This is a genomic window from Funiculus sociatus GB2-C1 (genome assembly GCF_039962115.1).
Classification (GTDB): domain Bacteria; phylum Cyanobacteriota; class Cyanobacteriia; order Cyanobacteriales; family FACHB-T130; genus Funiculus; species Funiculus sociatus.
Genome location: NZ_JAMPKJ010000028.1, coordinates 1 through 57671, shown reverse-complemented (window position 1 = coordinate 57671; position 57671 = coordinate 1). Strand labels below are relative to the sequence as shown.

At 46.6% G+C, this 57671-nt stretch carries 38 protein-coding genes and 1 pseudogene (1 of these 39 running past the window's edge); 21 read left to right on the top strand and 18 right to left on the bottom strand.

Going from position 1 to position 57671, the window contains the following annotated elements; all coding sequences use genetic code 11:
• Positions 1 to 4107, top strand: the 3' portion of a protein-coding gene (locus NDI42_RS14890) for a PAS domain S-box protein (protein ID WP_190458561.1). 18 nt of this gene lie to the left of the window's left edge; 4107 of the gene's 4125 nt are visible here — the last part of the coding sequence; the start codon falls outside the window, past its left edge; it ends in the stop codon at positions 4105 to 4107.
• 4 nt (positions 4108 to 4111) lie between these two features.
• Positions 4112 to 5230, top strand: a complete 1119-nt coding sequence (locus tag NDI42_RS14885; protein WP_190458559.1) for a hybrid sensor histidine kinase/response regulator — start codon at positions 4112 to 4114, stop codon at positions 5228 to 5230.
• Between the two features lie 132 nt (positions 5231 to 5362).
• Here the strand turns inward: NDI42_RS14885 and NDI42_RS14880 are convergent, their stop codons facing one another.
• Both NDI42_RS14880 and hslO read right to left on the bottom strand, forming a co-directional pair.
• Entirely contained in the window at positions 5363 to 7576 is a 2214-nt protein-coding gene (locus NDI42_RS14880; RefSeq protein ID WP_190458557.1) for a coiled-coil domain-containing protein, read from the bottom strand.
• 163 nt (positions 7577 to 7739) lie between these two features.
• Positions 7740 to 8639, bottom strand: a complete 900-nt coding sequence (gene hslO, locus NDI42_RS14875) for an Hsp33 family molecular chaperone HslO (RefSeq protein WP_190458555.1) — start codon at positions 8637 to 8639, stop codon at positions 7740 to 7742.
• Between the two features lie 292 nt (positions 8640 to 8931).
• On the opposite strand from hslO, the gene NDI42_RS14870 reads away from it, so the two are divergent.
• Positions 8932 to 9321 (top strand): hypothetical protein, encoded by a 390-nt coding sequence (locus NDI42_RS14870; protein ID WP_190458552.1) that lies wholly within the window; start codon positions 8932 to 8934, stop codon positions 9319 to 9321.
• Between the two features lie 388 nt (positions 9322 to 9709).
• Here NDI42_RS14870 and NDI42_RS14865 read toward each other — a convergent pair whose 3' ends face one another.
• The 4 genes from NDI42_RS14865 to NDI42_RS14850 all read right to left on the bottom strand — a co-directional run bounded on the left by NDI42_RS14865 (position 9710) and on the right by NDI42_RS14850 (position 16315).
• Positions 9710 to 10570 carry a DUF928 domain-containing protein gene (locus tag NDI42_RS14865; protein WP_190458550.1) on the bottom strand — a complete coding sequence of 287 codons (861 nt, stop codon included), beginning with the start codon at positions 10568 to 10570 and terminating at the stop codon, positions 9710 to 9712.
• A gap of 39 nt (positions 10571 to 10609) precedes the next feature.
• On the bottom strand, positions 10610 to 10798 hold the full coding sequence (locus tag NDI42_RS14860; RefSeq protein WP_190458548.1) for a hypothetical protein: 189 nt from the start codon (positions 10796 to 10798) through the stop codon (positions 10610 to 10612).
• 71 nt (positions 10799 to 10869) lie between these two features.
• Entirely contained in the window at positions 10870 to 13623 is a 2754-nt protein-coding gene (locus tag NDI42_RS14855; RefSeq protein WP_190458546.1) for a two-partner secretion domain-containing protein, read from the bottom strand.
• Positions 13624 to 13681: 58 nt separating this feature from the next.
• Positions 13682 to 16315, bottom strand: a complete 2634-nt coding sequence (locus NDI42_RS14850; RefSeq protein WP_348231421.1) for a CHAT domain-containing protein — start codon at positions 16313 to 16315, stop codon at positions 13682 to 13684.
• A 314-nt stretch (positions 16316 to 16629) separates the two neighbouring features.
• Between NDI42_RS14850 and NDI42_RS14845 the strand changes: the two genes are divergently transcribed.
• A complete protein-coding gene (locus tag NDI42_RS14845; RefSeq protein WP_199311352.1) occupies positions 16630 to 18705 on the top strand; it encodes a ShlB/FhaC/HecB family hemolysin secretion/activation protein in 2076 nt (691 codons plus the stop codon).
• Between the two features lie 465 nt (positions 18706 to 19170).
• On the opposite strand, the gene NDI42_RS14840 is transcribed toward NDI42_RS14845, so the two are convergent.
• Entirely contained in the window at positions 19171 to 21918 is a 2748-nt protein-coding gene (locus NDI42_RS14840) for an NACHT domain-containing protein (RefSeq protein ID WP_190458541.1), read from the bottom strand.
• 191 nt (positions 21919 to 22109) lie between these two features.
• Here NDI42_RS14840 and NDI42_RS14835 point away from each other — a divergent pair, with 191 nt between their 5' ends.
• Positions 22110 to 22274 carry a hypothetical protein gene (locus tag NDI42_RS14835; RefSeq protein ID WP_348231420.1) on the top strand — a complete coding sequence of 55 codons (165 nt, stop codon included), beginning with the start codon at positions 22110 to 22112 and terminating at the stop codon, positions 22272 to 22274.
• 168 nt (positions 22275 to 22442) lie between these two features.
• Here NDI42_RS14835 and NDI42_RS14830 read toward each other — a convergent pair whose 3' ends face one another.
• Entirely contained in the window at positions 22443 to 22868 is a 426-nt protein-coding gene (locus NDI42_RS14830; RefSeq protein ID WP_190458540.1) for a universal stress protein, read from the bottom strand.
• Between the two features lie 12 nt (positions 22869 to 22880).
• On the bottom strand, positions 22881 to 24188 hold the full coding sequence (hisD, locus tag NDI42_RS14825) for a histidinol dehydrogenase (protein WP_190458538.1): 1308 nt from the start codon (positions 24186 to 24188) through the stop codon (positions 22881 to 22883).
• Positions 24189 to 24392: 204 nt separating this feature from the next.
• Between hisD and rpsT the strand changes: the two genes are divergently transcribed.
• From rpsT to NDI42_RS14800, 5 genes are all read left to right on the top strand, one after another.
• On the top strand, positions 24393 to 24740 hold the full coding sequence (gene rpsT / locus NDI42_RS14820) for a 30S ribosomal protein S20 (RefSeq protein WP_190458536.1): 348 nt from the start codon (positions 24393 to 24395) through the stop codon (positions 24738 to 24740).
• Positions 24741 to 24860: 120 nt separating this feature from the next.
• Entirely contained in the window at positions 24861 to 25652 is a 792-nt protein-coding gene (locus NDI42_RS14815; RefSeq protein ID WP_190458577.1) for a TatD family hydrolase, read from the top strand.
• A 543-nt stretch (positions 25653 to 26195) separates the two neighbouring features.
• Positions 26196 to 29516, top strand: coding sequence for a DNA-directed RNA polymerase subunit beta (gene rpoB / locus NDI42_RS14810; RefSeq protein ID WP_190458534.1), 3321 nt, complete (start codon positions 26196 to 26198; stop codon positions 29514 to 29516).
• A gap of 126 nt (positions 29517 to 29642) precedes the next feature.
• Positions 29643 to 31520: a DNA-directed RNA polymerase subunit gamma gene (locus tag NDI42_RS14805; RefSeq protein WP_190458532.1), complete on the top strand. Its 1878-nt coding sequence runs from the start codon at positions 29643 to 29645 to the stop codon at positions 31518 to 31520.
• Positions 31521 to 31682: 162 nt separating this feature from the next.
• Positions 31683 to 35765: a DNA-directed RNA polymerase subunit beta' gene (locus NDI42_RS14800; RefSeq protein ID WP_190458530.1), complete on the top strand. Its 4083-nt coding sequence runs from the start codon at positions 31683 to 31685 to the stop codon at positions 35763 to 35765.
• Positions 35766 to 35894: 129 nt separating this feature from the next.
• Here the strand turns inward: NDI42_RS14800 and NDI42_RS14795 are convergent, their stop codons facing one another.
• Positions 35895 to 37112, bottom strand: a complete 1218-nt coding sequence (locus tag NDI42_RS14795; RefSeq protein ID WP_190458528.1) for an HhoA/HhoB/HtrA family serine endopeptidase — start codon at positions 37110 to 37112, stop codon at positions 35895 to 35897.
• A 200-nt stretch (positions 37113 to 37312) separates the two neighbouring features.
• Between NDI42_RS14795 and NDI42_RS14790 the strand changes: the two genes are divergently transcribed.
• From NDI42_RS14790 to gloA2, 4 genes are all read left to right on the top strand, one after another.
• Positions 37313 to 37672: a metal-sensing transcriptional repressor gene (locus NDI42_RS14790; protein ID WP_190458527.1), complete on the top strand. Its 360-nt coding sequence runs from the start codon at positions 37313 to 37315 to the stop codon at positions 37670 to 37672.
• A gap of 208 nt (positions 37673 to 37880) precedes the next feature.
• Positions 37881 to 38021, top strand: coding sequence for a hypothetical protein (locus NDI42_RS14785; protein WP_348231419.1), 141 nt, complete (start codon positions 37881 to 37883; stop codon positions 38019 to 38021).
• Positions 38011 to 38808 carry a 2-succinyl-6-hydroxy-2,4-cyclohexadiene-1-carboxylate synthase gene (gene menH, locus NDI42_RS14780; RefSeq protein WP_190458525.1) on the top strand — a complete coding sequence of 266 codons (798 nt, stop codon included), beginning with the start codon at positions 38011 to 38013 and terminating at the stop codon, positions 38806 to 38808. The genes NDI42_RS14785 and menH overlap by 11 nt, the downstream gene beginning before the upstream one ends.
• An 80-nt stretch (positions 38809 to 38888) precedes the next feature.
• Positions 38889 to 39275, top strand: coding sequence for an SMU1112c/YaeR family gloxylase I-like metalloprotein (gloA2, locus tag NDI42_RS14775; protein WP_190458523.1), 387 nt, complete (start codon positions 38889 to 38891; stop codon positions 39273 to 39275).
• A gap of 100 nt (positions 39276 to 39375) precedes the next feature.
• Here gloA2 and NDI42_RS14770 read toward each other — a convergent pair whose 3' ends face one another.
• Positions 39376 to 40038, bottom strand: coding sequence for a glycoside hydrolase family 24 protein (locus tag NDI42_RS14770; RefSeq protein WP_190458521.1), 663 nt, complete (start codon positions 40036 to 40038; stop codon positions 39376 to 39378).
• Positions 40035 to 40697 (bottom strand): SDR family oxidoreductase, encoded by a 663-nt coding sequence (locus NDI42_RS14765; protein ID WP_190458520.1) that lies wholly within the window; start codon positions 40695 to 40697, stop codon positions 40035 to 40037. The genes NDI42_RS14770 and NDI42_RS14765 overlap by 4 nt, the downstream gene beginning before the upstream one ends.
• Before the next feature lie 219 nt (positions 40698 to 40916).
• Here NDI42_RS14765 and NDI42_RS14760 point away from each other — a divergent pair, with 219 nt between their 5' ends.
• Positions 40917 to 41588 (top strand): DUF1997 domain-containing protein, encoded by a 672-nt coding sequence (locus tag NDI42_RS14760; protein ID WP_190458518.1) that lies wholly within the window; start codon positions 40917 to 40919, stop codon positions 41586 to 41588.
• Between the two features lie 48 nt (positions 41589 to 41636).
• Here the strand turns inward: NDI42_RS14760 and NDI42_RS14755 are convergent, their stop codons facing one another.
• From NDI42_RS14755 to NDI42_RS14745, 3 genes are all read right to left on the bottom strand, one after another.
• A complete protein-coding gene (locus NDI42_RS14755) occupies positions 41637 to 42107 on the bottom strand; it encodes a DUF4079 domain-containing protein (protein ID WP_190418891.1) in 471 nt (156 codons plus the stop codon).
• 224 nt (positions 42108 to 42331) lie between these two features.
• Positions 42332 to 45607: an efflux RND transporter permease subunit gene (locus NDI42_RS14750; RefSeq protein WP_190458515.1), complete on the bottom strand. Its 3276-nt coding sequence runs from the start codon at positions 45605 to 45607 to the stop codon at positions 42332 to 42334.
• 47 nt (positions 45608 to 45654) lie between these two features.
• The gene (locus NDI42_RS14745) at positions 45655 to 47094 is read right to left on the bottom strand and encodes an efflux RND transporter periplasmic adaptor subunit (protein WP_190458575.1); all 1440 of its coding nucleotides are present in this window, start codon (positions 47092 to 47094) and stop codon (positions 45655 to 45657) included.
• Positions 47095 to 47362: 268 nt separating this feature from the next.
• Between NDI42_RS14745 and NDI42_RS14740 the strand changes: the two genes are divergently transcribed.
• Complete coding sequence (locus NDI42_RS14740) at positions 47363 to 47971, top strand: hypothetical protein (protein WP_190458513.1); 609 nt, start codon at positions 47363 to 47365, stop codon at positions 47969 to 47971.
• A gap of 321 nt (positions 47972 to 48292) precedes the next feature.
• Here the strand turns inward: NDI42_RS14740 and NDI42_RS14735 are convergent, their stop codons facing one another.
• Both NDI42_RS14735 and NDI42_RS14730 read right to left on the bottom strand, forming a co-directional pair.
• On the bottom strand, positions 48293 to 49021 hold the full coding sequence (locus tag NDI42_RS14735) for a tyrosine-protein phosphatase (protein WP_190458511.1): 729 nt from the start codon (positions 49019 to 49021) through the stop codon (positions 48293 to 48295).
• A 14-nt stretch (positions 49022 to 49035) separates the two neighbouring features.
• The gene (locus tag NDI42_RS14730) at positions 49036 to 51171 is read right to left on the bottom strand and encodes a serine/threonine-protein kinase (RefSeq protein ID WP_190458509.1); all 2136 of its coding nucleotides are present in this window, start codon (positions 51169 to 51171) and stop codon (positions 49036 to 49038) included.
• 169 nt (positions 51172 to 51340) lie between these two features.
• On the opposite strand from NDI42_RS14730, the gene NDI42_RS14725 reads away from it, so the two are divergent.
• The 4 genes and pseudogenes from NDI42_RS14725 (at position 51341) to NDI42_RS14710 (ending at position 56437) form a co-directional block, all read left to right on the top strand.
• Positions 51341 to 52009, top strand: coding sequence for an MASE1 domain-containing protein (locus NDI42_RS14725; RefSeq protein ID WP_190458507.1), 669 nt, complete (start codon positions 51341 to 51343; stop codon positions 52007 to 52009).
• Positions 52010 to 52026: 17 nt separating this feature from the next.
• A pseudogene (locus NDI42_RS14720) lies at positions 52027 to 52254 on the top strand (sensor histidine kinase); the annotation flags it as partial.
• Positions 52255 to 52433: 179 nt separating this feature from the next.
• Entirely contained in the window at positions 52434 to 54671 is a 2238-nt protein-coding gene (locus NDI42_RS14715; RefSeq protein WP_190458503.1) for a PAS domain-containing sensor histidine kinase, read from the top strand.
• Positions 54672 to 54934: 263 nt separating this feature from the next.
• Entirely contained in the window at positions 54935 to 56437 is a 1503-nt protein-coding gene (locus NDI42_RS14710; RefSeq protein ID WP_190458501.1) for a phenylacetate--CoA ligase family protein, read from the top strand.
• Positions 56438 to 56439: 2 nt separating this feature from the next.
• Here NDI42_RS14710 and NDI42_RS14705 read toward each other — a convergent pair whose 3' ends face one another.
• Positions 56440 to 56760 (bottom strand): winged helix-turn-helix transcriptional regulator, encoded by a 321-nt coding sequence (locus tag NDI42_RS14705; RefSeq protein WP_190458499.1) that lies wholly within the window; start codon positions 56758 to 56760, stop codon positions 56440 to 56442.
• A 294-nt stretch (positions 56761 to 57054) separates the two neighbouring features.
• On the opposite strand from NDI42_RS14705, the gene NDI42_RS14700 reads away from it, so the two are divergent.
• Positions 57055 to 57414: a VOC family protein gene (locus NDI42_RS14700; RefSeq protein ID WP_190458497.1), complete on the top strand. Its 360-nt coding sequence runs from the start codon at positions 57055 to 57057 to the stop codon at positions 57412 to 57414.
• The last annotated feature ends 257 nt before the right edge of the window (positions 57415 to 57671 follow it).

Below are 57671 nucleotides of genomic sequence, written 5' to 3'. Positions count from 1 at the left end.
CAAGTACGCTCTGTACAGGCTACGCTAAAGCCACAATTAATCCGTCAGCTAAAAGCCAAAAAAGCTAAACTACTGCATTACTACAATACTGAACTAGAAAAACAGGTACGGGAACGCACAGTAGAACAGAGGGCAGTTATCACTTCCTTAAACGCTGCACTCTTGCAACTTCAACAACAACTTCAACAGGCGCAAACTGAACTCAATGAGTATCAGCGAGCATCTGATGCTCTGCGTGAAAGCGAGCCAAGGTTTCGTTCTCTGATTCAGACTGCTGGAAGCGTAATTATTTGCCTGTCACTCAGCTATCAAATTGTCGAGTGGAATCTTCAAGCCGAATGTATTTATGGCTGGAAAAGGGAAGAAGTTATAGGGAAAAACTATGTTGATTTCTTCTTACCTGAAACGGTTCGGGCTACCGTCATTGCTAATATAAATAAGATACTAGCAGGAGAACCCTCCAAAGATTTTGAAAATGTAATTTTGAGCCGTGATGGACGTAAACGCATATTAAATTGCAACTTTACCCGTTTAATGAATACCGAAGGCGTACCTTCTGGAGTCATTGTAATTGGGCAAGAGATTCCGGCTTCCAACGCTGCTGAAAGAGAAATATACTTTCAATCGCGTCTATTAGATGCAGTTGGACAAGCAGTTATCGCAACTAATTTAGATGGCACAATCATCTATTGGAACCGATATGCTGAGACATTATACGGTTGGTTAGCAGCGGAAGTATTAGGACAAAATATTATTAACATTACTCCGGCGCAGGTCTCAAAAGAGCAAGCATTTGAGATTATGTCTCGCTTACAGCTTGGTGAGAGTTGGTCAGGAGAATTTCTAATTCAACGTCGAGACGGCTCTTGCTTCCCAGTGATGGTTAATAACGCGCCTATTCACGATGCGGAAGGGAATTTGATCGGCATTCTTGGTATTTCCGCAGAGATTACTGAGCGTAAGTTGGCTGAAGAAGCACTGGCTGCAAGTGAAGCTAAATTCCGTTCCCTGATTCAAAATAGTTCGGATATTATCACAATTCTTGATAGAGATGGAATCATTCAATATGAAAGCGACTCGATTGAAAAAATTTTAGGATACAAACCAAAAGATTTGATAGGTCAAAATTGTTTTGATTTAATTCATCTAGAAGATGTTAGTAATATAATTAAAATTTTCCATGAGTTCATTGAAAATCCAGGGATGACCTTAACGGTAGAGTACCGTTGGCGACATCAAAACGGATCTTGGTGTGCGCTTGAGTCAACTGCTAGCAACTTGCTGACTAACCCATTTGTAGCAGGCATTGTTGTCAATTCCCGCGATATTACAGAGCGCAAAGCTGCTGAAGCTGCACTGAAGCAAGCTAATGAAAATCTAGAAATTAGAGTTGAAAAACGTACTGCTGCATTAAGAGAAGCTAACAATCAACTGCGGCAAGAAATTATGGAACGTCAGCAGGCGGAGTCAGCACTATGCCGTAGCGAACAGCAACTTTCTGATTTCTTCGAGAATGCTACTGTGAGTTTGCACTGGGTAGGAGTAGATGGGAAGATTCTGCGGGTGAATCAAGCTGAACTAAACCTTCTAGGATACACGCGAGAGGAATATTTAGGACACCATATTAGCGAGTTCCACGCCGATCCTGAAGTAATTAATGACATTTTGGAACGGTTAAGTAGAAATGAAACGCTGCATAACTATCAAGCTCAACTTCGTTGTAAAGATGGCTCAATTAAGTATGTTCTTATTGACTCAAATGTGTTATGGGAAGACGGTAAATTTATTCATGCACGGTGCTTCAGCCGCGATATTACAGAACACAAGCTATTAGAGGATACGTTGCGAGAAAGTGAAGAACGGTTTCGCTGTTTGAGTGCTTGTTCGCCTGTGGGGATTTTTTTAACAGATATCTACGGTAACTGTACCTACACCAACCCCTGTTATCAAGCTATCTGTGGCTGCACTTTTGAGGAGAGTTTAGCACAAGGATGGTTGCACTTTGTTCATCCGGAAGAACGCGATCGCGTTTTCTCCGACTGGTTAGCATATACTCGTGAAGGCAGAGAATACGCATCAGAGTTTCGCCTGCTTGTAGGAGAGGGAATCGTGCGTTGGGTTCACGTTCGCTCATCCCCCATGTTTTCAGATCAAGACGAACTCATCGGTCATGTTGGCACAGTAGAAGATATAAGCGAAAGCCTACGGCAAACTACGCTACGCAAACTTGCCGAAGCAGAACTACACCGCCGCGAACAAGAATTCAAAGCATTAGCTGAAAATTCTCCTGACATCATTGCCCGATTTGACCGTGAATTTCGCCATCTTTACATCAACTCAGCTGTAGAACGGTCAATGGGAATCTCGCCACAAACAACTATCGGTCAAAAGCCTTCAGAGTTAGAATTACCCCCAGAAACTTCCACTTACTTTCAACAGAGTATTCAACACGTTTTAGACACCAAAGAAGAATGTATTATTGAATGGAATTTCCCGATGCAATACGGTTATAAATACTATCAATCTCGTCTCGTTCCTGAATTTAATCGTGATAATTCAGTCGAGTCAGTATTAGCTGTTTCTCGTGAGATCACAACTCAAAAACAGACCGAACAAGCGCTGCGTGATGCACTCCAAAGACTGAACTTTCATTTTGAAAATTCGCCCTTAGCAGTCATAGAATGGGATTCAAACTTTCGTGTGTCCCGTTGGTCGCCGGAAGCCGAAAAAGTTTTCGGCTGGCATAGCGACGAAGTTCTAGGATTAAGTCCGAATAAATGGCAGTTTATCTTTGCCTCTGATATAAAAGCTGTTAATAGCACGATGGCGCGCTTAATCGACAGCAGCGAACAACGTAATGTATCGCGAAATCGCAATTACACCAAGGATGGCTCAGTTGTTTATTGCGAATGGTACAATTCAGCGCTATTAGATGAATCAGGCAAATTAGTATCACTGCTGTCTCTAGTTCTCGATGTGACTGAGCGCAAAAAGATGGAAGAAGCTTTGCGCGAGAGTGAACAACGCTTCCGGACTATGGCTGATACTGTACCTGCAATGATTTGGGTGGCAGAGGTTAACGGTGTTAGTACATTTTTTAACAAAGCTTGGCTAGATTTTACTGGACGCAGCCTCGAACAAGAATTAAACAACGGTTGGATGGAAAGCATACATCCTGATGATTTATATAGTTTTATAGACACCTATTATTCAGCCTTCCATGACCGCAAACAAGTGCAGGCGGAATACCGCCTCAGGCGTGCTGATGGTAATTATCGTTGGGTTATTGATATGGGTATCCCACGCAATACACCCGATGGTAGCTTTGCTGGTTACATCGGATCGTGCATAGACATAACCGAGCGCAAACGGGCAGAAGAAGAAATTATTAATGCTTTAAACAAAGAAAAAGAACTCAGCGAACTTAAATCTCGCTTTGTCTCCATAACTTCTCACGAGTTCCGCACACCGTTGAGCGTGATTTTGTCTTCCGCCGAACTACTTGAATATTACGGCGAACAATGGAGTCCAGAGGAAAGACTACAACAACTGCATTTGATTCAATCTTCTGTGCAGCACATGAACCAGTTGTTAAATGATGTGCTAACGATAGGTAAAGCAGAAGCAGGTAGACTAGAGTTTAATCCGGCACCCCTGGAGCTAGTAGAGTTCTGCCGCGCCTTGATCGCCGAGATCCAACTTACAGATGCTGGACACACAATTGTCTTTGTCAGCCAATATCCTGTCCTCATGGCTTGCATAGATAAAAAACTGTTGCGGCAAATCCTGAGCAATTTGCTCTCGAATGCTATTAGGTATTCAGCCCAGGGGAGAGCTATTCGTTTTGAACTCGCTTACCATAATGAAGAGGCTACTTTTCAAATTCAAGACGAAGGCTGCGGCATTCCGGTAGAAGATCAAAGCAGATTGTTTGAGCCTTTCCACCGGGCTACCAATGTTACTAATATTACTGGTACGGGTTTAGGGTTAACAATTGTCAAAAGGTGCGTAGATTTACATCAGGGTAGGATTATGTTAGCCAGTCAAGTTGGAGTTGGCACAACTTTTAGAGTCTGTCTTCCGGTGCATAACCAACTGAGGAGTTAGACCTGTGAAGAAGATTTTGGTGATTGAAGACGAGCCAGCAGTTAGAAACAACCTGCGCCTTCTGTTGAAGGCTGAAGGGTTTGAGTTTATCGGTGCAGAAAACGGTGATGTGGGCGTAAAATTTGCCACCGTTCACAAACCCGATTTGATTATCTGCGACATTATGATGCCAGATTTTGATGGTTACGCTGTGCTAAATAAATTGCGCCAAGATAAGGCTACAGCAATGATTCCCTTCATTTTTCTCACAGCTAAAGCGGATAGAGCAGACTTGCGCCAAGGGATGCAGTTGGGGGCTGATGATTATCTGACTAAGCCATTTACCAGGGCGGAATTGTTAGAAGCGATCGCTATTCGTCTGAAAAAACAAGAAGCCGTTACCAATCTGCAAAATAAAATCCAAGAACTCCAAGACTTAAATGTTAAGAAAAATAATTTGCTGGCTACAGTCTCCCACGAACTGCGTGCGCCTCTGGCAAATATGAAGATGATGATCCAAATGTTAGAAGTTATCCCTAACGAAGAACGAAAACAGTACTACAGGAAGCTATTAGAAGCCGAATGTGTCCGAGAGATAGATATGGTTAATAATATCTTGGATTGGCAAAGATTAGAATCGGAAACACAGGAAGCATCCTTAGAAACTTTAATTTTACAATATTGGTTATCTAATATAATCGAGCCTTTTCAATTACGTATAGAACAGCGTCAGCAAATCCTCAAAGTTAATCTTCCTCCCCACCTTCCCCCCATTACCTCAGACCGCGTGTGTCTGGAACAGATATTGAGAGAACTGGTCAATAATGCGTGTAAATATACGCCAAAATATGGAGAAATTTCCATCAGCGTCGAGTTGAATGATTTTGCTAGAGAAAGCAACTCAACGAAAACAGTTATTTTTAAGATTGCTAATCAAGCCGAAATAGCGCCGGCGTATTTACCTAAAATATTCGATAAATTTTATCGGGTTCCTAATGCTGATTTTTGGAAACAAGGTGGAAGCGGATTAGGTTTGGCTTTGGTGCATCAGTTAGTGGAAAAACTAGAAGGAACTATTCAGGTAAAAAGCTCCGATGGTTGGACTACATTTACTGTGCAGATACCCACTACAATCAGCAAGTAATAGGATGGGAATTGGGGATTGGGGATTGGGGATTGGGGATTGGGGATTGGGGATTGGGGATTGGAATTCGGTAAGAATCTTGCCCAGTCCCCAGCCCCCAGTCCCTAGTACCCAGCCCCCAGTCCCCAGTCCCTAATTTGGCGTTGTTTCGAGGGAAGCTGGAGGCTCTATGCTTTTTTTCCAAGCCTCAATTGAAGCTTGAGCATCGGAGTAGGCGGATGTACCGCTGGGGATATTTTGGGCGATCGCGATCGCTCTTCGCAAGTCATTTCTGGACTGATCCTGCGCCATCGATAAAAGTTGGTAACTCCAGCGATTAATGGCTTCTCTAGCTTGGGAACCGACTCGCGCCGAGTTACGCACCTCTTGGGCTGTTTGCACTGCTTGGGCGATCGCATCCGGTGTCCCTGGATTTGCTAACTGATAAGCTGATTGCAAAATCTCAGTAGATCGCAGTTCCCGACGCCAGCCTTTAATTTTTTCCTGAGCTTCACCGTAAAGCGCCCTTCCCGCTTTAATTTGTCCAGCGGAGCTAATAGCGCCGGGAAGATTGCCAGAAACCGCCAAAGCTCTTGCTTGGTCGAGGTAAGGCTGATCCTCTATCCGTTGGATTCGGTTAGTCCAGCGGCCGATTTGCCTTTGAGCCTCTTGATACAACGCCCGTCCTGGCTGAATCTGCTCCGCTGTAGCAACAGCGCCGGATAAATCGCCTGCATCAGCCAAGGCTTTCGCTTGGTCGAGGTAAGGCTGGTCTTGCTGACGCTCAATTCTTTCAGTCCACTGGCGGATTTTGCCCCTAGCCTCGCTATAAAGGGCGCGTCCTTGGCGAATTTGACTAGCTTGGTTAATGGCTTCAGAGAGGGAACCAGCATCCCCATAATTCGCGTATTGTTCGGCGCTATCGAGATAGGGACGGTCTTCTATGGTTTCAATTTGACTTGTCCAGTTACTAATTTGCGCTCTTGCTTGCGAGTAACGAGGATTAGTGCTGGGAATCAGCTGGGCTTCCGCGATCGCTGCTGATAAATCGCCTACAGTTCCACCTTTTGCCAATTCTCCCGCCCGTTCTAGATGCGCCACATCTTCAATTTCTCGCTGCCAACGAGTTATTAATTCCTGGGCTTTATCGTATAATGGTCGCCCTAAATCTAGCTTTTGGGCAAGCGCGATCGCTTCTTCCAAATCTGTTACAGTTCCTTGTGCGGCGCGAGACTGAGCATTAGCCAAATCGTTTAAATCTTGAGCCTCTACTTGTAGATTGAGACTTTCGGGAATTTTATTCGTAATTAAAATTACGGTTTGCCAGTCTTTTCTATCTAGCGCCTCTTGAGCCATATCAATTAATTTCCGCGCAAAGTCTGTCACAGCACCTTGAGCTTCCTTATATGCCAAGCTGTTTGCAGGAATTGCCTGTGCTAGTTTGATCGCCTCCAAGAGATTATTTAATCCCCCGCTTCTGGAGAGCTGGAACGCTTTATCTAACTTGGCGCTTTCTTCCCGCGCCGCCTGAATCAAACTAACCAGTTCATCGTACTTGGTAGTAGCCCAGTAGTTATTTCCTAAATAAACCAGTTGCACTGCTTCCCGAAAAGCCTGAGTCCAGTTAGACTCGCGCACTTCATCAGTGGCTTTTTCATAGTATCCTTCTGCCTTTGACCAAATAGACTGCCAGCGAGTTACGCGCTCATCTACTAACTTGTAAGCAGGAACGCCAGTGGGAATTTTCCTCGCCACTGCGATCGCATCCTCCAAATTTCCCGCTTGGAAAGATTCCTCGCCTAATTTCAAGATATCCAGTGACCACTCTTCCAAATTGCGGTCAATTTCCGGACGCAGGGGGTGATCTTTTGGCAGAGAATTCACCAACGCGATCGCTGAAAGCAAATTGTCCGCCGTCTGCTTAGAAGCCGCTATCTGAGCGCAGGTTAGTCGTAGCGAAGCACTAGCAGTAGGCCAAAAAATCGCTGGGCAATTAGGCAAAGCTGGCAGCTTAAACAACAGCGCCACCGCCATAAATCCCATCCCACCAGAGAGCAGGACGACCAACGCCCCCCAAAACGCCCAACTCGTCGGCAAGCGTACACCCCTCTTTTTCTTAGGTTTCTGGGGTTCTTCTGTCGGTGACTGGGGCTGTAAAGATGGATTAGGCTCAAGCCCTTGTGGAGTATTAACCGCCGAACGGCTAGGACGACTATCTTGTGGAGATGAGCGTTTAGGAGCGGGTGCCTTTGGGGAGACGCGATCGCTCGGACTCCCAGAGGCAGGCGATTTCTTATCTCCTGACCAACCGCGATTGGAAGACTTGCCTAAACGCCCGCGCTCTGGAATTTCCGGATTTCTGGTCATAGCTTACTCACACCACAATACGCTTCGCCTCGGACGAATGCTTTTCTAGCACATACAGTAGTTGCAATGCTACTCCTATAAGCCAGAAAAAGCTACCTCTATCCGGAGTTGTTTTCTAATTGCTAATTGTTCATTTAGCCATCTTCACCTTAGCCATTTACAGCTAAACAGACCCTGCTCGTAAATCTTCAATCAGCGCTGCCAATTCGTCACTACTCGCTTGGTAAACTTCTCCGCAAAAATGACAAGTAGCTTCTGCTCCATCATCTTTTTCAATCATGTCTTGCAGTTCTGCTTCACCCAGCATCTTTAATGCACCCAAAACCCGACGCATGGAGCAACCACAGTGAAAACGTACCATTTGGACTTCTGGTAATATTACCAGACCCATGTCTCCCAGTAGCTGTTCAAAAATTTCCGGCAGCGTCTTACCAGCCTGTAACAAAGGCGTAAACCCCGCCAGCGACTGCATTCGAGATTCTAAAGTTTGCACCAGTTGCTCGTCTCGCTCCGCCTTGGGCATGATTTGCAACAGTAAACCGCCAGACGCGGTTACTTTGCCAGCCTCCAGAAATACACCCACCACTAGCGCCGAGGGTGTCTGTTCTGATGTCACCAGGTAATGAGCGACATCATCCCCAATTTCCCCCGAAACCAGCTCAACGGTACTGGAATAAGGGTAGCCGTATCCAACATCGCGCACCACATACAGATATCCATCCCGACCTATAGCACCGCCTACATCGAGTTTGCCTTTGGCATTCGGAGGCAGTTCCACAGTTGGGTTTTCCACATAACCCCGCACCGTTCCGTCCAATCCCGCGTCTACAAGTAGCCCACCTAGTGGCCCATTGCCCTTGACACGGATGTTGACCCTTGACCCCTCACGCTTCATGCTAGAGGCAAGTAATAGTCCCGATGACATAGCGCGTCCCAGCGCCGCACTCGCTACGTAGGAGAGGTTGTGCCGCTGTTTAGCTTCTTGTGCAAGGCGTGTTGTGATGACACCAACGGCGCGAATTCCACCCTCTGCCGCTGTAGCCCGAATTAACTGATCAGCCATGAAAAAACCTTACATTTCTTAACAGACTCTATTTTTATTGTAAGCATGGCGGCACGAGTGATGGCGCATCTCTTGTTTCTTATCACTTGAATCGCCCCTGGATCTGCTTTTTAGAAATAAACACTAAACGATTTTTAGAATAAAAAAATAACTATAATTGTACAAAATAAATAAAATGATTTATAAAATAGGGTAAAAAAAACATATCAAATTAGCTGTATTCAATACAATTAGTTAGGATAGGTAGATAGAAATTTTTGTACCAGTAACAACTAACAACAAAAAACTCCTTATGCTAGGAACCTTTCAACAAAGCCATCTCAGAATTGAAGTAAATTCCCCAGCAACAGCCATCGGCGACAGCCTGCTGCGGACAAACCTGTTGTGCCAGTGGCTATGGTCGCAGCGCTTTCCCGCTGGACTACCGGAACAGCTGCATGAGGGATTAACCTACACGAGTTGGGCGGGACTCGTAGCGATAGAACACAAGGTGGAAATAGCCCAGCCCCACTGTCTGCGCCTGATTTTGAGTCAAGGAATTGACGGTTATCACGAGTGGTACTGGGGAGAAAATTGGGTGCAGTCGCGTCTGGAAGGGATATCTCTGCTACCGCTGAATGTAGGGCAGACCCTAAGTTTGCTTCAGCTGAAGCAATTTCTGGCATCCCAATCTAAAAAGTAACATTCTCGTTTTCAGTTTCGGTCTGGAAATGCAAGTTGTGAGGCTATGCCTGACGCGATATTATAGGAGGCTCTGCCTCCTTTTTTCGTTCCAAGTTAGAGACTGGGAATTAGGGGATTGAGGAATCTAACCTATAGCAATCCTATTTAAGTTGTGAAAAAGTATTCTTCCTGGTGTAGGGACATGGCAGTGCCGTGTCCCTACAGAAGTTCACGAATCATTTAGGATTGCTATACAACTACAACTATTGTTAAGTGAACTAATTTGATAAGAAAAAGGCAGTTTTCAAGAAGAAAAGTGCCTTTTATTATAGCGGAGAAAAACTTAATTTTGTATTACTAGGGATTGGTCAGGAGGCGATTGAGAAGACGTTACCCCAGTCCCTAGTTTACTGCTTTACCAGTTGTTGCCGCTCCATATCTGTCACTTCCTTGAGTCCAACTGTTTCTAACAGCAACAGAAAATCATTGCGGATAAATTGATCGTTGGGGTTAGCAGTACGGGCGGCTGAAATTGCTGCTAGAGTGTCATACCATAAACTGGCACCAGCATAGATTGCTGCCTTGTCAAAGTCTGAATTAGCCGCCGCGAGTTGTTCCAACAGAGCGGGTGATGCTTGTACGCGCTTAATCCTTGCCTGAGCTATAGGATTAACAGAGGGTCGATCGGGATTGCAAAGCACTGTCACTGTCCAGCGGTATTGCCGTCCCGGAACCAGTTCTGGCAGGTCTTTGGGCATTTGGAGCTGATTAATTCCAGCCTTGGGTTTGTCTATCTGTTGCTGAATGATTGGTTTGGGTACTCCTGGTTCCACCAGTGTAAAGTTTATCGGTACTCCAGGGTCAGCTGACAGATACCAGAAAAAGGTGGGATGACCTGATGCAGTCAATCCGGTGTGATTCTTAGGAACTAGCAAACTTAGAGATACAGAGGCAGCTTGACCGCATGAGCCTCGCGAGCCAGTGCCTCTGGTGCCGCTGGGAGCATCGAGATCCTTGGGTGGCTGATAGCGCACTTGGGTGCCAGTGCCTTTGGTGTCTCTCGGCGCACCTACGTCACCAGGCTCAAACCTAGAATCAGCTTGAGCTTTCAGCACAACATCTGCGTAAGCCATCGAGTTAAACCCTAGATCGCTAGATACACGATTGAATATCGAATTGAGGGGGGTATCGATTAAGCCGAAGAACTGGAGCAAAATAATTGATGCAGTTCCGGTTACTGTAGTAGCGAATTGACGGGAAATAGCCATAGATATACACAGATGTTGTGATGCCCGTAGTTTTTTTTACTACACGTTGGCGATCGCATTTTCCATATTTTTGACTTTTTCCCGGATTCCTTCGAGTCTTTGGCTGGAAACGAGAATAATCTCACTCAAGCAAAACCTGATATATAGCAATGCTATTTGAGTTGTGAGCCAGCCCTTCAGATACCCGACTTCGAGAGAGAAGTCGGGTATCTCGCCTTTACGAATCATTTAGGACTGCTATCCCTGCCTTGGCAGTGTAAACAATGTTAAATTTTTAACGCATAACTAATGATTTAGTATTACTCAGCTTTTTCCGGCTCAGTGTTGGGATGGCAAATTAAATCCTTAGCACTGGCAGGTTCCACCTTTTGAGCAGCTGTGGCGACGAGAATGCGTCCATCTGCGGTAGCGGTCATTGCTTGGGCTTCAACAACGCGATCGCCTAGTTTCCAATTTTGGGAATTGGGAATTTGGAATTTGGAATTTGGAATTGCCTCTTGTTCACCTTGTTCCTCTTGTCCCTCCTCAAGGGGTTGGACATCTACGAGACGGTAGCGATCGCTTTGTGCATCATACGGAGTCGGCTGTAAACCACCCGTACCCGTGACTGTGAAACTTCCCCGTTCCACATTGCGCCGCGCCAGACAACTACCAGCCACCACTTGATCGGGACTAACAAAATTAGCTGCTAATGGCGAAATCGAATTTTGTAAAAAGGTGAAATCTGGCACATCGACTACACCATTGGTGCCAAATCTAGAGGAAGCTGAAATATCAACGCGACCGTTATTACGAAATATCCTGGCATCAACAAAGTCTTTGCGAACCGGAGCATATTTGTCATAGATAAAAGCAGGGATATCTCTACCCGTGATGTTTCCTCCGGGGCCATTTTCAGCAGCCGCCAGAAGGTCGCTATCTTCCAGAGCAATAAATTGTGAAGATTCTGGGTTAGTTCCCACGAGAACGACATCGCCGCCGCCACCGTCGCCATTAAAAACGCTGGTGCTAATCAGGCTACTATTACGCAGGCTGATATCTTTGGCAGAAATCACGATATTACCACCGCCAGTTTGCAGAGACTCGGCTGTAATGCTCCCGCCGTCCATCGTTATGTCTTGGCTCATCGTCATAATAATGTCGCCGGCGCTGCCTGTTGCTGTACTGCTGACACTAACTCCAGCGCCATCGGTTATCGAAAGCGACCGAGAATTAATAATAATCCCGCCGCCTTTGCCGCTGCTTCCCTGGCTTGCCGTACTAGCAATGCCAGTTTGTAATGATGTTGGCGGTGCGTTATTACCTTTAAGAGAAATAGAATCTTCGACTACCAAAAGTATAACGCCAGCGTCGCCTTGTCCTTGAGTTTCAGTTGTTAATCCACCGCCATTAGTAGCAGAAAAAGACTTACTAACCATAATGATACCGCCGCCCGATCCTGTTGCTTCTTGTGCTACACCACTTAAGATACCGATGCCATTTTCTATAGAAACCGAATCTTTTGCTAACACAATTACAGCGCCAGCATTGCCTATTCCTCCAGTGCTGGTATTAATTTGAGCGCCATTTTTTATGCTAAGCGTTCCAGTTTCGATACCAATAGAAGCAATGAGATCCCCACCTGTGGCTAATGAATCGCCAAAAATATTCCCAGCAAGAGTATCAAGATTTCCCACAGCTCCGGGTTGTATAGTGCTAAGAATTGCAGTACCATTACCTTCTAAAGAAATCGAGTCTGTAGCTTCTAAAAATATCAATCCTGCATTTCCTAAACCATTTTCCCGCACCAGAGTTTGCAGCTGAGCGCCGTCTTGTAGGGAGATTGAAGGAGAGTTAATAACAATACCACCAGCATTACCGATGCCTGTGGATTCCACAGTGCTGAAAATACCACTTCCATCGCCTGTAAGAGAGACATTATTTGTAGCTTGTAAAGATATTACTCCGGCATTCCCAATCCCACCTCCACGCACTAGAGTTTGTAATTGAGCGCCATCTTTTACTGAAATTGAAGGAGCGGTGATAAGAATACCGCCAGCCTTGCCTACTCCTTGAGATTCCACAGTGCTGAAAATTTTACTTTCGCCTGTGATTGAAATGTTTTCTGTAGCCGCAATTAATACTAAACCAGCATTTTCTGGTTCATAGATACTGGTAGCTAGTTCCGCTTTATTTTCTATAGAAACTGTTTTGCCTCTAATGAAAATACCGCCAGCATTAAATTTGTTACCGATTGCAGCACTTGTATTAATCCTTGAGCCATTGGTAATTAATACATCTGCATTTTGGACTCCTTGGGCATCGGCTTGAGCAAAATCTACAAAGGGAACGCTGCCAAAAAACTTTAACCCTAGTTCTCCTGCTCCTGCTAATCCCGTTAACTCGATAATACCACTTAGGGAAGTTAATACACCGCCATCTACTGTTACATTGCCACCTAAAAGCAAGATACTATTACCATCATTTACTCGCAAACCGTTCAGGGAGCCGGGATTTATCGGATTTGCATCTGGAGTTACGGAGCGATTGATGATATTTCCTGCGGCAATTTGATTAAATAACAGGGCAGAGGGAGCTACATTGAGTATTTGTGATGGTAGTGGTTGAGCGCGATCGCTACTGAAAATATCGCCATTAGCTAACCGGAGAGCATTGGCAGTTGTTGCTACAAAGGAACCACCAATATTGAGCGAAGAATTTTCCCCAAAGATAATCCCGTTGGGATTGATTAGAAATAAGTTAGCTGTACCGTTTGCTCTGAGCAAACCATCAATATTTGAGATAGATGTACCTGTGACGCGATTGATAATGTTCTGAACATCAAAGGCGTTGTTGAAGTAAGCGCTACCGCCGTTGGGTACAGAAAATTCTGAAAAACTGTGAAATAAGTTGCTTCCAGTTCTGAGTCCTCCATTAATCGTAAAGTTGTTGCCAGGTGTAACTGTAGTAGGGACACTGCCATCAGAAGAGATTTGAGCAATGGCAGGAATGGGGAGAGAAAGGCACAAGGCAAAAGGTAAAAGGGAAAAAGCAAGAAATGGGTAATTTTTCATTTGAGAGGTAATTGGTAATTGTTTTCTTTCTCAGTCCGCAGCTTAGGAACAAGGATTTTTACAGCCAATTTCCGATGAGGATAAAAGGCGACCAAAGAGCAGGATGGTTGTAGTCAAAATTGGCAATCATTTTAAGTTGAGCTTTTTGAAGTGCTTCTACTTTGGTAATTCCTGGTTGGCTTAGTTGCGTATAAAATTCTTCAATTAGCGGAACTGTAGCTTCGTCATTGATAAACCACAGAGTAGCAAGTGCGCTTTCCACTCCGGCGCGAACTGCTACGCCAGCAATTCCCAAGGCGGAACGATTGTCACCAGCGGCGGTTTGACAAGCACTCAAGGTTAGGAGTTTGACTGCTGGTTTACCAGGACGCGATCGCAATAAGTTATCAATTTGCTCGATACTAATTTGCTCGTCATACCCTAATAAAAAGGTGTTCTCGGCATCTACTCCAAATTTTCCGTGGGTCGCCATGTGAACTACCGGGTAGCTATCTTGCTGGAGTTGGGTTTGCAAGTTTTCCAGGGTGAAGGCATTGTCTACTAGGGGAGTACCGCCAAGAATTTGTTTGACGGCTTTCACCTCGGCTTCAACATTCATTAGCGGCGCAAATGGGGGTTTTTCGACAGTTAAGCCCATAATTAAAGCCTTCAGCTTGCGCCTGTCTTGGGATTGACTGTTAGTAAGGTTGATGCTGGGTGTGGTAGCGATCGCATATTTCTGAATTAAAAATTCTTTGCCATCATGCAGCGCTGACATGGGTATCTGTCGCATTACCCCATCATTAATGAAGACTAAGGTACGCAGTTTGGATGCAGCTAAATCTGCTTCCATTGGGCGAATTAGCAAGTTGTAAACTTTTTGGGCTTGGGTGAGATATTCTTCGCTTCCCCGATTTTCCAATAAATTGCGTAACAGCTCGATTTCTTTTTCTAGTTGCTGTTTGCCAATTTCTACCTTATAGCTGCTCATTGTCCCATTGGGACGTTGAAAAATCATTTCGGTGCGGTCGTCCAAAATGACTGAGTAAATTGCCGCTGCATTCGTGTCAGAAATAGCTCCATTTCTCTGGCTATTATTTAGTGCTACTTGCACACAATCATCGCCAAAGAAATTTTGCAATTCTGCTAACTTCAGGGATTCTAAGGTGCCGATAACAGTTTTGAGAGAATTGTCTTTTGGTAGGGGGGAAGCATTGCGGCTATTATCTTGAGCTACAAGCTTTGAATCTTCTGCTGCAATGCTTTCCCCGTAAAGTTGATTCTCGGTTCCTAACAATAACTCCATCAGTCCTCGGTAAACTGGCTCCACGTCGTCGCGGAAGTTAAATTGCAACTCTTTGTTAGCTACAACGATGTCGCCGCGAATACTTTGGAGAGTAGCGATCGCGCCCTTAAAAGATGCAATCGCTTGACTTTGTTTATCGATGGCTTTATAAATCCGCCCCGCCTGCCATTGCCAACGATACAAACTATCAGCAGCATTCACTTTTTGTGCGGCTAATTGAGCTTTACCTGTCAACAAGAGCGCTTTTTCATATTCCCTAGATTCGTACAAATTCCCTAAGCTACCAAGAGCAAAAGATTCGGCGCGACTATCGCCAATATTTTTAGCAATGGTGAGGGCTTTTTCTAATATCCAAACTGGAAATTCTGAAATACGATTCGCAGCTTCTTCTGTGGAATTTTGACGCTTTAAACTGTGGGCAATATTAATTAAGGCGTATACTTTATCTCGCGAATCTGGAGCTTGTTCTATTAAGGCGAGTGCAGAGTTGCGGTTATTGGCAATTTCTGCCAAATTTGGCGAAGGCGATCGCTCTAACAGGCGGTTCAAATTCAGCAAAGCTTGTATAGCCGATCCGCTTCCCCCTACTGCTACACTTTCCTGAAAAGACGACTGAGCAGCGTCTACATCATTTTCTGCCAGTTTTGTTAACTCTTTGAACTGCGGATCTCCTTCTAGACGAGCCAAAGTTGCCTGGTAGCGATATCGCTCAGCTCGACTCAGATAAACATTGCCACGATTATTTAGAGCAGTGCTTTGGAGATTATTAGATTGCAGTTCGCGGGCAATTTTCAGGCTAGCGTCGTGAGCTGCTAATGCTTGCTCGTAGTCGCCTAATGCCCAGTAAGCGTTTCCCAAAGCTCCTTGGGCTGCGGCTTGCGTGGACTTGTCGGAAATTTTAATACCAGGCTGTAAAAGTGCGATCGCTTTTCGATACTGTCCTAAATCGCTGTAAGCTTGCGCTTGTTCTGTCAACAATTTCGCTATTTGGCGATCCGATTTGCCATCTTTGGCGTAAATTTGAATCGCTTGCTCCCAGGAAGCGATCGCTCGATCTATTTTGCCAGTTTGCTGATAAGCTACTGCTAGGTTAGTGTGAATAACAGCCCGATCTTTGGCTTGTTTAGTTTGCGCGAGTGCTTGTTGCCAAAGCGCGATCGCTTCTGTAAAATTTCCTACTTGATAGCGTTCAATCCCCTGTTGCACCAGCGCCACAGAGGAAGTAGAAGCGATAACGCTTGTCTGGTGAGTTGCTACCCAATACTTTTCGGTTAACCTCTCCCCTACAAGGACAGGAGTGTGCAATTTCTCCCCCTTCCCTATCAGGGAAGGGCCTTGGGGGGTTAGGTCTGCCTTATCCGAAAAAGGTTGAGTCGCTACCGACACCTCTGCTGACTTGATCGGCAAAGTGTTGAGCGCAAAACAAAGAATAAACCCTGACAAAAATAAAAGACTGAAGCGATGCCAACGCTTGCATATTATGTATAGTTCAGTCATGTATCATTAGGTAGATTATTGTTATTTTAGTGGAGATACTTTCAATTGTCTGTATCTCCACTGAACTATTTGAGTAGTTTTACGGAATCTTACCGAACCAAACCGTAGATTTACGGGTGTAAAACCATGAGTTATAAGGATTTGGTGATTCGTACAAGTTTCTACACCTCAACTCAATAGTTTTACTGAATCATTGACGAACCGTAGATTTACTGATAGAAGCCATGAATTCTAAGCTGTTTGCGATCAATACAGGGTTGTTATGCCTCAGCTGGAGTTTCCTGGCTCTTACGCGATCGCCAGCTTGGGCTGGAAATCCAGAAAATACGCTGATGCAACAGGATACAGCGGCTTGCAGTCGGATGAAGTACACGCTATGTGGAGAGATACCCGACTTCTTGGAGAAGTCGGGTATCTGTGTACCTTACTCACCCGAAAAGCGCTGTAGTACCATCGCAGCCTCACCGTCTAGCGTTGACCATTACCCAAATTTTTCCAAAGGTGAAATAGTCGGCTCAGACAGCCAGCAATTAAAATCTCACAGCTCAAATTCACTCCGTTTTAACGGAGGGCTATTAGACGAGGAATTGATTCCCCAAGGGGACAGTAAAGAAGCAGAAAATCCAGAGTGTAGCAAATCTGACGAGCAGGATTGCACAGTTGCACAATTACCACAGACACCGCCTCAAATCCCGCCCGGAACTGTGGAACCCCCAGGCTCTAATCTGGAACCTTTGCCCACACCCCAGGAGACACCAACACCGGAACCTTTCCTCCAAACACCAGAGCCAGAACCAACTGAAACTCCATCGGGTGAAGGAGTGAGAGTCAAAATCAAGAGCATTAAGGTTTTGGGGAGTACCGTCTTTTCGCCAGAAAAATTACAGGAAATTGTACAACCCTTTATTGGTAAGGAAGCAACTTTTGAACAACTTTTAGAGATTCGCACTGCGATTACAAATTTATACACTCGCGATCGCTACACTACCTCCGGCGCATTTTTGCCGCCCCAAGATGTAACCAGTGGTGAGATTACAATTCAGGTAATAGAGGGAGCGATAGAAAAAGTTGAAATTCAGGGGTTAAATAGGCTCAGAGAAAATTATGTGCGATCGCGCATCGAACGTGCCTCCCGACCTCCAGTTAATCTGCAACGTCTGGAAGAAGCGTTGCAATTATTACAACTGAATCCGCTTTTAAGTTCAGTACAAGCAGAACTGACAGCCGGAACTGCTCCCGGACTAAGTGTATTAACCCTCTCGCTGAAGGAAACGCCGCCCATCACCACCGCCTTCCTGCTGGAAAATCGAGAGTCTCCCAGCGTTGGGGAAATCAGAGGAACAGTTGCCGCCAGTCACAATAATTTACTGGGATATGGCGATCGCTTCGCCGTTGAATATGGACTAACTGAAGGTATCCGAAGTTACAGCTTAAGCTATGACATTCCCGTAAATTCCCTTGATGGCACCCTCAGCCTGCGCTATGGGAACAACAGCAGCAAGATTATAGAGGAACCCTTTGCGCCGCTAAATATTGAAGGTGAAGCGCAAACTGTATCACTCTCGTTCCGTCAACCAATTATCCGCACACCTAGCACAGAATTTGCAGTTGCAGTCTCAGCTGATTGGCGACAAAGCCAGACTTATATATTAGGTGAGATACCCTTTTCTTTTTCGGAAGGGCCAGAAAATGGCTTGTCCACAGTCACCGCTTTGCGCTTTAGTCAAGAGTGGACAAATCGCTCATCTAATAGAGTTTTTGCAGCGCGATCGCAATTTAGCGTAGGCGTGAACGCTTTAAACGCCACCATCAACGAAGCCGCAGCCGATGGGCAATTTTTCAGTTGGGTAGGACAATTTCAGTACGTTCAGGCTCTCGGACGCAATGTTGTTTTAATCGCCCGTACAGGTATCCAACTTTCCAACGACACGCTACTTTCCCTAGAACAATTTAGTATCGGTGGCGTTGATACAGTGCGCGGCTACCGACAAAATCAAAGAGTTGCAGATAATGGCTTTCTTGGATCGGTAGAAGTGCGCTTTCCCCTCATCCGCGAACCCGATGGAATTGGAATTATCCAAATAGCTCCATTTTTTGATATCGGAACCGTTTGGAATAACAACAGTGAAATCGCAACTCCCCAAACTCTTTCTAGCGTTGGTTTAGGATTGCGCTGGGAACTTTCCCCATATTTTTTAGCCCGTTTAGATTGGGGAATTCCCCTCACCTCCATCGACAATCAAGGCGGCTCTCTGCAAGACAGCGGACTCCATTTCTCCTTCCGTCTGCAACCGTTTTAAATAGTTTTGAGTATGGTGGGCAATACCCGCTATACTTGAAAGCGATCGCGCTAAAATATCCTCAATAATTAGCTTCCATCGCCATCCTATTTGATTCAGGAAAAAACGAACCCCAGAGGCGCGGAGGCCGCAGATAAATACAAGAGAGATGTTTACGAATTAATTAGGATTTCTATATAGAAATCCTAATTAATTCGTACAATCTTCCGTTTCTCTTCTTTCTCCGATGCTACCGGTTTAGAAGATTGGTTACAGGGATATCAGGAGAGGTAAGGATTCTGGTAGAAGATGCGATCGCGCTTTACTTTACTCATTCTCATTAGTGTAAATTTTGGCGCATAATTTTTGCGCGATCGCACTTGTGTTTTCCTCAATTTTCAGCGACTGAGTGTCGATGGCAAGGGGATAGGTTTTGTCACTGGGTTGAACTTGATAGGGAATATCGATGAGCTGGTTTTCTAAGGCTTAAACTGGATAAAACTGACTGTGCCAAGCTTGATAAAAGTCTGGGTAAGTCATGTTTTGGGCGCAGTACCATATGATTTCGTAGCAATATCTAAAGTGTTCTGAATCGTTCTCATAGTCTTGATTTGTTAGGCAATCCTTTAAACCTGAAACCGTTGCTGAAAAAAGGTTATTTTGAAGGATTGCTTTCAAACTACCAGCTACTAGATGATAAACATCAAAATCATTACTTGTACGAAGCAAATCAATCAAGGCATCATTAGCATCCACGTTACCACTAGCAACATGTCCCAATCTGAAGGCAGTTAGGCAAAGAATAGATTTATCTTGGGTTGTGCGTAATAGTTGGGCTAGAGTTTTGATGTCCATGTGTGCTAACTCCTGAGCATATTCCCAATGGATGGGTTCATCCATAAACAGAAGGTCAAGGTAAGACGGTTTTTTCTCATTATCTTGTTTCTCAAAATTATTTGATAATTGCTCACAGGTTTCATCATCGTCACAGTAGTCTGGCGATTCCACTAGATTGTCAATGGCATCCATGCACTCAGCATCAACTGAAAACACTATGGGGGTTGGTTTGTTTATCCGACTCAGGAATGCCTCCTGCTCATCTTGACTCATGCCTGAATTGATTATCTGCTCTTCAATTAAAGCATTTACTGCATATAAAAAAGCCCGTTCTGCAAGTGAATTAGCTGGGTCAATTTCCATAAGTAGACGAGCAGACTCATGACAGGTTTCAATATCTTCTTGACAAGTACGTAGTATGTTGGTCAAAAATTTGATGGCTTTACTCTGCTCCGTCTTTTTTAAAACTTCCCAAGTTCCCTGTGTAATAGGATGATAGCAGTCTATAGGTTTATTGAATATCAACTCTACAGCTTGTCTAATAATCTCGTCAGCACGACTACAATCGGAAAAGTCACCAATTCCAGTTACTCCTAAAAAATACGATTGATACCCATAAAATTTTTCGTTCCCGCACCCGTCGTCAAAATTAACTAAAACCTTAATAAATTCTTCCTTTTTTTGCTTGTGTATATCCTCTCGTCCTAGCCATAGCAAAATCACTTCTTTCCACTGCCGATCAAAAACGCGGTAGGCAGAGGATTTACCATTGTATTGCTGGAATGGATTAGGAGTTTCGTTATTATGGTTTAGGAAATAATCCCAATTATCAATCGCACAAGCGGCAAAATATTCCTGAAACGTGGGATGGAAAAAGGCATATACTTTTTCATCGGTTTCTGCATCCTTGTAGACAAAATTCAGCCAATGCAACTTTTCAGTTGCTAACTTAAACAAGTCTTCCCCCATGACATCGATCGCAAAACTCTCTCGTATTGCAAACCGGGATTTTTCTTGATCAATTGCTTCCCGTGCCAACAGTCCTAGCGCCGTGTTTAACTCCTTCCGCTTTGTCGGAGTTGTGGGGAATTGTTCTTGTTTCCAATCATAGAAAGCTCGCGCAAATTGCTCGTAAAGCGCGGCTTTAGTGTTTGGTAAATCGCCTTGGCGAAAATACCAACTTTGACACAGCAACGACAACCGCAGGGGGTTTTTGACTAAATCTCGGATGCGCTGATGTCTGTCTTCATCTAGCTTTTCCCGTAACGGTTCCCCTACTTCTGGTTTTTCAGTTTGCGAGAACCACTCACAGATAAACTGTCTCACCTGATCTGGTTTATTGCTTTCCCCATAACTAAAGTCCAAGGTGCGATAAGTATCAAAACCCGGTAAAGCATTAACACTTGCATCCCAGACATTTTGCCGACAAGTCAGCACAGTTCGCGCATCAGCAACCCAGCCTGTGAGTTCTTCCCTGAGTTTGGCTAAAGCTTCGACGGGTGAAGATGCTGGCATTTCATCCACTCCATCCAACAGCAGCAACACTTCACCACTTTTGAACAGATTTTCTAGTTCTTTCTGCTGTTCCATGACATCTGAAGTTTTAAGCGCGTCTTTTAGCCACTTCTGACGCAGGTATTCTTCTAAACTTTTATCTCTCAAACTACCCAGAGAAACCCAAATTGAGAAACCTGGCGTTTTTGGAGAGAATGCGATCGCTTCTAGCAGAGTAGTTTTCCCGGCTCCCGGTTCCCCAATGATGGCGATGCGTCTCCCTTGGCTCTTCTTGCTTTGTCCCTGCTTAATGACCTGCTCTAGAAACTCTTCATGCTCATAAGTTTGGGTGATTTCTTCCTCATGTAGCTGGAAAAAACCCGCTCCTTGCTCTGGTGAAACAGAGAAATCGTCGCTACGTCTGGGTTGGTGTTTGCGCTCGACTAATCCCAGCTCTACATAAAATGCTTTAGAAACTACCTCGGTAGCTTGTCGTCTGATGTTTAGTTTCTGAGACTCCAGCATATCGCGGCAAATTTGTGTCCAGTCATGAGACGCGATCTGATGAGACGAAGCTTCAGATTTTTTTGGGTTCTGTTGCTCTAAGTACGCTTTCTCTAGGCAAGTTTGCGTTCTCTCAACCTTCTTTGTACTTTTGGAATTAATTTTAGGAAAACTCTGAGAGAGCTTAGCCAATACCTCCGCCATGCGCTTGTTATACGCAGAAAGAGCCGTATTCGGTTCGCCTCCTATAACTTCATTAGCAATATCCTGATTTGTTCTTTTCCCATTGATGCTCTGTCGAGATAATCTCACCAGTAAAACTGCTTCCTGCGGCACAGTCAGCTTGTGGTCAGAGGCTATCACTTTTAGAAAATCATCCCAGCCATCCCAGAATTCCATAACGCGATCGCAGTCTCGACAGGTTCTCAGCTTCTTGATTACGAACTTAACCTATTACTCAGCCAATCTCAACTAGAAGAATTCTTCTACTTTACTAGAAGTTATTAGGGACTAGGAATTAGAAAAAGTTCCTCTTAGCATGAATTTAATGCTAAATCCAGCACTCCAAACTAAGTTAAAGAGGCAAATTTATGGACTGCTTTCAGTATGTAATCCCTGGCTTAGAGCAATTCTTCCCAGCGGAAATAGAACGGAATAACTCAAATCCAACTGACGAAAAACCAGAAACTAAGACTGACATCAAGAACCATTCGGAGTTTCAAAATCTAGAGCCTGAGCCTGAATCTTTTTCCTAATCTGCGTCTAATATACCCTGCGAATAGAATTCACGATTACAAAAACGTAGGGACGGGTTTGAAACCCGCCCCTACCACGCTAAGAGTAATCAACAATTCTAAAACCTGCGTAGGCAGGTTTTGTCTGTGTAGCCGCGACTTTAGTCGCCAGGGCTTCTTTTTTAACTCTTATCCCGGCTTTACCACCAGCACAGAACATGGAGCATCTGTAACAACTTGGCTACTAACAGAACCTTCTAAAATTCGCTTCAACCCAGTTAAACCACGACTGCCAATCACAATCAAATCAACCTGATAGATATTAGCAAGGCGAATAATTTCTTCAGCGGGATCGCCAGTGACAATTTCTAGCTCGCTGTCGCAGTTTAGGTCAACCTGATAAGATTGCAGCTGCTTTTCAATGTGCCGATAGGGTAAATCCTCAGAAGACGTCTGCGGACGGTCAACGGCAATTTCCACCTCAGACTCAGACGAAGGAATGACATGAGAGAGGATGATTTTGGTCGCTGGCTGTATTTGCAGTTCTTTCAAAGACTCAATCACTCGCTCCGAAAGTTCTGAACCATCCAAAGCCACCAGAATAGTTTTTAGCACCCAAAAATCTCCTTACTCATCAGTCGGCTTCTCTGTTCGCAGTCGCACCGAGTCAGCGTGGGAAGGCAGACCCTCAGCTTGAGCGAGAATCTGAATAGCGTTGCTAACCTTCTGGAGCGCTGTAGGAGAGTATTGTATCAGGCTGGAGTGTTTCATAAAGGTTTCTACTCCCAGCGCTGAGGCGTATCGGGCGGCGCCAGAGGTGGGCAAGGTGTGATTAGGCCCTGCCAAATAATCTCCCACGGCTTCCGGCGTTGAGTTACCCAGGAATATAGCACCAGCGTGGCGAATTTTTTCGAGTATTTCCCAAGGTTCTTGCACCTCAAGCTCTAGGTGTTCCGGGGCGAACTCATTGGAGAGTTCTGCGGCAACATTCAAGGAGTCAACTACAACAATTAAGCCGTAGTGCGCGATCGCTTTCTCTGTCAGTAGCCGTCGCGGATGATTCTCCAGCTGTCGCTCTACCTCTAACTGTACTTTCTTCGCCAGCCCTGCATCCGTTGTCACCAGAATTGCCGCTGCCATCGGGTCGTGTTCTGCCTGTGCCAACATATCTGCGGCTACGTATACCGGGTTGGCGGCCGCATCGGCAATCACCAGCACCTCCGAAGGGCCAGCCAGGGAGTCAATCCCCACTGTGCCATACACGAGTTTTTTCGCTAAGGTGACGTATATATTACCGGGGCCTGTAATGACATCTACCTTTGGGATAGTTTCAGTCCCATAGGCCAAAGCCGCGATCGCTTGTGCCCCCCCTACCCGATAAATTTCCTGTACGCCTGCTTCCTGAGCAGCCACCAGCACCGCCGCGTTAATGGTTTTCCCTTGCCCTGGTGGTGTCACCATCACAATTCGAGGGACACCAGCCACCTTGGCTGGAATGGCGTTCATCAACACCGTACTGGGATAGCTTGCCCTACCACCAGGAACGTAAAGTCCGGCCTTGTCTACAGGCGTGTAGCGCTTCCCTAGGACTATTTCATCCTCCCCGAATTGCACCCAAGATTTCGGGATGCGCTGTCGGTGGAACGCTTCTATTTGTTGACGTGCCAGCCCAATCGCGTCTAGTAACTCCTTGGACACCTGCTGATAGGCAGCATCGAGTTCTGAGCCACTGACTCGCAATTGTTCAGCCGTAAAACTTTGCCCGTCAAATTCAGCCGTGTAGTGCAGCAGGGCTTTGTCGCCTTGCCGTTTCACAGCCTGTAAGACTTCCCGAACAGTTGCCTCTTTGTGGACAATCTGATCGTCGTGTGTGCGATCGCAAATACGCCGCAGTTCAGTTTTTGCCTCAGCTACCTGAGTAATGATTCGCAGCATGGAGTCGGAATCACCATCTAGGAATTACCCGCACGAGTTCAGGTCAAACAGCATTCTCATCAATTCAGACGATCCGGCGATTCGCCTTTACTCGTTTCTATAGCTTAACTGGATTTTTCCAGGGATCGCTATACTATTTAGAGAGATGCTATATTAATCTATCTAGTTATCTTTCTTACCTGTACTAAAATTTCCCTCAAGACTGTGGCCAATACTAAGTCAGCTCTCAAGCGAGTCCAAATAGCCGAACGCAACCGTGTGCGTAATAAGACCTACAAATCAGCTGTGAAGACGCTGATGAAGAATTACATGAGTGCCGTTCAAACCTACGCAGCCAATCCGTCTCCGGAATTACTGCAAGAGGTTGAGAGCCGGATGTCAGCGGCTTACAGCAAAATTGACAAAGCGGTAAAGCGGGGAGTGTTGCATACCAACAACGGCTCTCGGAAAAAATCCCGTCTTGCCAAAGCTCTCAAACGGACACTTCCCCAAACCGAAACGGGAACAACAGCTTCAGATTCAGCGATGACTGAGGATACGGCTGATTCTTAGCTCTCAAGAGCTTGTTGTCAGTTGTCATTAGTCCTTAGTTCATAACACAGGCATCCCGCTTGTGTCCTTAGCCTTAACCAATGGCTAACGACTAACGATCAATAACTAATGACTCAACGTATGCAGTTGATCGACAGCCACGTTCATATAAACTTTGATGTTTTCCAGTCGGATCTGGAGGCATTACAAGAGCGCTGGCGGGAAGCGGGGGTGGTTCGGCTGGTGCATTCCTGCGTCGAGCCTGCTGAGTTTGCTAGTATTCAAATGCTAGCGAACCGCTTTCCCGAACTACACTTCGCCGTAGGGTTACATCCCCTAGATGCCGAAAAGTGGACATCAGAGACTGCCGAAGGAATTCGGTCGCTGGCGATTTCTGACAGCAGAGTTGTAGCAATTGGCGAAACTGGGCTAGATTTTTACAAAGCCCAAGATTGGGCGCAGCAAAAAATGGTATTTGAGGCGCAGCTATTGCTGGCCCATCAACTAGATTTGCCTGTAATTATCCACTGCCGCGATGCCGCCGTCGCGATGCGCGAACTATTGCAAGATTTCTGGAAAGGCATTGCTCCCGTGCGGGGTGTTATGCACTGCTGGGGAGGCACACCAGAAGAATCGCAATGGTTTTTGGATCTCGGCTTTTATATAAGCCTCAGCGGAATCGTGACATTTAAAAATGCCACACAGATTCAGGAATCGGCGAAAATTATCCCAAGCGATCGCCTCCTGATTGAAACCGACTGCCCCTTCCTCGCACCAGTTCCCAAGCGTGGCAAACGCAACGAGCCTGCCTATGTTCGCTATGTGGCAGAATGTCTAGCCTCGCTTCGGGGTGTCTCTCTAGAGACTATAGCAACGCAAACCACCGAAAATGCTTGTAAACTGTTTCGCCTTCCTGATGACTCAGCAAGGTAAAAGACACACATCACAGGAAGATTAAGAATTTCCGGTTGCCTGTTCCTGTTAACTTAGAATTATTAACCTAGTTAGCAGTAAAATGTCAACCAAAAAACTAAATCTGCGTCATAATATTTAATAGACCGGCTATGACCAAAATTCTTTCAGTAAAAGTGCGATCGCATCCTCAGCGTAATGAAGACACTTCAACCGCAAGCCCTACACCGTCCTTATATCAGGTAAAGAAGCACTAAATATTTTCTTTGAGCCTTCCTTTAAGACATTCCTGAGACGTTGCGGTACTGCCAACAGCGGTAGTTAACGTCTCAGGATATTATTGCGAATCGCTCGTCCTTAGTGTTAGAGAGAGATTCCATACCCCGTCATATTTGGCAGGATGCAGCATGAAGCCAGAAAAAAGAAGGCTCCAGCCAAAAACAAGAAGTTCCTGTATGGAAGCTTTTCTCATCCGCCCATACAACCTACGCTCTGTATGGGCAAAAAGCCATAGCCCTATTCTCCAAAATTGCTGAGGCCCGAATTGTTAGAGAGAGGAAACGCATGAATAGTCAGACCGAAACCACCGCCGCTTATATGTTGCCAGACCTGGTTGAAATCCAAAGAGCCAGCTTCCGCTGGTTTTTGGAAGAAGGTCTGATTGAAGAACTCGACTCCTTTAGTCCTATCACCGACTATACAGGCAAACTAGAGCTGCATTTCTTGGGCAAAAACTACAAACTCAAGAGGCCCAAGTACGATGTGGACGAGGCGAAGCGGCGGGATGCCAGCTACGCAGTGCAGATGTACGTCCCCACCAGGCTGATTAATAAAGAAGATGGAACCATCAAGGAACAAGATGTTTTCATCGGCGATTTGCCTTTGATGACAGACCGAGGCACCTTTATTATCAACGGTGCTGAGCGAGTCATCGTCAACCAGATTGTCCGCTCTCCCGGAGTTTATTACAAATCCGAGACAGACAAAAACGGTCGCCGCACCTACTCAGCTTCCTTGATTCCCAACCGGGGGGCGTGGCTGAAATTTGAGACAGATAAAAATGACCTAGTGTGGGTGCGAATTGACAAAACCCGCAAACTCTCGGCGCAGGTATTGCTGAAGTCGCTGGGACTTTCTGACACGGAAATTTTCGATGCCTTGCGCCACCCGGAATATTTCCATAAAACGATTGAGAAAGAAGGGCAATTCTCCGAAGAAGAAGCTCTGATGGAACTTTATCGCAAGCTGCGTCCGGGGGAACCACCCACCGTGTCCGGGGGACAGCAGTTATTGGAGTCGCGCTTTTTTGACCCGAAGCGGTATGACTTGGGTCGAGTGGGACGCTACAAGCTGAATAAGAAGTTGCGCCTGTCTGTGCCAGATACGATGCGGGTGCTTACTGCCACGGATATTTTGGCAGCAGTAGACTATTTGATAAATCTGGAATTTGACATCGGTCAGACGGATGATATTGACCACCTAGGAAATCGGCGGGTGCGCTCGGTGGGCGAACTGTTGCAGAACCAGGTACGGGTGGGCTTAAACCGTTTAGAGCGGATTATCCGGGAGCGGATGACGGTAAGCGATGCGGCTACCTTGACTCCGGCATCTTTGGTAAACCCGAAGCCTTTGGTGGCGGCGATTAAGGAATTTTTTGGGTCCTCGCAGTTGTCGCAGTTTATGGATCAGACGAATCCATTGGCGGAGCTGACCCACAAGCGGAGACTCTCGGCGCTTGGCCCTGGGGGACTGACGCGGGAACGGGCTGGTTTTGCGGTGCGAGATATTCACCCCAGTCACTACGGACGGATTTGCCCGATTGAAACACCAGAAGGCCCGAATGCGGGACTGATAGGTTCTTTGGCAACTCATGCGCGGGTGAATGCCTATGGGTTTATCGAGACACCCTTCTGGAAGTGTGATAAGGGGCGGGTGATGAAGGAAATTGCCCCTCAGTACATGACGGCGGATGAGGAGGATGATTTGCGAGTGGCACCGGGGGATATTCCGGTGAACGAGCAGGAGATGATTCAGGGCGAATTGGTGCCAGTGCGCTATCGTCAGGAATTCACCACCACAACGCCGGATCAGGTGGACTATGTGGCAGTGTCTCCGGTGCAGATTATTTCTGTGGCGACTTCGTTGATTCCGTTTTTGGAACACGATGATGCGAACCGGGCTTTGATGGGATCGAACATGCAGAGGCAGGCGGTGCCGTTGTTGCAACCAGAGCGTCCTTTAGTGGGGACTGGTTTGGAAGCGCAGGCGGCCCGGGACTCTGGGATGGTGATCGTGTGTCGCGATGAGGGGGAAGTTACTTATGTGGATGCGACGAAGATCAAGGTAAGGGCGCTGGATGGAAACTCTGAACCGACTGGGCCGGAGACTCTGTATGAGTTACAGAAGTATCAGCGTTCTAACCAGGATACGTGTCTGAATCAGCGACCCCTGGTGTATGAAGGCGATCACGTAGTTGCCGGACAGGTGATGGCAGACGGAAGCGCCACTGAGGGCGGAGAACTCGCTCTGGGGCAGAACATCTTGGTGGCTTATATGCCTTGGGAAGGGTATAACTACGAAGATGCTATCTTGATTAGCGAACGTCTAGTTTATGACGATGTGTATACTTCTATACACATTGAGAAGTACGAGATAGAAGCACGGCAAACCAAGCTGGGCCCGGAAGAGATTACGCGGGAGATTCCCAACGTCGGCGAAGATTCGCTGCGGCAACTTGACGAAACGGGGATTATCCGGATTGGTGCCTGGGTGGAAGCAGGGGATATTCTGGTAGGGAAGGTGACACCCAAGGGGGAATCTGACCAGCCGCCGGAAGAGAAGCTGCTGCGGGCAATCTTCGGAGAAAAGGCGCGGGACGTGCGGGACAATTCGCTGCGGGTGCCGAACGGAGAGAAAGGCCGCGTGGTGGACGTGCGAGTTTTCACCAGAGAGCAAGGTGACGAACTGCCGCCTGGGGCGAACATGGTGGTGCGTGTCTATGTGGCGCAGAAGCGGAAGATTCAGGTAGGTGACAAGATGGCAGGACGGCACGGGAATAAAGGCATTATTTCCCGCATCCTACCAGGGGAAGATATGCCTTACCTGCCGGATGGAACGCCTGTGGACATCGTGCTGAACCCTTTGGGAGTACCGAGCCGGATGAACGTGGGGCAGGTGTTTGAGTGCTTGCTGGGATGGGCTGGCGAGAACCTGGGAGTGCGCTTCAAGGTGACACCCTTTGACGAGATGCACGGAGCAGAGAAGAGCCGGGAGTCGGTACACGGGAAGCTAGAGGAAGGGAAGAAGAAGACGGGGAAAGATTGGCTGTTTACCAACGACTTAAATGCCGGGAAGATTCAGGTATTTGATGGGCGGACTGGAGAGCCATTCGACCGTCCGATAACGGTGGGCAAAGCTTATATGTTGAAGCTAGTTCACTTGGTGGACGATAAGATCCACGCTCGTTCCACAGGGCCGTACTCGTTGGTGACGCAGCAACCCTTGGGAGGGAAGGCGCAACAAGGAGGACAGCGATTTGGCGAGATGGAAGTGTGGGCGCTGGAGGCATTTGGCGCAGCTTACATCTTGCAGGAGTTGCTGACGGTGAAATCTGACGATATGCAGGGGCGGAATGAGGCGCTGAATGCGATCGTTAAGGGTAAGGCAATACCGCGACCAGGAACGCCCGAATCTTTCAAAGTGTTGATGCGAGAGCTGCAATCTCTGTGTTTAGATATCGCCGTCCACAAAGTAGAGACCACGGAAGACGGAACCACGGGCCACGTTGAGGTGGACTTGATGGCGGATGTGTCGAATCGGCGGACACCAACGCGACCGACTTATGAATCTCTGACCCGCGAAGAGCTAGAAGAAGACGAAGTGTAAAGAAGGTAAAAGGTAAAAGGTAAAAAAAGAAAAAATATTTCCTTTTTCTTGATTTTTTGCCTTTTGCCTTTTAACTTTTGACTTTTCTTTTTTGCCTTTTAACTTTTTACTTTTGACTTCTTTAGTATGAGAAATCAGCTAGAACAGCGGTTTGATTACGTAAAAATTGCTCTGGCATCGCCAAAGCGAATTCAGGAATGGGGACAAAGAACTCTACCTAATGGCCAAGCAGTAGGTGAAGTTACAAAACCCGAAACAATAAATTACCGGACGCTTAAACCAGAGATGGATGGTCTCTTTTGCGAGCGCATCTTTGGCCCAGCAAAAGATTGGGAGTGTCACTGCGGCAAATACAAGCGGGTGCGTCACAGAGGGATTGTCTGCGAACGCTGCGGTGTGGAAGTCACGGAATCGCGAGTGCGCCGTCATCGCATGGGCTATATAAAACTAGCCGCTCCCGTGGCACACGTCTGGTATCTCAAAGGTATTCCCAGCTATATGTCAATTCTGCTGGATATGCCCCTGCGGGATGTGGAGCAGATTGTCTATTTCAATGCCTATGTGGTGCTTAGCCCCGGCAATGCTGATAATCTGGCTTACAAGCAGTTGCTCACAGAAGACCAATGGCTGGAAATTGAGGAGCAGTTGTATAGCGAAGATTCTACCTTGCAAGGTGTGGAGGTGGGAATCGGAGCAGAAGCGCTGCAACGTCTCTTGCAGGACATTAACTTAGAAGCAGAGGCGGAGTCCCAAAGAAAGGAAATTGAGCAAGCCAAAGGTCAAAAGCGGGCAAAGCTGATTAAGCGCCTGCGGGTGATTGACAACTTCATCGCTACGGGATCAAAACCAGAGTGGATGGTGTTGACAATGATTCCGGTGATTCCGCCAGATTTGCGCCCAATGGTGCAGCTGGATGGGGGCAGGTTTGCTACTTCTGACTTGAATGACCTGTATCGGCGGGTGATTAACCGCAACAATCGTCTAGCTCGGTTGCAGGAAATTTTGGCACCAGAAATTATTGTCCGCAACGAAAAGCGGATGTTGCAAGAAGCGGTAGATGCTCTGATTGACAATGGTCGTCGGGGACGCACGGTGGTAGGAGCGAATAACCGACCCCTGAAGTCTCTATCGGACATTATTGAGGGTAAGCAGGGACGCTTCCGTCAAAACTTGTTGGGTAAGCGGGTAGATTACTCCGGGCGTTCCGTGATTGTGGTGGGGCCAAAGCTGAAAATTCACCAGTGCGGTTTGCCACGAGAAATGGCGATTGAGCTGTTCCAACCGTTTGTGATTCATCGACTGATTCGCGGCGGCTTGGTGAATAATATCAAGGCCGCTAAAAAGCTGATTCAGCGATCCGATGCGGCTATATGGGATGTGCTGGAAGACGTGATTGCGGGACACCCGGTGTTACTGAACCGCGCACCAACGCTTCACCGTCTGGGAATTCAAGCTTTTGAGCCGATTCTAGTAGAGGGTCGAGCTATTCAACTGCACCCGTTAGTATGTCCGGCGTTTAATGCGGACTTTGACGGCGACCAAATGGCGGTTCACGTGCCGCTTTCTCTGGAAGCTCAGGCAGAGGCGCGGTTACTGATGCTGGCATCTAATAACATTCTCTCACCAGCGACTGGACGACCGATTGTTACGCCGAGTCAGGACATGGTGTTGGGCTGCTATTACCTGACGGCGGAAAACCCGGCAGCAACCAAGGGGGCGGGATGTTACTTTGCCAGCTTGAATGATGCCCTCTTAGCCTATGAGCAGTCGGCGGTGGATTTGCACGCCTACATCTGGGTACGCTTTGACGGTGTGGTAGAAAATGATAAACCGGATTTGGAGCCGGAAAAGGTGGAAACCTTGGCTGATGGCACGGTGTGGAAAACCTACAAGTTCCGCCGCCTTCGTGAAGATAAGCAAGGGAATGTTTTGACTCAATACATTCGGACTACGCCTGGGCGGATTATCTACAACAAGACGGTTCAAGAAGCCTTAGCAGGCTAAGTAGATTTTGGATTTTGGATTGGTGTTGCTCACCAGGAAGTAAGAAATTGTAAGGGAAACTGAGTAACTTTTTAATCCAAAATCCGAAGTCTTTGCGCTGGCTTAATCATCAGAGGCGGAGAAACTCCAACCTCTGCAAAATCCATAAACTAAAATCCAAAAATGGCAGAGCAACCTGAAATCAAAAATATTTTTCACAACCGAATGGTTGATAAAGGGCAGCTGAAGAAGCTGGTTGCCTGGGCGTTTACCAACTATGGGTCAGCCCGGACATCACAAATGGCAGATCGGCTGAAAGATTTAGGCTTCCATTACGCAACCAAAGCGGGTGTTTCTATCAGCGTGGATGACTTGCAGGTACCGGATTCCAAGCGGGATCTGCTGGAAGCGGCTGAGACGGAAATTCGCGCTACAGAGGCCCGCTATGCGCGGGGAGAAATTACGGAAGTAGAGCGTTTCCAAAAGGTAATTGATACCTGGAACAGCACCTCTGAGTCACTAAAAGATGAGGTGGTTCGCAACTTCCGGAAGAAAGACCCCTTGAACTCCGTGTATATGATGGCGTTTTCTGGGGCGCGGGGAAATATTTCCCAGGTGCGCCAGTTGGTGGGGATGCGTGGTTTGATGGCAGACCCCCAAGGGGAAATTATTGACTTGCCGATTAAGACCAATTTCCGGGAAGGTCTGACGGTGACGGAATACATCATCTCTTCTTATGGAGCGCGGAAGGGATTGGTGGATACTGCTTTGCGGACGGCGGATTCTGGATATCTGACCCGACGCTTGGTGGATGTGTCCCAGGATGTGATTGTGCGGGAAGTGGACTGCGGCACCCCAAGGGGGGTGAAGGTTACGGCAATGACTTCGGGCGATCGCGTTTTGATTCCACTGGGCGACCGTCTTTTGGGCCGAGTTTTGGCAGAGGATGTGATTCACCCCACCACTGGAGAAGTGGTGATGACGAGAAATCAGCCGTTGTCAGAAGAATTGGCACAAGCAGTCGCGGCATCTGGGGTAGAAGAAGTGATCGTGCGATCGCCTCTGACTTGCGAAGCCGCGAGATCCGTCTGTCAGTCTTGTTACGGATGGAGTTTGGCCCACGGACACCCAGTAGATTTGGGAGAAGCAGTCGGGATTATTGCCGCCCAGAGTATCGGGGAACCGGGAACCCAGCTGACGATGCGGACGTTCCACACCGGAGGAGTATTTACCGGAGAGGTTGCCAGACAAGTGAGAGCGCCTTTTGATGGAAAGGTGCGTTTCAGCCGGGGGATGCGGACGCGCCCCTTAAGAACTCGGCACGGGGAAGATGCTCTGTTGGTGGAATCTAACAATGGCGCATTGGTATTGGAACCTGCTTCCGGAGGGGAAGCAACGACAATTCCTCTGACTCAGGCTTCAACCCTATACTGCAATACTGGAGACACAGTAAGCGAGGGAGTGCTATTGGCAGAGGTAGCAATTGTTGCCCCGACCAAGGCACACACGGAAAAAGCTGCCAAGGACGTAACTACCGACTTGGCGGGAGAAGTGAAATTTGAAGGATTGCTGCCAGAAGAGAAAACCGACCGTCAAGGGAACACTACCCGAATTGCAGCGCGGGGTGGTTTGTTGTGGATTCTCTCAGGGGAAGTTTACAACTTGCCGCCTGGGGCAGAAGCAGTAGTCCAGAATGGTACGATGGTGGAGCACCAAGACGTGCTAGCAGAAACCAAATTGGTGAGTGAGCATGGAGGAGTGGTGCGCCTGAAGGCGGAGACTGGAAGTTCTAGGGGTCGAGAGATTGAAATCATCACGGCTTCTGTACTGCTAGACCAAGCGCGGGTGCGGTCAGAAACGACCGCTGGGCGAGACCACTACACGATTTACACTGGCGAGTCACAGCGCTTTCAGTTGAAGGCGGCACCAGGGACGAAGGTGCAGAATCACGCGGTGGTTGCGGAGTTGATAGACGACCGCTATCGCACTACCACCGGGGGAATTATTAAATACGCTGGGGTGGAAGTTGCCAAAAAAGCAAAAGCCAAACTGGGGTACGAAGTCATCAAAGGCGGGACGCTGCTGTGGATACCGGAAGAGTCCCACGAGGTGAATAAGGATATTTCCTTGTTACAGGTTGAGGACGCTCAATATGTAGAAGTCGGGACTGAGGTAGTTAAAGATATCTTCTGTCAGACTTCGGGTCTGGTGGAAGTGACGCAGAAAAATGATATTCTGCGGGAGATTGTGATTAAGCCTGGGGATCTACATCTGGTGGACGACCCAGAGGCAGTGATGGGGAAAGACGCAACTCTGTTTTATCCCGGACAGGAAATAGTTCCTGGGCTGGTGACAAACGAACTTCGGTACATTGAATTTGTGGAGACTCCAGAGGGCCCAGCATTGTTGCTGCGTCCGGTGGTGGAGTTCCAAGTACCCGATGAACCAAGCGTACCTTCGCAAGCATCGCTTTCCAGCAAAGGACGATACACTATTGAGCTGCGCGCGGTGCAGCGGCTGCCATATAAAGATGGGGAGCGGGTAAAGTCAAAAGAAGCGCTGGAACTGTTGCGGACGCAGCTGGTGCTGGAAATTGGCGCTGGAGGCGAGCAAGATGGCTCAGCGGAAGGGGCGGGTTTGAAACCTGCGTCTATAGCGGGGCTGGAACTGCTGGCAGCGGATATTGAGTTGTTGCCAATCGACAGGACTGATGACTCCGGCGGGAGTTCTGAGCCAGAAGATTCAACTCAAAACTTAAGCCGAGAAACTCAAAACTATTCCGAGTATCGGTTGCAACTGCTGGTGTCTGAGACGCTGGTGATCCGGCGGGATACGGTGGCAGATCCTTTGAGCGGCAGCACGCACACCCGGATTATGGTGACGGATGGGCAGCAAATAGAGCCGGGGGCGGTTGTGGCGCGAACTGAGATTCAGTGCAAAGACGCAGGAGAAGTGCGCGGGATTCGTCCTGGGGATGCTGCGATTCGTCGGGTGCTGCTGATTCGGGATAGCGATCGCGTAACGATTGAAACATCAGGAGCGAAGCCTACCGTAAAGCCCGGATCGCTATTGGTGTCGGGGACTCCTCTTGCGCCGGGACTGCCAACACCGGAATCCGGTCAAGTGCTTTCAGTAACTGAGAATTCAGTAACTTTGCGTTTGGCGCGTCCTTACCGAGTGTCTTCGGGAGCTGTGCTGCACATTGACGATGGTGATTTGGTGCAGCGGGGGGATAACCTGGTGCTGCTGGTGTTTGAACGAGCCAAGACTGGGGATATCATCCAGGGTTTGCCCAGGATTGAGGAACTGCTAGAAGCTCGGAAACCGAAGGAGGCGTGTATTTTAACACGGCGATCGGGGACGACGCAGGTGGTTTATGGCTCCCAGCAGGAAGCTGAGGATATTAAGGTAGTCGAGGCGGATGGGGTAGTAGCTGACTACCCGCTAGGCCCTGGTCAGAACATGATTGTCGGTGACGGCATGAGTGTGGAGACAGCAGAAGCGCTGACTGATGGTCCTGCGAACCCGCACGAGATTCTGGAGATTTTCTTCGACCATTATCGCGAGACGATGGGCATCTATGAAGCAGCGCTAGGGGCATTGCAGAAAGTCCAGACCTTCCTGGTGAACGAGGTGCAGTCGGTGTATCAATCACAGGGGATTGATATTTCTGACAAGCATATTGAGGTGATAGTACGGCAGATGACCTCCAAGGTGCGGGTGGATGATGGTGGGGACACTATCATGCTGCCTGGGGAACTGGTGGAGTTGCGGCAGATAGAGCAAGTCAACGAAGCGATCGCCATCACCGGAGGAGCGCCAGCACAATACACGCCAATGTTGCTGGGGATTACCAAAGCTAGTTTGAACACAGACAGCTTTATCTCTGCGGCATCTTTCCAAGAGACGACGCGGGTGCTGACCGAGGCGGCGATCGAAGGTAAATCTGACTGGTTGCGCGGTCTCAAGGAGAACGTGATCATCGGACGACTGATTCCAGCCGGAACCGGGTTCAACGCCTTTGAGGAAGCAAACAACGAGACGGTTGACTTTACTGGGGCATTTGCAACCGGACTCGATGTTGAGGAAGACGCACTGGATGTGGTGCTGGATGACCGCACAGCACGCGCTTACAATCCCGGAATGGGATTTGAGGAACGACCCACTTACGGAATGGGAAGCGGCGCTTCCTTGTCTCCGGTTCTAGATGATGACGAACTCGTTGATGATGATGACGATGGCGACTTCGAGGATGACGAGGACTAAAGAAAGGGACTAGGGATGAGGGACTGGCATAAGTCTTGTCCAGTCCCCAGTACAGTACCCCGCAAAGGAAAGGGCGCACAAGCTAATTGTGCGCCCTTTCCTTTTACTTACCGAAGATGTTTGCCTTTTCTAAGATTGTTCTTGCAGTTCGCCAGTGCGGATGCCGATAGATGTAGTCTGTTTGCCGCGTTGCACTTTCATCTCTAGCATCTGACCGATGCCGCTACTATCTACGATGCGCTGTAACTCAGCGGCGGTTTCCACTGCTTGTCCGTCAATCTGGACAATCACATCCCCCCGACGCATTCCAGATGCTGCTGCTGGAGTATTTGGCAGAACTCGCACCACTAAAATGCCATTGATTTCCGGCACCTCAAAGGGAGCATTAGGGTCGCTGTTATTTTCAGCTGCTACTTCTGGTGTCAGGGTTGCCATCTGGATACCGAGATAGGGATGGGCAACTTTTTCCCCGCGTGCTAGTGCGCTGGAGATTACTTTAGCCTTATTGATGGGAATCGCAAAGCCAATACCCATTGCATCGGCGCGAATTGCCGTGTTAATGCCAATAACTTCGCCTTGCTGATTTAACAATGGCCCACCGGAGTTGCCGGGATTAATCGCTGCATCAGTTTGAATGAAGTCTATCCGTTTGTCGGGAATACCGACTTGGGCGCTGGAGCGTTTGAGGGTGCTGATAATTCCCAAGGTAACGGTATTATCCAATCCTAGAGGATTGCCGACTGCGATCGCCCAGTCTCCTACTTGCACCTCGTTAGAATCTCCTAGTGGTGCCACTGGCAAATCGCTGCTGTCATTGATCTTAATTACTGCCAAATCTGTCACCGGATCTGCACCTTGTACTTTTCCTTCCAAGGTACGTCCATCCTTGAGTCTCACAGTCACCTTATCAGCTCGATTCACTACATGGGAATTTGTTAGGATAATTCCGCTCTTGTCAATAATGAAACCAGAGCCTTGACCGCGCAGACGCTCTTGCATAGGGCCTCTTGGCAATTCTTCGCCAAAAAAACGCCGGAAGAAGGGATCATCAAATAATGGATCGAGGTTGCGGTTGACTGTACGCTCGGTATCAATCCTTACTACAGCTTTACCCACCCGATTCACCGCTGCGGTAACAAAACTGCCAGCAGCTGTTTCGGGAATTCTGGAGATAGTGCTTTGTGCAAGTAGCGCCGGTGCCTCCTGATATGATGAAAATTTCTTAGGAGCAACCCCGGCTTGAGATGGCAGGACGCGATAAACGCCAGATGTAAGAATGGCTCCTAAAAGGATGGAAAATAGATAGGTAGCGATTTGACGTGGAAATTGAGAAAATGGAAACTGCATAGCATCAATTTTTAGCTTTGTGATGGTCTAGGCGGCAACAATAAATAGCCCTACAGCTATTTTTACAGTGGAATTGGCTTTCCTCAGACGCGATCGCTGATGCGGTTTTCCCTACATCCCAAATTTCTTTAAACTACCAGAGGTACTGACCCTCAGATAGGTTAGATTATGTTATACAGATGCCTTATGGACGACTCTACATGATTGGATCGAACCCTAAACTTGACCAAACCTTTCCGATTCAGGATCATCCGCATACTCATGAGGATGAAGAGTCGCCCCATCATCACGTCCACAGCGAAGAATCACTGCGACGAGTAATTAACCGCCTATCTCGGATTGAAGGACACATCCGGGGCATTAAGACGATGGTACAGGAAAGCCGCCCCTGTCCTGATGTCCTCGTGCAGGTTGCTGCCGTGCGGGGTGCTTTGGATCGGGTGGCGCGGATGATTTTGGATGAGCATTTAACTGAGTGTATCGGTCGTGCTGCCAAAGAAGGCAATATTGAAGTTGAGATCGAAGAGTTAAAGGCTGCTTTAGATCGATTTCTGCCTTAATTTAAGAAATCAATCTCGACTCAGGGTGATGGCTGCATTGCGTTTTTCTCTATAGCTACTTGACAAAAAACCCTGTTCGCAGGGTTTTTTTGTATCAATGAAACTGCTATAGCGGTTCGCAGTTGAGTGGAATACAAACCTAACGATTTTACGCGGTTTCCTAACACCTGAACAAGTTTTTGGTTGGTTGACTTTTATTTAAGTTCAGGTGAAAGTGCGCGAAATCTCCTTCATGGTACGCTACGCTTCGCTAGTTTGCTGCATCCGGGAGAATGCGATCGCATTCGTAAAGCGACTGTTTATATATCAAATAGGCTTTTTAAAAGCATTTGTAGAAAATGAATTTTGACAATTATCAATTTCATTATTCTTTCAGTGGTAGCGCCGATAAGCCACTAATTCTTTTTTTGCATGGCTTTTTGGGAGATGTCAATGAATTTAATCAAGCTATATCCTTATTATCTGACCAATTTTATTGTCTGTCCGTTGACCTTCCCGGTCATGGGAAAACTAGAATTATCGGTGAAAATAATTGCTACACAATGGCAAACACTGCCCACGCATTAATCAAACTACTAGATAGTTTAAACATTGAAAAATGTTTTTTAGTAGGTTATTCGATGGGTGGACGTTTAGCTTTGTATCTAACTCTTAATTTCCCTAAGTATTTTCATAAAGTTGTACTGGAATCCGCATCTCCAGGCTTGAAGAGTGAACCCGAACGATGGGAAAGAAGTCAACGGGATTTTGAAATAACCCATCAATTAGAAACAACGATTTTTACATCTTTTCTATCAAACTGGTATAGTCAACCGCTTTTTGCTTCTCTTAAAAAACACCCAGAATTTGAGCGTCTTGTAGAGTATCGTTTACAAAATAATCCAATAGAGTTGGCTAAGTCATTGCGTAATTTAAGTAGTGGATGTCAGCCTTCTTTATGGGATAAGTTAAAAGAGAATAAAACGCCTCTGCTTTTGCTGGTTGGGGAATATGACAAGAAATTTATTAATATTAATTCGGAAATGGCTAGTCTATGTGAATCAGCGAAGCTGAACATTATTAAAGCTTGTGGACATAATGTTCATTTTGAAAATCTGAATGACTTCGTTAAAAATGTTAGACTCTTTTTAAGTTAAGAATCATTGTAATTTTGGTATCATTACCTCAACGTATGGCAATGGCTACCAAAAAATCGTAAGTTTATCGGAATAAAATTATGGAAACTACCGGAATTCATCACGTCGCCATAATTTGCTCTGACTATGAAAAATCAAAACAATTTTATGTAGAAGTTTTAGGCTTTTTCGTTATAAAAGAAACATTTAGAGAAGAAAGAAATTCTTATAAATTAGATTTGGGAGTTGGTAGTAGCGCTCAAATAGAATTATTCTCGTTTCCTAATCCGCCTCAAAGAATGAGCCGCCCGGAAGCTTGCGGATTGAGGCATTTAGCTTTTGTAGTCGAAAATATAGATAAATCAGTTTGCTATTTAAAATCTAAAGATATACAAGTAGAAGATATTAGAATCGATGAAATTACTGGCAAGCGGTTTACTTTCTTTAGCGATCCAGATGGATTACCTTTAGAGATTTATGAGAACTAGAAAAACTGCCTAAAATCAGCATATTTTGAGAAAGGTGCGTTAACAATAACGCTAACGCACCCTAAGAAATCTAGTTTCGTTTTTTGGCTTATGCCTTTTTTCACCCAGAGGCTTTTAGTTCCTCTTTCAGCATTTGCTGATAAATCCTCGGCAACTTGCTACTCATGGAATTGTTTTCTATTCCATACCCCAAACTTGTCCAAGTGCCAGAAAGCCGCCGCAAAACCTGATTTATCTTACCTTGCCGCAGTAACTCTGAAATGTTAACGCCCCAAGCACCTGCGTCGCTCAACCAAGCATAAACCACCGCATCCTGAAATTCCGCCTCAAAGCTATAAGACTGCCAAAACATAAACTCAAACGGATGTGGATGATAGCGTTTAGCCTTCTCAAACCAAGTCGTGTTGATCATCTGATAGCGTCCCGCCGCAGTTGAGCAATTTCCCATATTTGGGCCATTAACAATGGTGACGCACTGCTGAGGGTGATTGCTGAGGTCGCTGACGCGATCGCCACCGTAGATCACTGAGTAAGGATGAGCCACGTTTGCTTCGCTAGCAGAAATTGTCCGCATCAAAGCGCGAATATAAGGATCGCCTCCCTGCATCACCAGCGGCTGTGTCCCGTCCGCCCCTCCAGATGGGTCTAATACTAGGCGCGATAGCGGTTTTTCGCAAGCCCTTATGTAAAAGAGCAAGCATAGCAATCCAATGATGCCAGCGATCGCAGCGGTTCTCTGCTTTTTAGGTGACGTCTCAATCATGCTACCTCAGCAAAAAGTTGCTCCCAGCTTTTTGGAGAAGCTTCCGGCTTAGCAATGACTTCCACAATTTTGTTTTGAGCCGCTGGTTGAAATAGTGCTTCCACACACGTCTGCGCCACTTTCTGACGGGGAATGCTGCCACTCAAAGACAGGGTATCTGCGTTATACATTACCACCGAGTCTGAGCTGTCTTCATTCTTCAGACCCCCTGGACGCACAATTGTGTAAGTCAAACCGCTTTTCTGAATATACTCCTCAGCTTGCTTCTTCCAGACGAGAATCAGCCAGAAAAGGTTCAGCGGATGGAAAAATTGAGAAGCACCAATTGAAGAAACCAGTACAAATTGCTCAATTCCCTTAGCTTTGGCTGCATCTACTAAATTTTTTGTGCCTTCGTAGTCTACCTTGTACGGTGCAGTCGGGTCAAAACCTGGTGCGGCACCAGTAGCACATAACACTACCGTACTATCACCCAAAGCAACACTGAGAGTTTCTGGCTTCAACACATCTCCAACTACTAATTCCGCCGCATCTGGGAGAATTCCCCTAGCTTTTTCCATGTTCCGTACTAACGCCCGAACAGGTATATTTCGCTTCACCAGTTCTTGTACAATCCGGCGACCAGTTTCTCCCGTTGCCCCTGCTACAAATGCTTTCATCCCTTTCTCCGTATATTACACGTGTCCACTTTTAAATTCGCAAGCTATGCTTATTGGACAGAGAAAATTTTTATTTTGCAGTAAAGTCCAACTTTTCAATTGTATGAACTATGAGGCGTTGTCGTCTTTTAGAAAAAAAATGCAGTTTATGGAAACAATTGGACTCTTTGGGGGAATCCTTTATATAGGGAAACGGCAACCATCGCAGGAGAGCAGGTGATGCAGTCACAATTTGTTGATAGTCAAGCGATTGAGATTCAGTCAGCAATGTGCAATCTAGAACCAAGTTTCATGGAGTTAGACAATTTAGTTGTAGAAGCTGACAGTACGATTGAGCCAACGCGGTTTCACACTCGCTTTGAAGACAGCATGGAACTGTATACCGATGCTCACACAGTAGCTAAGTATCTGGATACTCACCAAGGTTGGTTCTGTCGCTGCGCCCACCCGATGGCAGCCCAACCGCTGGGAGAAAACGGCTATTCGCTAGTAATAGGGCGTTTTGGGGCTTTTGGCTATGAGGTAGAGCCAAAAATCGGCTTAGAACTGCTACCCCAGGATCGCGGCGTTTATCGTATCCAAACGATACAGATTCCAGATTACGTGGCTCCGGGCTATGAGGTTGACTATAAAGCGGTGATGGAATTGGTGGAAGTACCGACAGATGGGTTGACCATCACCCGCGTTCAGTGGCAGCTGGATTTAACAGTTTACCTGCGGTTTCCCAAGTTTATTTACAAGTTGCCCAAGTCTGCGATCCAGAATACAGGCGATCGCTTACTCGCGCAAATCGTCCGCCAAGTTTCCCGCCGTCTCACCCACAAAGTGCAGGAAGACTTTCACACCACTCTCGGCTTACCCTTACCGAAAAAAGCGAGAAAAAAGGGCTAATGGCTAATGGCTAATAGCTCTTGAACTAGCTATTAGCCATTAGCTAGGTTACATCTTGCTAATAATCCTTTGCAAAATTTCCACACCACTGAAAGCTTGCCAGGCAAACAGCGCTAAGAGAGCAGAATTCAACACAATGTGAGTGTAACGTGCCCAATCGTGACCCTTTTGCATATAGGGAGACAGGGAAGCTGAAACCGCAATCATACCTGTCATGCCTAACCCAGCTAGAAGGTGAGGTCCAAAAAACAGTTTTTCATTGTTGATGTAAGTAGCGCCCATACCGATAAGCGTACCGATTACCATCAACCCCAAAAGCACTGAACCTACCTGATAGTGCCGGACATTATATCTGCCTTTGATCAGCTCTTTCTTGGCTTCCCCTTCAGCATATCTAGTTTTTCGGAGTTTAACGCCTAAATACAGGGCATAGACGGATACACCTAGCAGCACCCACATTAAAGCCGGGTGAATGAAATTAAGCCAGGGTTTAATCGAGACGGGGATCTCCAAGCTCATAAGATTCGGATTATTAAGGAACTTTATAAAAATTAGCATAATCCCCATCTGTCCTTGGGTAGTCGCCATTACTTATACAGCGCTTTTCGGGCGAGTACAGATACCCGACTTCTCCAAGAAATCGGGTATCTCTCCAGATAGCCTGTACTTCATTCGGCTGGAAGCCCCTGTAAAAACGATTATCTCGTTCCTAGTCAGAGATTATGAACGAGATAATTGCTGGGTTATTTAAGTTTTATCTGTTCCTTTTTGCTTTGTGAAGGACTTGGCTGTTCCTTGCCTCGAAAAGCCTTGCGAGATTTCTTTTTAAAACTAAATCGCGGCAATTTCACAGATGGGAACTGGTGCAGCAGCACGTAGAAGCAGGGAATAATAAACAACGTTAGCAGTGTCGCCAGCGATAGACCGGAAAACACCACAACGCCTAGCGGTTGCAGAAATTCTGAGCCTTCCCCGATTCCCAGCGCCAACGGAAACAAGCCGAGAACCGTGGTGATGGTGGTCATCATAATCGCTCTCAGGCGCATGGGAGCCGCTTTTAAAATCGCCGCTTGTCGGTCGATGCCTTCTTGTTCGTGAATCTGGTTAGCCAACTCGACCATGATGATGGCGTTGTTCACCACAATCCCCACCAGCAGTACCGCACCGACTAGCACCGTAGCACCGATAGGGGTTTGGGTGATATAAAGCCCCAAAATGCCCCCCGCTAAAGCCAGCGGCACCGTGAGCATAATTACCAAGGGGTCAATTAAGGAGTTGTATTGCACCGCCATGACGACGAAAACCAAGAAAGCAGCTAAACCTCCTAAAATTGTCAAGGAGTTTTGCAACTGCTGATTCGTTTCCGCTGTCGAACTGGGAATCACGCTCACGCCTTCGGGTAATCGCAAATTCCCCAGTACCTCGTCTACCTCTGTCAAGGCATCGCTAAGGTTAGCTCCTTCACTCAGACTACCCGCAATGATAAAAACCTGTCGTTGGTTAATCCGCTGAACTTCACCGGGGGCTTGACCTTCGGAAATGGTAGCGACATCACCCAAACGGACTAAGCTGTTGTTGTTGACAAATAAGGGAATCTGTGCAAGCTGCGAACCGCGTTGCACGGATTGTTCATTGAATTGAACGCGGACATCAACTAAGCGATCGCCTCTTTGCAACTGAGTCGGGACTGACCCCTCGATTGCCGTCTGGATCGTTTGCCCAATGTCTTGCGTTGTCAACCCCAACTCCTCTGCACGCTCCCAATCCGGTCGAATCTGCACTTCTGGTTGTCGAGAGTCAGCATCAGGTCGGAAAGTTGCACTTTTTACCTGCTCATCCAAGGCTTGCAGCGCTTGCCGCCCCGCTTGTTGCAACCGCTGCTCATCGTTTCCTTGGAGGATGATATCCACATCCGCCCCCCGCACTGGCGAGTTACTTAAAATAATTCCTCGTACCTGACCGGGATTCAGTCTCAGACGAATCCCCGCCAAATTAAGCTTGTTTAACTCCTGATTGACTTTCTCAACAAACTTCTCGACATCTGTACCTGATTTGAGAGTAATTGAGCTGGAAGCTCGTAGGGGATTGGCATTGGTGTTGCTGCCGAACAGAGAACCTCCGGCTGTGCTAAATACATAATCGCTTTCCGGCTGTTTAACCAGAATTTCGTCCACCAGTGCCATCACTTTGCGGTTAGTTTCCACGCTAGTTCCGGGAGGAAACTGGGCAAACAAATTTGCTTGACCTGTATTAATCCGAGGCAGAATTTCTTGAGGAATTTGACCGACCATCCACAAACTACTGCCGCCGAAAAGCAGAATAATAGCGGCGATGACTAACAACCGATAACGCACTACTCCAGTTAGAAAGCGGGTATAGCTGCCAGTCGCTGCCTCAAATCGGCGGTTAAATTCCCGCAAAGGCCAAAACTTACCTAGGCCACTTGACCACTGGATTGCCAACAATCGGGAACTGAGTGCTGGCACAACTGTCAGCGCCACCAATAGAGAGGCAGCTACAGAAAAACTAATGGTAAGAATTAATTCATTAAATAGCAGGGAGAAAAAGCCACCAATCAGCAAAAACGGCAGCACAGACACCAAGTTAGTAGTGGTAGAGGCAATTAGCGCCGATTCCACCTCGCGACCACTGCGTTCTGCTTGATCGATTACTTGCTGGCTATTCATGCGGGCTTTGCTATCCTGACCCGGAATCATGCCAGCACCTTCGGCAATTGTCTCCATCATTACGATAGAGTTGTCTACAACAATCCCCACACCCAGTGCCAAACCACCTAAGCTGAAAATGTTGATGGAGAGTCCAAATAGCTGCATTAAGATAATCGCCGCGATGGTCGCTAGGGGAATGGCGATGATAATAATTAAAGTTTGACGGGCGCTACCTAGAAATAGCATCACCGCCACCGCTGCCAACCCTGCACCCAGCAATCCGGAACTGGTCACGTTGGAGATCGAATTGCTGATAAATTTCGATTCATCCAGCGTTGCCAACAGTTTCATGTCTTCGGGAATTACCCCAGCTTGGCGCAGTTCTTCTATCCGTTTTTTAACTCCATCCACAACCTCGATAGTATTGGCATCCGGTTGCTTTTGGATGCTGAGTTTTACCGCTGGTTGCCCATTCAGATAGACAAATACCCGCTGGTCTTCTGTGCCATCAATGACTTCGGCAAAATCTCTTAGATAAACGCGAGATTGCGGTAAAAGTGCGGGGCTTTGCGCTCCTACTGCGCTGGGGGTTGGGGAACCAACTTCAAAGGAGAGATTGCTAATTTCTTGGGCATTCTGAAAGCGTCCGACGGTGCGGGTTAGCGGTTCGGAGTCAGCCCCTTGCAAGCGACCGCCAGAGACATCCTGGTTGCGATCGCCTAAAGCATTCAACACATCTACCAAACTCACCCCCAGCGCCTGTAGGCGATTCAGGTCAATTTGCACCCGGACTTGTTCTTCCACTCCACCCGCAACATCGACAGCGGCGACACCATCAACTACACCGAGTTCGCGGGATAATTCTTCATCAGCAAGGACTCGCAACTCCGCATCCCCCAGCGAAGAAGATTGCAGCGCCACTTCGTAAACGGGCAGCTGGGAGGGGTCAACTTTAAATAAGCGGGCATCTTCGATGGTACTGGGGAGTCTACTACGACCTCGGTTAAAGGCAGCCGTGGCATCGTTTAGCGCCTGGTCAATGTTGCCACCCGGTTCAAAGTACAAGTCTAAACTTACCTGCCCTTCGCGGGTTTGGGAGTAAACTTGCACCACTCCTTCTGTGGCGCTCAAAGTTTCTTCTAGCGGCTTAGTGATTTCGTCAACTGCTACCTCTGGAGAGATTCCAGGGGCTTCTAGCCGCACGCCAATCCGGGGATAGGTGATAGACGGCAACAAATCAACTTGCAGTTGGGAGAGAAAGAAGACTCCCAGCACCAACGTAGTGATGGTGAGCATGAGTGTGCCGATGTGACGGCGGATGGCGATCGCGCTTATGCTAAATCCAGACATGGTAATTGCTAATTGCTAATTGCTAATTGGTGAATCCCGATTGCCCGTTACTGAGTTTCAGAAAGAACACTTAAGCGCACTGGCTCACCATCTTTTAGCGGCTTACCACTGCGACTGACAAATCTCTCTCCTGGTTTTAAACCAGAGAGAATTTCGACTTTTCCATTTGCGCGATCGCCTACTGTCACCGATCGAGCCTGCACTGTTGGCTGTTTCCCGTTTCTGTCCAAAACAAATACTGTCGCTTGGCTAGATTTAGGATTTTCGGTTTGGGATTTTGAATTGCGTGCCTGTTCCGGAGTGGTTGCGGCACCACCGCTTCTAGCCTCTCTGCTCCCCTGACCCTCTGTGGGCGAGGTTGCCCCGCCCCTACCGCCGGGTTTCTCTTGCAGGGCAGTTTGCGGCACCACTACCCGTTCGGAGGCAGTTGACGAAAAGCTCACCCGTGCGAGTAGTCCGCTGCCAATCTCACCTTTAGGGTTGGCAATTGTGACTTCCACTGGTATTTGACGAGCCGCTACATTTGCCGCCGGAGAAATGCGAACTACTTCTCCAAGAAACTCCCTGTTTGCAAAAGCGTCTAGCTGTACCCGTACCGATTGCCCAACCCGAATTTTTGACAGTTCTAATTCTGAAACTGGCACTACCACCGTGACGCGACTGAAATCTCCAATTTTCAAGATTTCACTACCTGGGTTCGCCAAATCGCCCGGTTCTATCCCTTTGGAAACGACAACGCCGCTAATTGGGGAAGTTAATACTGAATAGGATTGGCGTTCGCGACTTTGAGCCAGTACAGATTGTTGAGCCTTAACTCTGCCTTGAGCCGCTACGACTGCTTGCTGTTCTGTACTCACCTGTGCCTGAGCAGAGAGCAAAGCTTGTTGAGCCGTTTGAGCTTCTGTTTGGGCTAATTCTGCTTGTTGCTGAGCGATCGCACCTTGCCGCGCCAATCCAGCCAGTCGAGCCGCGTCCCTCTGTGCTTGCTGCAATTGAGCTTTTGCCTGTTCTACCTGTGTCCGTGCATTGCCTACCTGAGTTTGGGCGCGTGCCACTTCCGATTGAAGAGTTGCAAGTTCGGCTTGCGCCTGATTGACGTTGGTTAACAATATCGTGTCATCCAACTGGGCAACAATTTGACCCTGCGCCACTGTATCTCCCACGTCCGCTTTCAGAGATAGCAGCCGTCCTTCCACTTGGGGTTGCACCGAAACTTCCCGAACTGGGCGAGTGGTGCCGATAAACTTTATCTCTTCTTGGAGAGTGTCGGTGCGAGCGATCGCTACATCCACTGGGGTTATCCCTCCGGCTCCTCCCCGTTGTTGCTGTTGTGGAGCTTGAGCATCCGCTTGCTGCGGCGGCAATATACCGCAACTTGACAAGTAAGGCAATAATAAAAAGGCGAAAGGCAAAAGAAGCATTCTTTGACTTTTGCTTTTTCCCTCTTGCTGTGTCTTTTGATTTTTAGTAGATAATTCAGCAGACATAAAATTAAATGGCACGGTGAGGTTCCAATCAGGAGACTATCAGGCTGACCGCCCGACGGGGCGATAAACTAGAAATAGGGTGGCTGTGTATTTAGACTGAAGATACTTTACAAAGGTTTACTTGTAATCATAAATTGCAAATTGAATTTCTTTAGTCAGCTATAAGTCACGGATATTGTTCATCTACTTCTGTTTTCGAGCAGAAAATCTACCTTAAGGTACATGACATCTGCTATTGTTTCTTTTAAAAGTTTGATAGATTTAAAAATTGCTTTACCAAGTTTTACAAATTAACAAATTATTTCCACGCCTGATTCTAGCGATCGCTGGAATCGTAGTAATAGCGTCTGGAAACAAACCAGTTCAGGCGCGACCAGCTGAAATATTTACTCCCCATCTACAAGAAATTCAAAGCAACTTGCCGCTAGGGTTGGTAATGCGCTTACCATCTCAAATTCAACTTAGTGGCTTTCAAGATATAGATTTTTCTAAGTTAATTGTCCGCGTCTTTCCCTCGGAAACTCCAGCTGGTTTAACAGTTAGCCTGTTTACCTGTATCAGCGGCCCCCAACCCTGCTTACTCGGCAGTTTTTCTGTAGCGAGGAATACTTCGCCCAATGCTATCCGAGATTTAGAAAAACATAAAGCTACAGGCGATCGCATCACCTTAAAGCCTAATATTAAGGGATATCTATTGGAAGGCTCAAAGCAAAAACCCGCCTATGAATTTTCCTCTGTGATGTGGCAGCAGGACAACCTGATTTATCGAGTGAGTCTTCCGCAAACAGAACGGTTAAGTATGCTGTTCATGACATATTCAATGGCTAATGAAGCGCCACTGCGTCGCGTTGTTTCTCCTCCAATTATCGGAAGATAAGAAAAGGCTGAATATTTTGGATAGAAAAACGAGAAATATAGCGGTTCTCACTTGTAGGCGTTACAGCCACCTTGGTAGGGACATGGCAATGCCGATTCGTGTCAACTTAAGCCCTGGCGAATGGAATTCGCGGCTAGAAAAACGAAGTCCGCCTGCGCGGACTAACGGAAAATTAAGACTTTTGAAACCCGCGCACCATCCGGGTTTTGTTTGTGTAGCTGCGGTTTCAACCGCCAAGCTAACGTTAAGTTGACACCAATGGTCAATGCCATGTCCCTACAGATGTATCGCACCCAATTTTTGAATTGCTATACTCCCTGATTAATCAACAATAATTGTACGTAAACGATTAATCTGCTCATCCGTAATCCCAATTTTATGTAAGTATGCGATCGCGCCACCATACTTTTCTTGCAAGTAATTTAAAGTGTCCACCATTGTTTCATGCTCACATTCAAATATGTGGGCGTAGCCATTGCGTCTTGCTACTTCCAGGTCTTTTTCAAACAACGGAGCCAGGTAAGATTCACTTAAGGCGTAATCTTGGGCGATTGTCTCTGCTGGCACGTTTGCTATAGTTAGCAAGAACGCAATAATCAGACCAGTTCGATCTTTGCCAGCTGAGCAATGCACTACCATAGGAAACGAACTGGTTGTTATTGTCTCAAAAATGACTTTCATCTGTTTCTGACAGGAATCCAGCAGCAAACAATACTGTTCTAGCAGTGTTTTAGCTTGCATCAGAGCAGATACAACTTCGTTACCAAATAGGGGCAGGTTTAGATAAGTTACTACTTTTGATTCTGAGAAGACATTGGGAGCATTGTTAACTTCAAACACACGACGCAAATCAACAATTGTTCGCACACCGTAATCTATAAGTGCTTGCTGGCTTTCTGGGGTGAGGCGATGCAGACTATCTGCCCGTAAAACTTGTCGCCAGCGCGTGTGGCAACCATCTAAAGTCGCATAGCCGCCGATGTCGCGGATGTTGTAACTACCTTGCAGTGGCAAGTGACGTTGTGCAGGTTCCTGTGGAATTAAAGACATGAGGCAAAAGATGATTACTGAGGAGCAGTAGATGTAGATGGCGTTGCAGCAGGGGTTTCCACGCCGAGGTCGAGTTGATAATCAACGGGTTCAGAGTTTTCAGAAATTACTACAAATTCGTAGTAGCCTGATTGAGGAAGTTTTCCCGACCAAGTTGTTTGTGTCGAGTCTTCCAGCAGTGGGGGAACGGCGGTGGTTGGAGGATAAAGGGAAAGGCGGAGTTTTGGATTATTTGTGAAAGTAAGTGCCAGCAATTGATCTTTGGTAAAGTTGGCGATGTAGGCTTTGCCTTCTCTGGGTTTGAGGGTGCCTCTGACTCGTTTCCCAACCGCGCCAGGATCGAAGCGAATGGTTTCTAAAGCGTCTCCAGCCTGCAATGCCTTGACTTTCTCAGCAACGATCGCGTGCCATACTTGACCAATCGGTTGTGCGAGAAAATCTTTACCGCGCTGCTCTGGGAATAGCTGGAAAAATACGACATCAGCGAGGTCGTAGAGGGCGCGACTGGAAAGACGCAGCTGGTTGACTTGCTCCTTGAAGCGATCGCGATCTTCCTGCTGGTAGCTTCCCAAGCGCTGGCGCGACGCACCGCTCAAGTTTGCCTGCTCCAACTTATCGAGCAACTGGGCGGCTGTTTGATCCCAACTCAGGCGCAATTGCTCAAATTCTGAACCATCGCCGAGAATTTTTCCCCGTTGTTCTGGGTTTCGCGTCCAGAAAGTATCATTTACCCAGTTTACGTAGAAATTGTAGTCAACACCCAAACTAATGCGGCGATCGCGCAGCTGTTGCTTGCGATCGCGTTCCGCCGCCGAATACTGCGGCGAAGGATTTTCCTGATCGGTTGGCGCAGTGGAATTATCTGAGGAGTTGGAGTCAGATCCTTTGTCCTCGGAACCAGTCATCGACTGTATCCACAAATTTCCAGCCCACCAGCCGAGTCCAGTAGCACCAATAATCACCAGCGCCACCAGCAAAATTTTACCCAATATGCCGACAAATGGGGATTGGCGTTTGGGGATTGTAGGTTGGGGTTTCGCAGTAAGCGGCTCCCCTTTCTGTTGATGGGAGGGTTGGGCGTGAAGGTTGGCGATTGGCGGTTGATGGGGGCGGTATGAGGCAGGAGAAACAGCCTGTGTGGGTTCTATCGGTGGTGGCGCTGGCGGTTGAGTAGGAGGCAACTCAGTAGAAGGTATATTGACAGAGAGAGCTTGGAAAACTTCTCTGGCAGATTGGTAGCGATCGCTTATCCTCCGAGACAGCATTTTATCCAGAACATCTCCCAGCATCGGGCTAAGATTAACTTCCCGCCGCCAGTTCCACTTCAGCGTCTCGCTGTCAATTATCTCGTGGGGTTGCTTGAGCGTAAGCAAAACTAACAAACTTGCTGCCAAAGCGTACAAATCGCTGTTGGGAAAAACCAATCCCTTGTCCATCTGCTCGTCAGGAGCGTATCCCCGCTTTCCTAAGCGAGTAGCGATCAAAGGCGGAGAATTGCCACTTCCCAAAGTAAACTGCGATTCCACCGTTGCTGCAACTTCCTTCACGCCGCCAAAGTCAATCAGCACCGGAAGCTGATCGGAACTCCGCAAAATCATGTTTTCTGGAGAAATATCGCGGTGAATCACTCCCAGCGAGTGGATATAGTCCAACACTGGCAGAATGTGCAGTAGAATTTGGCGTACTTCCCCTTCACTAAACCGCAACCCTTGAGATTTTCGAGCATCGAGCAACGAACGGTAGGTTTGACCCTCCACATAGTCCTGTACTAAAAACAGATATCCTTTGCTTTGCTGGTTCACCCGAAACATTTCTCGAAAGTTGGGGATTTGCGAATGTCGCAGCTTGTAGAGTACGCCCGCCTCTCGCTCAAATAGTTCTTCAGCTTTCTGCAAAGCATAAGCGCCTTGAACCTTGGGAGCAAATTCCTTTAAAACACAAGGTTCATTGAATCGGTTCAAGTCTTCCGCCAGATAAGTGCGTCCAAAGCCACCATGCCCCAGTTCGCGCACAATGCGATAGCGATCGCCTAAAATCATCCCCGTCACAATATTATTGCTGACGAACTCCGGCAGCGGTTCGCCACAATGCTGACAAAAGCGGCAATCAGTGGGATTCTCGTGTCCTTTGGTGCAATACAGGGGCATCATTAACCTGGGGCTGATTCTGTGGAAGATTCAAGTTAGGTATAACAAATTGACCGAGAATATACCAACTGCTCCGTCTTTAAAAATAATTCTTTGTATTCTTCAAATCTACTTTCCCCCGGCTCAGGGGGAATACTAAATTCAAGGCATATCGTGGCGTTAGATATTAAAAATGAAGTTTTTTGCATTGCCCAAATCGGCGGCACGGTTGACAGCCGTGGTATTTGTTGCTGTCATCTACTATAGTGCTGCTAAACTTGGGCTTTTACTGGTTTCCCTCCCTGGAAACGTAACACCAGTTTGGCCTCCGGCAGGTATCGCCTTGGCAGCTACCCTACGGCTGGGTTATGGCGTTTGGCCTGGTATCTGGCTGGGGGAGTTCCTTGCCGTCAGCACTTCGATCGACGGATTGCCAGCCGTGGTGTTTGCAGTTGCTAGTGGCTGTGCCGTGGGAGATGCCTTGACACCCGTGTTGGGTGCTTTTTTAATACGCCGATTTATCGGGTACAGCAATCTGCTAAATCGGGTGAGTAGCGTTTTTAACTTTGTATTAATTGGAGGGATGCTGATCTGGTTAATAGCTGCCACCTTCGGCACCACCAGTATGTGTCTGGGTGGCATCGCACCTTGGAGTGCTTATAAAGCGATTTGGTGGACTTGGTGGCTTGGGAATGTAGGTGGCGTTCTCGTCTTCACACCAGTGCTGCTAATTTGGAGCCAACCAATTTCAAATTTTAGATGGCCGATTTTGGATTGGGCGTTGCTCAAAACAGGTAAAACCCGCAAGCAATTTAAAAATCGAAAATTTAAAATCGAAAATTGCTTGAGGCTGTACTTTTGATGCGAGACGACGATCTAGCAGTTATTAAAATTGCAGACAATGGTTCAGGTATGACTAAAAATGTAAAAAAAAAACTATTTTACCCCTTTTTTTCCACGAAACCGATAGGCAAAGGCACTGGTTTAGATTTAGCTATTAGCTATCAGATTGTCGTAGAAAAACACCAAGGTGATTTAAAGTGTATTTCAGCAGTTGGACAGAGAACACAATTTATTATTGAAATTCCGATTATACATAGAAATTAAAACTTTATGGCTTAGGCAAACAGTTTTAGCGCGGGGCTATCGTCGCTTAGCGCCTGATTGATTGCAGTGATACAAACTCATTCTAATGTGTTTTCGATCACACTAGAAATTAAAGTATTGCCTTAAACAGATAGAGGGGGCAATTCTTGTATTAGTAAAACATATAGGTCTGACAAGCAATGCAAATCAATACATCTAGCAAAAAATTGATTAACGAAGCTGCCCTCAAGCAACTAGAGGAAGCGCTACTGATTAGCGAGCAAAGATTCCATGCTACCTTTGAGCAAACTGTTGTTGGCATTGCCCATATAGCATTAGATGGAGGGTGGCTGCGAGTTAACAAAAAGTTTTGTAATATTTTAGGCTATAGCCATGAGGAATTGCTAACTTTATCGCTTCCAGATATTACCCACCCCGACGATATTGATATTAATCTTTCATATATAAGTCAGCTATTGACAGGCAAAATTCAGACGTTCTCGATTGAGAAGCGCTACATCCACAAAAGCGGGTTTTCTGTCTGGATTAATTTATCTCAGTCTCTTGTGCTTAAACCTTCTGGGGAACCAGACTATTTTATAGCAACTATCGAAGACATATCGCGGCGCAAAGCTGCCCAGGAAGCGCTAGAGAAAGCAAATGAACAATTAGAACTCAGAGTAGAAGAACGTACAGTCGAACTAAATAATACTATAAGTTCATTAAGCAACGCTTACGCCCAACTTAAAAGACGAATTAGCACTTCCTCTGAAAAGCAACATCAACAAATCATTCTTGATGCCATGCCAGTGATGATTTGGTTCAAAGATAGAGAAAACCGAATTTTAAAAATAAATAAAGCTGCTGCCGCATGGATGGGGATGAAAGTGGAAGATATCGAAGGTAAATCTACCTATGATATTTATCCTGCTCAAGCAGCAAAATATCATCAAAACGACCTAGAAGTAATCAATTCTAAAAAGTCTAAAATTGGAATAGTTGAAAAAATAAAAACCTACTCAGGAGAAAATATCTGGCTTAATCTGGATAGAGTTCCTTGGCACGATGACGAGGGAAATATTGGGGGAGTCGTAGTTTTTGCCAGAGACATTACACCGCAAAAACAGGCAGAAGAGGCACTTTTATTACTGAGAAAAGCCGTAGAATCTTCTAGCGATGCAATTGCCATGACCGATAATAATGGCACTTCCATCTATCACAACCATGCTTTTATAAATTTGTTTGGATACACTGTAGATGAACTAAACAATGCTGGGGGACAGGCGATAGTTTACACCGATTCGTTGGTAGTACAAGAGGTGTTTTCTACGGTAATGAAAGGTGACTCTTGGCGGGGGGAAGTAGAGATTAAAACAAAGAGCGATCGCATTGTACCAATTTCGCTTCGTGCTGATGCCATTAAAGACAAAACTGGCAAGATTATCGGGCTAGTTAGCATTTGTAATGATATCACCAAACGCAAGCACGCAGAGTCCCAATTAAAACAACAAGCGACTCAGTTGGAACAAACCGTGCGGGAACTTCAGCAGACACAATCCCAGCTGATTCAAACCGAAAAATTGTCTAGTTTAGGGCAGCTAGTTGCTGGTGTCGCCCATGAAATTAATAACCCCGTTAGCTTTATTCACGGCAATCTACCCCATGTTTGGGATTACGCCGAAGATTTACTGGGTTTAGTAACGCTTTATCAGCAAGAATACCCCAATCCCACACCAGAAATTTTGGATGAAATAGAAGCTATCGACCTCGATTTTATTAGGTCAGATTTGCCCAAAATGCTATCTTCAATAAAAGTGGGAACGCAACGCATTTGTGAAATTGTGCGTAGCTTACGAAACTTTTCTCGCCTCGACGAAGCGATGATGAAAGGTGTTGATCTTCACGAAGGCATCGACAGCACCCTGATGATTTTGCATAGCCGTCTAAGAGCAAGTCCAGATCATCCTGGTATTCAGGTAATCAAAGAATATGGAAAGTTACCCCTTGTTGAGTGCTACGCTGGGCCACTTAATCAGGTGTTTATGAATCTCATCGGCAATGCAATTGATGCTTTGGAAGAGTTAGTAGCTAGTCGTCAGGTGTCAATTGTAAATGGAAAAATTGCTCATAATCCCCAGATTCGTATTCGCACTGAAGTTATAGAAAAAGACAAAGTTTCAATCCGAATTTATGATAACGGTTCAGGAATGCCAGAATCGGTAAGGAAGCGGCTATTTGACCCCTTCTTTACGACAAAAGCAGTAGGCAAAGGTACTGGTTTAGGCTTATCAATTTCGCACTCAATTATCGTACAAAAACACGGCGGAAAATTGAGCTGTATTTCTGCACCAGGAGAGGGAACAGAGTTTATCATCGAAATTCCAACTTACCAACCAAATCAGGAACCGCCCCATGTGTTAGATGAAACTGAAATTTAAGTACAAAAGTTCACAAAGAAAATCGCAGTGAGTAGTAGCGCGTGAGGGCTGGAATGCTGGATTGATAAAATTCTCAAAATCCAAATTTCCAAAATTATAGGCTTGCTTTACCCAACAAATTAGGATAGACGCGCTAGTAGGTTGGGTTGGGTAATGCTTACCTCAACCCAACATGATCATTTGTTAGGTTTCGCTGTAGCTCAACCCAACTTATTAACGATCAGCACTATAAGGCGAAGCACTTTCAAAAAAGAGAAGCAACAATGCAGGAAGAAAAAAGTCAACGGGCAATTACAGCTTTTCAAGGATTCCTAAATACACCCCTTCAGGGGCTACTTGAAGAGCATTGCACTTCTTCTCCAGAAGCTGCTGCTAGGCAATTATTTCACGATGTCGCTGCTAGTATACCCGCTTACAAAGCTTTTCTGAAAGAACAGGGTGTCAATCCTTCATCTATTCAAAGTTACCAGGATTTTCAAAAGCTTCCTCTGATTACTAAAGAGAATTACCTGCTGCGTCACTCACTCGCGGACTTGTGCCGGAATGGGCAATTAGAAAGCTGCGATATAATTGCTGTTTCATCAGGTTCTACTGGCAAGCCTACATTTTGGCCTCGCTTTTTGAGCGATGAATTTCAGATTGCTACACGTTTTGAGCAAATTTTTTACGATAACTTTTATGCTGACACACGCCGCACCTTAGCTGTAATTTGCTTTACTTTGGGAACTTGGGTGGGGGGAATGTACACAACAAATTGCTGTCGCTATCTTGCCAGTAAAGGCTACCCCCTTACTGTTATTACTCCCGGAAATAACAAAGAAGAAATATTCCGAGTTGTGCAGGAACTTGGTTCAGCATTTGAGCAAGTTGTATTGTTGGGATATCCGCCGTTTATTAAGGATGTTATTGATAGCGGTATTGCGCGGGGTATAGAGTGGCATAAATATCAAATAAAAATGGTTTTTGCTGGAGAAGTTTTTAGTGAAGAATGGCGTAGTCTTGTAGGTGAACGAGTTGGTTCCCGGAATCCCTGCTATGACTCAGCTTCGCTGTATGGAACAGCCGATGCAGGCGTTTTAGGAAACGAAACACCTCTTAGTATTTGCATTCGCAGGTTTTTAGCAAATAATCCAGATGCGTCTCGTGCTTTGTTCGGTGAATCGCGCTTACCTACCTTGGTACAGTATGACCCTTTGAGCCGCTTTTTCGAGGTTATTGATAGCACGTTGCTGTTTTCCGGCCATAACGGTATCCCCTTGGTACGCTATAACATTTTGGATACGGGGGGTTTAATCTCTTATGATGCGATGCTCCAGTTCTTGGCAGAATGGGGATTCAATCCTATAGAAATATTGCAGCTACAAAGTGGGAGAGGAATTCATCCTCTACCTTTTGTCTATGTTTTCGGGCGTAATTTTACAGTTTCTTACTTCGGCGCGAATATTTACCCGGAAAATGTGACGGTGGGATTGGAACAGCCAATTATTCGAGAGTGGGTGACAGGTAAATTCGTATTGCAAGTTAAGGAAGATACAGATAAGAATCGGTTTTTGTCAATTGTTGTGGAGTTAGCATCTGGGGTCGATGAAAGTGAACAGAAGCAGGATGCGATCGCATCCTCCATTCTCAAACAGTTACTACGGCTTAACAGCGAATTTGCTAACTACGTCCCCGCAGAATACCAAATGCCGCAAGTTACACTAACTCTAACTGGCGATCCTGAGTATTTTCCCATCGGAGTTAAGCACCGCTACACCGGCAAGTAATTTCACAACTGGGTTCCGAATTCGTGCATAGCATCGATAATTGGTTTCAGACTTTCCCCTAAAGGTGTTAGGGAATATTCCACTTTGGGGGGGATTTGCAGATAAACCTCCCGATGGATAATTCCGTCTTGCTCCATTTCTCTAAGCTGCTGCGTGAGCATCTTTTGGGTAATCCCGTCTAAAGATCGTTGCAATTCACCAAACCGTTTAACTCCTGTCAGTAGTTCTCCCCAAATAAAAAGCTTCCAGCGTCCGCTAATGGCTTTTAAAGCAGTTTCCGCCGGACAAGTCTTTCTCTCGTGACTCTGGTTTTTGGCTTCCATAGTATCTTTATTTACAATTTTATTTGAATGCGATTTATAGCAATCCTATTTGAGTTGTGAGCCAGTCATTGAGATACCCGACTTCTTACAGAAGTCGGGTATCTCGCCTTCGCGAATCATTTAGCACTGCTATAGTTGCATTGCTATTAGGAAATTTTAGCTTATTTCTTCAAGCTAACTCTGAATGGCATTCACTGAGTTAGGCTAATTTTGGTTTTCTGTGGTTTGAGAGCGATCGCGCATCCTTAACCTACTGCATAATTAAAATTACGCCTATTTCTAACCAAACCAGCCATGCAAATTATCCAATGCCTCCACGCAGCTATTCTCGTTTCTGACTTAGAACGAGCAGAACATTTTTATGGCAAGGTACTGAGATTATCTAAAATAGATAGAACGCTTAAATTTCCGGGAGCATGGTATCAAGTCGGCGAGTTTCAAATTCACCTGATTGTCTCTGAGATACCCTCGGATATGGTAGATTCCCAAAAGTTAGGTCGCAACCGACACTTAGCTTTTTCTGTGGCAAATTTAGATGCTGCTAAAGAGCAGATTATAAATAACAAATGTCCCGTACAAATGAGTGCTTCTGGTAGAGCAGCTTTGTTCACCCAAGATCCAGACGGTAATATAATTGAATTGAGCCAGGTATAAAAATGACAAATAACTACTAAAAAAAATATGGTTCAAACAATCCAAGCCTGTAAGAGGATGTTTGAAAAGTGGGTTAGGCAGTAAAAAAACTCTCTCAGTGTAAGCTGCCAATAGCAAAACACGCAGCACCGAGAGAGCCACATGAGTAAAGCTTATCCCAGTAACTTAACTTGCGCTCAGTATGAATTGCTTAGTGACCTCATTCCAGAAGCTTTCACCAGGTGGTCGCCCGCGTCAAGTTGATATATCAGAAGTGC

Bases quoted from the DNA above. Each gene is read 5' to 3' on its own strand.
- NDI42_RS14880 (WP_190458557.1), bottom strand. From the start codon at position 7,576: ATGACCAGAAATCCGGAAATTCCAGAGCGCGGGCGTTTAGGCAAGTCT.
- hslO (WP_190458555.1), bottom strand. From the start codon at position 8,639: ATGGCTGATCAGTTAATTCGGGCTACAGCGGCAGAGGGTGGAATTCGC.
- NDI42_RS14870 (WP_190458552.1), top strand. From the start codon at position 8,932: ATGCTAGGAACCTTTCAACAAAGCCATCTCAGAATTGAAGTAAATTCC.
- NDI42_RS14865 (WP_190458550.1), bottom strand. From the start codon at position 10,570: ATGGCTATTTCCCGTCAATTCGCTACTACAGTAACCGGAACTGCATCA.
- NDI42_RS14860 (WP_190458548.1), bottom strand. From the start codon at position 10,798: ATGATTCGTAAAGGCGAGATACCCGACTTCTCTCTCGAAGTCGGGTAT.
- NDI42_RS14855 (WP_190458546.1), bottom strand. From the start codon at position 13,623: ATGAAAAATTACCCATTTCTTGCTTTTTCCCTTTTACCTTTTGCCTTG.
- NDI42_RS14845 (WP_199311352.1), top strand. From the start codon at position 16,630: ATGAATTCTAAGCTGTTTGCGATCAATACAGGGTTGTTATGCCTCAGC.
- NDI42_RS14840 (WP_190458541.1), bottom strand. From the start codon at position 21,918: ATGGAATTCTGGGATGGCTGGGATGATTTTCTAAAAGTGATAGCCTCT.
- NDI42_RS14835 (WP_348231420.1), top strand. From the start codon at position 22,110: ATGGACTGCTTTCAGTATGTAATCCCTGGCTTAGAGCAATTCTTCCCA.
- hisD (WP_190458538.1), bottom strand. From the start codon at position 24,188: ATGCTGCGAATCATTACTCAGGTAGCTGAGGCAAAAACTGAACTGCGG.
- NDI42_RS14815 (WP_190458577.1), top strand. From the start codon at position 24,861: ATGCAGTTGATCGACAGCCACGTTCATATAAACTTTGATGTTTTCCAG.
- rpoB (WP_190458534.1), top strand. From the start codon at position 26,196: ATGAATAGTCAGACCGAAACCACCGCCGCTTATATGTTGCCAGACCTG.
- NDI42_RS14805 (WP_190458532.1), top strand. From the start codon at position 29,643: ATGAGAAATCAGCTAGAACAGCGGTTTGATTACGTAAAAATTGCTCTG.
- NDI42_RS14800 (WP_190458530.1), top strand. From the start codon at position 31,683: ATGGCAGAGCAACCTGAAATCAAAAATATTTTTCACAACCGAATGGTT.
- NDI42_RS14795 (WP_190458528.1), bottom strand. From the start codon at position 37,112: ATGCAGTTTCCATTTTCTCAATTTCCACGTCAAATCGCTACCTATCTA.
- NDI42_RS14790 (WP_190458527.1), top strand. From the start codon at position 37,313: ATGATTGGATCGAACCCTAAACTTGACCAAACCTTTCCGATTCAGGAT.
- menH (WP_190458525.1), top strand. From the start codon at position 38,011: ATGAATTTTGACAATTATCAATTTCATTATTCTTTCAGTGGTAGCGCC.
- gloA2 (WP_190458523.1), top strand. From the start codon at position 38,889: ATGGAAACTACCGGAATTCATCACGTCGCCATAATTTGCTCTGACTAT.
- NDI42_RS14770 (WP_190458521.1), bottom strand. From the start codon at position 40,038: ATGATTGAGACGTCACCTAAAAAGCAGAGAACCGCTGCGATCGCTGGC.
- NDI42_RS14765 (WP_190458520.1), bottom strand. From the start codon at position 40,697: ATGAAAGCATTTGTAGCAGGGGCAACGGGAGAAACTGGTCGCCGGATT.
- NDI42_RS14760 (WP_190458518.1), top strand. From the start codon at position 40,917: ATGCAGTCACAATTTGTTGATAGTCAAGCGATTGAGATTCAGTCAGCA.
- NDI42_RS14755 (WP_190418891.1), bottom strand. From the start codon at position 42,107: ATGAGCTTGGAGATCCCCGTCTCGATTAAACCCTGGCTTAATTTCATT.
- NDI42_RS14750 (WP_190458515.1), bottom strand. From the start codon at position 45,607: ATGTCTGGATTTAGCATAAGCGCGATCGCCATCCGCCGTCACATCGGC.
- NDI42_RS14745 (WP_190458575.1), bottom strand. From the start codon at position 47,094: ATGTCTGCTGAATTATCTACTAAAAATCAAAAGACACAGCAAGAGGGA.
- NDI42_RS14735 (WP_190458511.1), bottom strand. From the start codon at position 49,021: ATGTCTTTAATTCCACAGGAACCTGCACAACGTCACTTGCCACTGCAA.
- NDI42_RS14730 (WP_190458509.1), bottom strand. From the start codon at position 51,171: ATGATGCCCCTGTATTGCACCAAAGGACACGAGAATCCCACTGATTGC.
- NDI42_RS14725 (WP_190458507.1), top strand. From the start codon at position 51,341: ATGAAGTTTTTTGCATTGCCCAAATCGGCGGCACGGTTGACAGCCGTG.
- NDI42_RS14715 (WP_190458503.1), top strand. From the start codon at position 52,434: ATGCAAATCAATACATCTAGCAAAAAATTGATTAACGAAGCTGCCCTC.
- NDI42_RS14710 (WP_190458501.1), top strand. From the start codon at position 54,935: ATGCAGGAAGAAAAAAGTCAACGGGCAATTACAGCTTTTCAAGGATTC.
- NDI42_RS14705 (WP_190458499.1), bottom strand. From the start codon at position 56,760: ATGGAAGCCAAAAACCAGAGTCACGAGAGAAAGACTTGTCCGGCGGAA.
- NDI42_RS14700 (WP_190458497.1), top strand. From the start codon at position 57,055: ATGCAAATTATCCAATGCCTCCACGCAGCTATTCTCGTTTCTGACTTA.